Below are 57671 nucleotides of genomic sequence, written 5' to 3'. Positions count from 1 at the left end.
TGAAAAGATCTAAAGTGCCTCAATTGAATCAATTCATGATGTAAAAACATTTATTAAAGACCAGTGTTCAATAAATATTGGACCTGGTCCTTTTTATGTTTTTTGCTAACAAGTTAAGAAGGGTAAGTGATATTGGATTAAGTGGTGTAAACAAATAACCTGACATTTACAAGAATGCCTAATTATTTTATAATTATTCTTTTATTGTTTCAGCAAATGTTTTTCTACCTGGGTTAATTTTTTTGATATGAATATTGATTTTACTAATTGAATCCTCTGTTAATGGGATTTTTCCGTTCACCTCTAATTTTTTCCATATTTTCACGTTATCTCTATAGAGTACTTCTGATAAACGATATAAATCCGCGTCTAATTTCAGACCCTCTTTAAACGTTTCCCGTATTTCTTTTACCATTTCTTTTTTTATTTTTTTTCTTAATTCATCAGTCGTTACTTTTGATTTAAACCCATTGATTGTAGCGTTAATATTAATATGAAATTCGAATGAAACTTGTTGTTCATTTTTTAAGATGGGTTCCATTATTATTTTAAGCTTATCGATACTTACAGTTAAATATTCCTCTTCATTGTCTAATTTAATGGTAAGTTCTCCTCGTTTTGTCTCATCATGAGTCCACTGAAATCCTCTTGCTGAAACGTCTTCTATGCTTCCCTTAAAGCCATCTTTTGAAAGTATAGCAATACCTGAAAAGAATGTATTTTCTGTGGCTTCTTCTGTTGTTGACCAATCTTTTTTTATTGTTACATAAGGGAGATTAATCTCATGGCTTGGTTCATTTAATCCAATTACGATGTCTCTCAGGTCTCTCGGCAATATAAATGTTTCATTTCTAGTTGGATTTATAGGATTACTTAATTTTGATACAGCATGCGAACCTTCTAATAGCGGCGTTGTAAGCAATATTTCATTCAAAGGCTCTTTTGTACAATAGACCCAAATTTGATACCGTGTATCTCTATAACGAATAAATGTATCAATCGCTGGAATACTACGTTCATCCTCTAAAGCACTCTCAGAGAAGACCATATATCTCATATGTCCCCAAAAAATCTTTTGGTCACTTGAATTATATAATTTGTATATTGCCTCATCTACGGTTCTTCCTTTTGCATAACCTATCTCTGCTGCTACAATCTTAGGATTTGGCTGTTCTGATTTTGCTACATCATCAAAATTAATAAATTGTACATACACTTCATACAAATTATCCTTAAAATCAACACCGATTGCATTAATATAATACATCCTTTGAGGTTCATTGACATCCCAGCAACCTGATAACAAGAATGTATTAACTATGATTAAGAAAAGGATTAAAGGATGCTTAGTCATATGTATCCTCCCAATAGTATGTGTCAATCTGATCAGGGTTCATTACTATGAACATAGTGGACGGTTTTCAATGGAGCTAATCATCGTTCATAGTAATGTAACCTAATATCGTTTAGTATTGGCTTATTAATAGTAAGATAAACAAAAAAATTCACTTCTAATTCTAGAGGTGACTTCACTCTCAGAGAAGGCTATTTTGTGGGAGGAAGGGATTAACATAAAATCCCTATTAAGTATTTAAGAGTGATGGAATAAACGGTTTGTACATTACGATTCAGCAAAGACTAAGTAAATATGAATAGTTTTATATAAGAGAGAGATTTTTTTACTATTACTTACTGCTTGAAATCTAAAATTCATAGATACTAAAGCTAAAAATCCCCTAAAAAATGCTGAGATTTTTTTCGATGTTTGAATATTTATCTTCAGAAAATGTACTAGTTCGATAGACGGTTAAACCTAACAAGATGTGACCTTTTGTATTAACAGAGGGTGTTTTTTTAGTAAAATAGTGGGATAAATGTATAAATTTGAAAATAGTAATAGAACTTCCTTCATTATCTATGTATATTTATGTAGAAGGGGGACTAAACAATGAAGAAAATACTTATATTACCACTAACATTGTTATTAAGTATTTTACTAGTAGCATGTAGCCAAGATAAAGAAAGTGAAAGTGGTAAGAAAAGCGATAATGCTGATAAAGCAGCAGAAGAAACTAAAGATGAATCGGTTAAAGTCGATAAAGGGCTTTTAAATGTGGAAATTACAATTCCAGCTTCCTTATTTGAAGGACAAGATATCGATTCTGCTATTAATGAAGTAAAAAAAGAAGGTGTTAAGGAAGTCATTAAAAATGATGACGGTTCTGTAACGTATAAAATGTCTAAATCCGTTCATAAAGAAATGATGAAAGAGATGGAAAAAAGTATTTTAGATACGATAGAAGAAATTAAAACTAGCAAAGATTTTGCTTCCATCAAGGATGTCACATATAATAAATCCTTTACTGAGTTTACGATAACTGTAAATAAAGAACAGTTTGAAAATGGTTTTGATGCTATGGCATCAATGGGACTTGCATTAAAAGGCATGTATTATCAACTTTTTAGTGGTATCGATTCTGAGAAATTTAAGGTTACAGTCATTTTTAAAGATGATTCAAATGGAGAAGTAATAAATACAATTGTTTATCCAGATGATCTAAATGAGGATAGTTAATTTAAATAGTTAATTTAAAAAGCACTCTAACAGGTGCTTTTTCTGCTGCAAATGTAGGGATAATGATTAACTAGATAGTCAATTAATAGATACTATAACAACTACATTTTTTAGGGGGGATTTAATGCAATTTGCGAATCAGGAATATCAATTGCAAGACAGTTATTTCGTTGTTATTGATGCACCAATTATTTATTTTACTATCGGTTTTTTCCTATTTATCACAATTGTTTTGTTTATTTTTTTGAATAAAAAAAGGAAGAAAAAAATTCATTGAACTTATTGTGCGCCAATTATCACTGGTAGTCCATCCAATAATTATAATCATTAAGTTCAAATGAGCAATCCGCCTCTATCAACATAGGCTTCATAGACAGACTACATATTAGAACTTAAGTGAAATTAAAAGGAGATTTCCATATGGCAATATTAAAAGATTACTCTAGTGACCCTAATTGTGAAGTTGAAATTAATTTCAACTTAGTGAATGATTCGAGTGTGAGATTCTATATTTATTTCAGAGGAGGTCGAGATTTTCCCAGGGTACATAAGGAATTTGCTTGCTTAAAGGAAGATTTCTTTAAGTTATTAGTTGATCTAAAACATCTTGATAGTATTCATTTGAGTATTTTAGAGCCTAAAGATCCAGGATTGAGTATTTATCATATTCCTCATTACAGAAAATATTATTATCCTCAATATGGTTTTCTTCAAATTCCTGAACATGAAAGAACTGAATCGGAGACTCGATATAAATTAATTTTTGTATTAGATGCAAATGAGAAGAATCATTTTGGGCCTAGAGAATGTGGTCCCGCGTTTTGTATAATTGTGAAAATGGAGCAGATAATTGAATTTGTAGATAAATTAAAATTGGAAGTAATCTGTTTTAATAAAATAACTAGATAAACCCACATCATTAAACTATAGGTGAGGAATATCCTTTGAATCCTAAAATAAAGCATACATTTTCGTTTCCAAAAAAAGAATGGGATTTTTAATTTACCAACTCTATTTGCCACTGAAAATCAAACAGATATGAAGTTAAGTGATGTCAAAATTGATACTTTCAAAGAAAAAGATAATCATTTCGAAATCGAATATACATTGTTTGTGACAATTGGCGGTTATAATGTTGAAAAAACAGGTGAAATGACTATTTTTAATGAAGAAGATAACAAGTTCATTATTATTTATGATTGGGAAAATTCTGTTACGATAGATAATAAAAAACTCAAGTAAGCAAATGGGGCACGAGGAAGAAGTAAAAAAGGTACCAGGCACTTATCAAAGTACCTGGTTTTTATAACTATGAACTAGATTTCAAATTAATTATTCTAATTCACATTCGTATTGTTTGATTAGTTCCTGTAACTTATTTTTTATCTGTTCACGTACTATCTGAGGATGTTTTACATTGGCCTCCATGCCTAAGCCCAAGAAAAAATGTACCAACCATGGTGTAAATGAAGAGTTCATTTTTGTACAAATCGTACCATATCCATCATCATGTATCTCCATCCACTGGGATAACCATACTTCTGATTGACACCGTCTTACTCCTTCTGGTGTTAAATCTACCTCAAGGTCTAACATATTATCCTCATTTGCTGGCATAATCCATGCCTTTATGTGTTCATTCTTCATATTCAATTTTAAACTTTGGTCTGCAACTAGGGAAAAATCCTTTACTCTATCTACACGAAATACTCGATAATCCTCTGCTAAGAAACAATAGGCCTGACAGTACCATAACCCATTCATCGTATAAATTCCAATAGGTTGAATGCTTCTAGTTTTACTAGTAGCTGCTTCATATATGATTGTGACGACACGCTGTTCGAGTGCAGCTTCAAGTAGTTCTTTTAAGAATGGCACTTCTAACCCATGTGGAGGCACCCAAAATATAAGCCGTTGCTGCATACTTTCAATCTTTTGCTTTAGCTCACTTGATAAATAATGGAAAAATTTATCTAAGGCCGTATTCACTTCGTTTTTGAAGGGGAGAGCTTTGTAATTATGTAACGATTGGCAAGCAAAAAACAAAGCGATTGCCTCGTGTTCGGTAAAGCTGATTGGTGGTAGCACTTTCTCACGTAAAACACGATAACCTCCGCTAGGTCCAGCTTCAGAGTAAAGCGGCACTCCTAGTTCACTCAATTCCATTAAATCACGAATCATCGTTCGGCGTGAAACACCGCATTCATCTGCCATCTCCTGAATAGTAAACTTCTTACGCTCATTGACCTTCATCATAAGCTGAATAAGTCTTTGCGCTTTGTGCATAAAAAAGTCCTCCTCTATCAAAAAACTATTTAATAGTGCCAATAATTGTCACTATTATCCCTTATATTAAAACTCGAAGTCAATGTTTATAAAGCTTTGAAATCTAGACAGGAAGACATTGACTTCACGATTAATAGGCTGATAGGAGACAAAAAATGGAACTAGAATACCAAAACTATGTAATGGAAGTTGTTTTATTTGAGCTAAAGGAGGGAATCGACAAGCATCGTTTTTGTCAAGCAGCAGCCGCACTAACCGATTTACTAAAAGATGAAATATCAGGATTTGAAGGGCGTACGTTACTACATACATTCGATGAAAGTCAATGGACGGACATTATATATTGGTACGATAAGGATAGTGCATTGGGCGCCATGGAGAAACTCAAATCTAAATCAGAGTTTCAAATTTTTGTAACCATGATTGATTCAAGAGCGATTACACAAAGATATCTGATTCCGACTAATCTGAACTTGTGATAGCTATAGGAAAAGCAGATGATGCCATAATCAGATTGAAATGATAACTAAAAGGGAGACGGGACATGGCTGACACATTTGAGGGGAAATATACAACTAATTTCTTTTATCAATTTACAACCATTTTAAAAATGGAATACCCTGCTTTTGAATCTAATAAGTTTATGAATTTAATCTATGATGACCATTGGGAAGAGGAAAAATTCAAACAGCGTATTAGACATATCAGTAATGCTTTACGTATGACTTTGCCAATGTCCTATCGTGATGCATTATCAATTTTGATAGAAATTGCGCCAAAATGCAAAGGGGTGGAATTCTTATTTTTTCCTGACTTTGTGGAAGTAAATGGACTAGATGATTGGAATGATTCCATGACCGCATTGGAGGTATTTACTCAATTCTCCAGTTCAGAGTTTGCCGTTCGAGCCTTCATATTAAAAGATTATCAAAGGATGATGGATCAAATGTTGAAGTGGACGAATCATTCCAATTATCATATCAGACGGTTAGCTAGCGAGGGGTGTCGACCTAGGTTGCCTTGGGCATCTACTTTGGAAACGTTCAAATTGAATCCTTCACCAATCTTACCAATATTGTACCAGCTCAAGCAGGATTCATCTGTTTATGTACAAAAAAGTGTAGCTAATAATCTGAATGATATTTCCAAAGATCATCCAGAACTAGTGAAAAATCTCGCACGTGAATGGCATGGAAAGAATTCAATCACTGATTGGATTCTTAAACATGGATGTCGTGGTTTACTGCGGAAAGGAGATTCTGAGGTACTTTTCTTATTCGGTTTTGAAATCTCACCAGATGTATTTGTTAATGATTTATTGCTAGAAATGGATAATTTGGCGATTGAGCAGACTCTTAATTTTTCATTTTCAGTTCAGACAAATGCCTCTGCGCTCCAAAAGCTGCGAATCGAATATGCAATTGATTTTGTCAAAGCGAATGGATCAACTTCTCGAAAACTGTTCAAGGTTACAGAACGCATCTTTGAAAAAGAAAGTCGTCTATATAAACGGAGTCATTCGTTTAGAGATTTAACAATTCGTAAGCATTATCCAGGTAAACATAAGCTAGCAGTAATTATAAATGGGCAAGAGCTATCAGCAGCAGAATTTTATATCACCAATAAAAGTAAGAAGTATACAGAAAATAATATATTTGGAGGTACAATAGATGAATAATGTAACAGTAATTGGCTTGGGATCAATGGGAGCAACATTAGCACGGATCCTGCGTAAAAAGGGCTATCAAGTAACAATATGGAATCGTTCAATAGCAAAAGCAGAACCTTTAATAAAAGATGGAGCTATCCTTGCTGCTAGTGTAGCTGCTGCTATAAGTGCAAGTGAGGTGTCAATTATCTGTGTGTCAGATTATAATGCTTCATTTACTATTTTGGATACAAAAGAAGTCAAACAAGCTCTCTCAGGCCGTGTACTTATCCAATTGAGTACAGGTAGTCCCCAGCAAGCTCGTGACAATGAATCATGGGCACAAGAGTATAATGTGGAATATCTTGATGGAGCAATAGCGGCTTCACCACTCCAAATGGGTAATTCAGAGGCTACAATTTTCACATCAGGTTCCTTAAAAGCCTATCAACAGAGTGAGCATATTTTAAAATGTTTAGCTGGAAATGTACCTTATCTTGGAGAGCAAGTTAGTGCTGCATCTTCTACAGATTTAGCCTTTCTTTCATATCTGTTTGGTTCCTATTTAGGTTTTTTCCACGCAGCGTGTATCCTTGAATCAGATGGACTACGTATAGATGATTTCGGTTCTATGATTGCCCATGTTTCACCAGTGATTGGTGAGGTTATTAAGTTTGAAAGTGAAGTAATTCAAACAGAAACCTACGATAACCCACAGAGTTCTATAAATATGTGTATGACGACAGTTGATCTTTTTATGGAACAAGCACAAGACGCAAAAATAAACAATGAATTTCCGATGTTTGCCCAAGGTCTTTTCAAGAGAGCTTTGGATGCGGGCTATGGAAATGAAGAGCTCGGTGCTTTGATAAAAGTATTGAGATAGAGTAGATGGGCAAAAAGTGTGATGATTTTTATGAATTCATAGCCTAAAATATGTGAAGACCACTTCAGAAGTGGTCTTACATACAAGGTCACTCTCTGTATGGGAAATGTGAGGGGACACATCCATCCAGACAAGAATTTACATGGTCTTGGTAATGTGTTTTTACACATAATATTTAAATGATGTGAGGTGCTATAATGAAGAAAATAATCCTGATAGCACTAGCGGTAATCCATGTTTGTTTATCGCTAACAATTTATATTATCGGAAATAAATATGAATTTACTGTAAAATATACAAACACTTGGTTAGCTAATTTATTCGTTAGTCTATTACTTCTAGTAACCTTTATATTTAACAAGGAAAATGTTATTAAAAAAATATCAAATCCATTATTAACAATTTATCCTATAGGGTTAGCTTTGATAAGCTTTATTATTTTTTATAATCTCCCTAATTACACTTATTTAGAAGCTAAAGACATAGTAATTAGGGAGACATCCGAAGAAATTGATATTTCTAAAGAAGATGATATAAAGGGGCAATTAGGAATGTATTATATATACACAAAAGATAATGTATATATATTCAACTCTGAAGATGGCAAATATTCTAAGAGAAAAAATCTTAATGAATGAACAAATTGATTTAATATTAAGAAAGGGATTGCTGTTAGATGAAGTTACGGCAATTAAGCTTATCTGGTTTGGAGAAATATAAGTTGCAAACTTAGTAGTTGTCAAGTAGGTCGTGTTACAGTATAGACTAGGAAATTTTCGTAAAATTTGATTTTCTAGGCTAGAAATGGTAAAGTAAAAACAACTTTAGGTAAAGGAGGAGAATTCTAATGAAAAAAAGATCAATTCGTTTTTTAAGTATGGGTATAGGGTTCTCCACTGCTGTTTTTTTCTAAAATGCATATTCAAGGGAGAAGTCTGCAGTTTTTTAGAAAAATAGTAACCTAAAGGAGATTATATCAATGAAATCAAAATTAGTTCGAAAAAATCCAATACAGGTGCCAAACCCTGTTGGAAAATATAGTCATGTAACAATCATTCCAAAAGATGCAACAATGTATGCATTTTCTGGACAAATTGGTGTAGGACACGATGATCAATTGCCGAAAACTATACGTGAGCAAATTACAAATACTCTAAAAAATATTGAAATTATTTTAGCGTCGGAGGAAATGGATGCCACACATGTTGTGAAGGCTAACATTTGGGCGACAGAGGCAATAGATTGGGATTATTTCGATTATATATGGGATACAATGTTTGGTGACTCTTATCCCTCAATGACCATTGCCTACGTGTCAGAACTAGGTTTACCAGATATTAAAATAGAAATTGATATATGGGCTGCAAAATAAAGTGAAAAATCCATAATATCCTTCAAAAAGATTATAAAAAGTTTTATCTTAAATAACAATGTCACTCATTTAAAAAAATGTAGAGAACCCCAAAAGTTAGACTTTAACCAGAATGAATTTCTTTCATTCTGGTTTTCTTTTAGGCTGCCAAACTTTCGCGATAGGTGACTGGACTACATTCAAGTTTACTCTTTATTCACTTGTCATTGTAGTAGTCCATAATTCCTTTATACCACCTTTATATTTTTACTTTCACAAGTGCAATCCAATCATTAAACTCTTTTTTCTAATAATACTTCTTGAAAATCACTAACAACGGTTCGGGAATTGAGCTTCATATGCAACTCAATGGTCTTCAAGTAAAGCCCCCGATGGTCTGATAAAGAAGATATAAGAATTAAATTTGTACTTCACACATTAAAGCATGTGTATTTCCTTCAGTATTTTTAAAGAAAGTCATCCACGTTTCTGTATCTCCCATTTTCGCATCAACATGTCCCCCTTTTCAAGCAATTCTTCAAAGGTATTATTTATATCTTCAACCTAGAAATAGATAACAGAACTTTAATTTGCAAATTCATCTTTTTCAGGAAGTGAAAGAAGAAGTCGTTGCCCATTACATTCAAAAAATGCCATACTTTCTGTACTAAAAAGAAGAGGTAACCCTAATATTTCTTTATAAAATTCAATTTCATTTTCTATATTTTTTATTGACACTCCGATTTATCCAATTTTTTGAATCATTAGTTTCCATTATATTTCCTCCATTCATTTCATCTTACTTTTGAACACCCGATTTGGAAGCCTAATAGAAAGAGTCACTTTCCATTTATTCTATTTAATCTGAACATTCTCTTTCTTATTCAACTAACCTGCAAAGTTTGTATTATAGGATCAGCCAGATATTTCTGGTTAATCATTTTTTGTTACAATGGTAGTAGGTATGCAGTTAAGCAATAGTAAATATAGCCCTGTAGTAAATGTAGAATTAGTATTCAAGCCTTAAGATAAAAGAGCATTTAGACAAATTGCGAAACAGATTGTAACAAAGGTGGAGCGTGATATGATATGGCTGGAACCAAGATTATTCTGCAAAGTACAATACCTCGAAAAACTCATTCGGGAATGTTACGAATTGTATCGTTTAAAGGATTTAATTTTAATAAAGTTCATGAGGAGATTATTTTGTGAGGTTACGTACAAATTTATATAGAAGAAATAATCATTTCTCTTTTATTGAAAGCGATTTCTTTGTTTCCGGCACCTGCCCAATGTCTATTAATTTAAATTTTTTTGTACCCCAGTGTACCCCAATTAAGCGAGGGACAACGGGTAAAACGGGAACCGATAATTTTTACCATTTTGAATTTTAATTAAAATTTTAAATTTTTGTAAATTTATATTTTTCTCCCTTCCAATATTCCCAGAGCAAAAACCCCACCAAATCAACACTTTTACGCTATAATGTAGGACGAGGTGAAGAAAATGTTTGTAAGTGAGAAACAAATTGAAATCCGCTATGCTGAGACAGATCAAATGGGCGTGGTGTATCATGCGAACTATATTATTTGGATGGAAATTGGACGTACCCAGCTTGTAAGTGATGCTGGCTTTGAGTATGCAGCACTAGAAAAGGATGGGTATGTGTCTCCTGTCATGGATTTATCCATTTCTTATAAGGCTGCGATGCATTATGGTCAAGTAGCTACTGTGCGAACATGGGTTGAAAAGCATGATCGTCTGCGTACGACATATGGCTATGAAATTTTACATGAAGACGGCACGATAGCAGCGACAGCACAGTCTGTACATATACTTGCATATAAAGATACATTGCGTCCCGTGTCTTTAAGTAAAATTGATCCAGCGTGGGATGCGAAATATAAAGAAATCGCGCGTGAGGGGAAATAGGAGAACGAGATATGGAAATTTTACTTGTTTTAGGAGCCATTTTGGCTGGATTTGGTGTTGTCCTTGGTGCCTTTGGAGCACACGCTCTAAAGGATAAGTTTTCGTCTCCATACTATGCGGCAATTTGGGAAACTGCTGTGCAATATCATATGTATCACTCATTAGGTATATTGGGTCTTGGTATTTTATCGAGTGATGCTCTTTTAGGTGCTTCTAGTATGCTTTCTTGGGCAGGCTACTTAATGTTCGCTGGTATTGTGTTTTTCTCAGGCAGTTTATATGTATTAGCTGTAACAGGTGTTAAAAAGCTTGGTGCAATTACACCAATTGGTGGACTGCTATTTATCGTTGCTTGGATTCTTGTAGCTATCGCTGCGCTTTCATAATTAATAACGAGGTTACGCTAAATGATTATCATTGGGTAACCTCGTTTTGTTTTTGCATGAAGTTTTAAAAATATGAAACAATTTGTTGATTCTTGCGTACAACATAGTGATTAGATTATTTTTAATGATAAAATAAGCTTAAATATAGATGTTGAAGGTGGGAATTTTTATGGGATTGTTAAAAGCTGGAGTTGGTGCATTAGTAGGCGTTCTGGAAGATCAATGGCGTGAGTACTTTTACTGTGATTCTCTTTCATCAGATGTACTGGTTGAAAAGGGTGTAAAGCGTACCTCCAAACGTGGATCTAATAAGGGCAATGACAATATCATTAGCAATGGTTCTATTATTGCCATTAATGAAGGACAATGTATGATGATCGTTGAACAAGGGAAAGTTGTAGAGTTTTCTGCAGAGTCTGGTGAGTATGTGTATGATACATCAACTGAACCATCCATTATGTACGGCAGTGATTTATCTCAAGGCATTATGGAAACCTTTAAGCAGATCGGCAAGAGATTTACATTTGGTGGTGAACCTGCAAAGGATCAACGTGTGTACTACTTTAATAAAAAGGAAATCGTAGGTAATAAATACGGGACACCTGCACCGATTCCATTTCGTGTAATTGATCGTAATATCGGCTTGGATATTGATATTGCCATTCGTTGTCATGGTGAATATTCTTATAAAATTGTCGATCCATTACTGTTCTATACAAATGTTTGTGGTAACGTTGAACGTGAATACACAAGAGATGCCATTGATAGTCAACTAAAAACGGAGCTAATGACTGCCTTACAACCTGCTTTTGCACATATTTCTGCAAGTGGAGTACGCTATAGTGAAATTCCTGCTCATACGGTAGTACTAGCAGATGCACTTAATAAAGTATTATCAGAAAAGTGGCTTGCAACTCGTGGATTAGCTGTTGTTTCATTTGGTATTAGCTCTTTAAAAGCATCTGAGGAAGATGAAGCGATGATTAAGCAATTGCAACGAAATGCAGTGATGCGTGATCCAGGTATGGCTGCGGCACATTTAACGGGTGCTCAGGCGGAAGCCATGATTGCAGCTGCTAATAATGAGGGTGGCGCAATGTCCGGCTTTATGGGTATGAATATGGCAGCCCAAGCTGGTGGGGTTAACGCTGGTCAGCTTTATCAAATGAATGAGCAAAATAAGCAAGCTCAAATTGCACAAGCTGCTACACAAGGCCAAGCGGGGGTATGGACATGTGCATGTGGTCATGAGAATACTGGGAAGTTTTGTTCGAATTGTGGGGAAGCAAAGCCGCAAGAACAGGGTTGGACATGTGCTTGTGGAACTGTCAACAAAGGCAAATTCTGTAGTGAGTGTGGGGCCAAAAAACCTTCAGGTGCTTTACAATATACTTGTGATAAATGTGGCTGGGAGCCGGAGAATCCTGCAAATCCCCCAAAATTCTGTCCTGAGTGTGGAGATGCTTTTGATGAAAATGACATTAAGTAAGGGGATGACTAGTGATGTCAACACAAGAAGCTGAAAATGCTAAACAAGTAAAGCTTGATTTCGACGCTGAGTGTCCATCATGTAGTGCCTCTATTGAATTTAATCCAGCAAGTGGAAAACTATCATGTCCTTATTGTGGTTATGAGTCTGAAATTGCATCTCCAGAAAAAGAAGAAGAAAAAGTTGCTCAGGAAATGGACTTTGCAATGGCTGAAGAACGTGGGAATTTTAACTGGGGTGTTGAGAAAAAAACAGTTATTTGTGAGGCTTGCGCAGCGGAAACGATTTATGATGCACTACAGGTAGCTGATCGTTGTCCTTATTGTGGCTCTAATCAGGTAATGGAGGCAAGTGCAAATAATACATTGGCACCAAATGGAGTATGTGCTTTTGAAATTACTGATAAGCAAGCTGGTGAGAACTTTCAAAGATGGATTAAGGGAAGATGGTTTACGCCAAGAGCGGCAAAGCTAAGTGCAAAACCTGACTCCTTTAAAGGTGTATATTTACCTTATTGGACTTTTGATTCGAAAACAAGCTCAAGCTATTCTGCAAGCTATGGTAAACATCGTACAGTTACTGATAAAGATGGGAAAACTCAAACTGTAACAGACTGGTATTCAACGAGCGGCTTTTATCAGGAATTTATCGATGATCATTTAGTCAGTGCAACAACTCGATATGATCGCAATATGATGCGGAAAATAGAACCCTTCAATTTACTTAATAATAAAGCTTATAAACCAGAATATGTAGCTGGCTTTCTATCAGAACGATACAGTATTGGTTTGCAGGATGGGTGGGGCCAAGCGAAGAAGGAAATTCACGATCATTTACATGCGCAAATCACTTCTAAAATTCGTTGGGAGAAAAATGCAGACGTTGTATCCAGCTTACGTTTTTCTACCACACATGATGATATTACATATAAATATCTAATGTTGCCGATTTGGCTGTCCTCATTCCGTTACAAAGAGAAAATATACCGTTTTATGGTGAACGGACAAACGGGTCAAGTAGGTGGAGATGCTCCGATATCTCCGCTTCGTGTCACAATTGCTGTCATTCTCTCATTGATTACAATCGCTATTATTTGGTATTTCTTTATGGCAGAATAGTTATAAGCAGTATTCCTGTAGGGTTTAAAACCATGCATAGGAATACTGCTTTTTAATTGGAAATAGTTAGAGAAAGGACATACTTTAGAACCAAGTTGTCATAAAATCGTCCAAAATAATGGGTGAACGAATGAATAATGGAAAGGAAATAGGTGAAATATCTCTAGTTATCACGACTTTCTCCTTGATCTACAGCATAAGTTATAGTAATAAAGTGAAATCAATCAGAGAAGAATTGCCTCATTATTATTGTAGAAATTTCTGTAAAGTTTTCATGTGATAAATGTATTTTGTCAAAAGGTGTTTTTTAGTGTCAGTGTGTTTGGAGTAGTTGTTCGGTAATATAAAAGCGATTTCAATGGCTTATTTTGAACAATTTTTGTCAAGTGAAGTTGCGAATTTACTTTAAACAAATTATGATACAGTCAGAGAGCTTTTTCATGTAATAAGCTGTGAATGTAATGCTATTCTTGAATAACTGTTAGAAGGTTATTCATGTATGGAGGTTTCGACAATGGATGCAATTGAAGTGTTAACAAATTTAGATCAAATACATGGGTATTTTCAACCGATATTTAGCGCAGATGCGCATACGGTGATTGCCTACGAAATTTCCGGACAGTTACAAATTGAGGGTCAACAAATTAATCTAAAGGATTTTGTGAATAATGAAGATATTCCAGAAGAGTATCGCATTGACATGGAACATAAAATTTTACATGCTGCTTTAGTTAAAATAGACGAAATCGCACCAGAACTTGATATTTATATACCAAGTAATCCCAATGTTTTAATGCAAGATTTTGGAGAGAGTCATTTTAATATTATTCAGCAATATATTAGAGAAGAAGATTTCCATCGAATTGTACTGGTTGTTTCGGAGCATCGTTTTTTAGGAGATATTCATAAATTACACCATGCATTGCGCTACTTTACAACATATGGTGTGAAAATCGCTGTTCAGGAAGTCGGTGCGGAGAGTCACCTAGAGCATATTGCTTTGTTATCCCCTCAAATTCTGAAGGTAAACACACGAGATTTAAATTATGATTCTTGGTCTGCCCAATCTGATATGATTTCAGCAATAGGAGGGCTAGCCTATAAAATAGGAGCAAACCTCTTATTTGAAGGAATTGAAACTGTCTATCAGTTACAATTTGCCTGGAAAAATGGGGGGCGGTACTATCAAGGGCCTTACTTAGCAAACCCTGCAATGACATTTGTTGAGAAGGATATATTAAAGGAGCGCTTCAAGGAGGAATGTCAGCAATTTATTACCTCTGAGAAGAAAATGCTAGAGACACAATATTTCGAGTTGAAAAAACTAAGAGAAGAGTTAGAAGCGATTATCAATCGAGTAAAACCTTCAAGTGACAACATCTCCCATTTAGAGCATTTAGCACAGCTGTTGGATCATTATTCATTCCGACTATATATTTGTAATGAGGATGGCTTCCAACTATCGCCAAACGTCATGTGTATTGATGGGAAGTGGGAATTACAGCCAAGAGCAATCAATAAAAACTGGAGCTGGCGTCCTTATTTCCTACAAACTATTATCAAGATGCGCAATGATCAAAGTGGAGAAATATCTGAGCTATATCGGGATATTGAAACGGGAGAAATTACCAGAACATTTTCAATCGCCATTAATGAGCATGAGTACTTGTTTGTCGATCTTTCTTATGATTATCTTTATGAACATAGTATTTTCAGATAAGTCTAAAATGCTTATATAGCAAGGGTTGGGGTATAATCAATGATTGTACTCCAACCTTAAGGATGCTCACAATTGTATGGTGGAATAAATCGCTGTGAAACGTTTTAATTTATGTTTCCATTTTAAAGCAATGAAAATAATTACTACTGATAGGTTTCAAACTAGCAGTAATAAATACATAAGCATCCTTTTTAATTTAGGGTTGTGCATTTATTAAATTTTCTAACACCATGTTTTAAAGTTTTTAAATCTCTAATAATTCCTCCCTCATAAAACTATAAGTGATTATTTAAAATATTCTGGTTTTGCAACTTTAAATGAAGCTACTTCGCCACAGTTTTTACAAAAAGTCATAATAAGGGGTGACCCTACTGCAATTATTGAACCTATTGGTCTTATATTACCTTGACTAGTAGTACCGCCAACTTGCCCAGTTGTAAAGGAATCACTACCGCAAGCCTTACAAACTAATTTTTCGTTTTCCATGATTTCACCTCGTTATGTAATATATTTAAATTGTATCAAAAAAGCCGCAGCGTCGTCACACGGTACAGCTAAGAATTGATTGTCACCATTCTATTGGCTAGTGAAGCTAACTGTAGACGAGCTTTATCTCTTGCATGGTAAGGCTTTTTATTATGCTTTGAAAATTATCAAACTGGCTATTAAATAAAAAGTATCGTATCTATTTTACGGCTAGTAGATATCTCGAGCTATTGAGAGAGTTGTCATACATGTACTATCAGTTGGGCGGAGTTTAGTGTGGTTTTAAGAGCGTAATCTGTAGAATATGATTCCAATTTGTAGCCTCTCGCATTATTATTAAGTACAGAGAGATATTGTTATCCTCGCCAGAATGATAGTAAAGTATAGCGGAGGGTTCAAATGACACCAGAGCAAATTGTTAAGAAATTTTTTGAAGAAGTACGTTCAGGGAAAAATCCAGATCACGCAATTGAATTGATGGCAGACCAAGTGTTGGCACACCAAGTTATTTCTGAAGAGGAATTAACGGTTATAAGAACGCCGAAAGATTATGCTGACCATGTAAAAGAAATGGTAGAAGCATATGGCGATTTTTCATTAGAAATCCAAGAGTTCTTGATACAAGGTAATAAAGTTTATGTACGCTGGAAACAAGTTGGTACGCATGTTGGAGAAGTTGATGGATATCAGCCGACAGGTCTTCTAGTTATTGGAAAAGCAAGCGCAGTATATAGAGTTGAAGATGAAAAAATAGCAGAATATTGGATACAAATTGATCGTGCTGGTATGGAAAACCAACTAAACCGTAATAAAAGTAATTAACATCCTTCGGGGTGTTTTTCTTTTGCTCTGAAAAGTGCGTGATGAGCAGAAAATAAGGTTTTATTGGAGTAAATCCAGAAATAACCGCTCCGTGCTGGTAGTACAAATGTTAAAAACTTTAATAAAATACGAGATTATTATGAACATAGTGCTTTTAGATAGCTTCTTAAATGCTTAAAAATCGCCTTTTAACAAAATCAAAAAATCCAAAACCTTGATCTAACAGCGTTTTGGATTTTTTGATTTGATTCATTGGATGAAAAATTACTATTCTGACATCCCATTGTTGTTAGCAGTACAAAAATATAAAATATCACTTCTATAATGAAGTATATTTTTGAGAAATGATAGATGGTGCTGGAAAACTTATCTTAGGACATTCAAGAACACCAGCTACACTTACCACAAATGTGTATGTTTGTTTATCTGTATCATACTCAATCGTGTGCACTTTATTGACTGTATGTCCTAAACTATTAGGTTGTGTTGAATCAATGAATTGATAATTAAGAATTTCAGAAACTAACTGTTGACTTTGTTTGTTAAACTCTTCTTGCTTTAAAGAATAAGGAAGAAAATCTGCTAAACCATAAATTAATTCGGATGATCTTGGAGTTGTAAGTACTTCTTTAAATGTTGGCATAAACATAAAAAAATTTTCGGAGTTATTCTTCTTATTGACGATGTCAATAGTATAGTCAGCTTTGAATAGTTGTGCAGATAAACCATCAGCTAAAGTTTCAGAAATTTTATCTGGATTTTCCCATTTCATCTGTAGTTCACCTCCTTTTTTTATAGCAATATTATACAGTAAATAAAAGGAATTATTTTAGTAAATTTCGATGATGTTGAAGATAGGGTTGACATGGGTAAAAAAAGTGATGAAAATTTTAATTAGTCGGGGTTCCTTTATCTTTTCAGTCACTTTCATCTTGATGTACCTGTATAAGTAGGTATCAATTACACCTCAGTAATTGCGTCCGAATTTTTTCGAGCTAGCTCAAAAAGCTTCACTTCAAAATCTAATGACAACCGCTGAATAGGAAAAAACGCAATAAACTTGTCCCCATAGAGGGGAAGTATTCTGTACCTGACGCTTACTTTCTGTACAAAAACATTTGTTGCTGACGCTTCGCTTTCGCACAGTAAATATTTGCTGAATCAAGATAAATTATATTTAAAGGAGAAAACTACTTGAAATTTAAAGTACTCGTAACACTAATATTTATGGCATTTTTATTAGCATTTTCATTTAAGGCTGATATTGCTATGGCTAATACCTTTAAAGAAGTGAGAACTATCAAAGGTTTAAAAACCAATGTTTATGAAAAAACTGAGGGGTCATCTAAAATATTAGATAATCCTACAGCTGGAACTTTAGTATCGTTGATAAGTAATGATTATAGTACTCCTTTTTCTCATTTAACCTTATCTGAATAGTGATATGAAAATAATAGACGGATATGTTTATTTTTTTGAACTTGACTATCCTAAGCATACGATTAAGGTAGCTAGTTCTAAAAGTGGCTTGGTTGTAAATCAAACAGTAATACAGTTGCTACTTTACAGCATAAAATGGTTGTGAAGGATTTTGGTTCTGTAGGAAATGGATGGTCATATGTACAATATGGGAATGTGATAGGTTATGCTGCAACAAACTTTAATTAGTAATTTAATACAAAATACATTTGTTCAGACTTTGTTGAGCATGATTTAGTAATATGTAAGTAGGTAACCAACCTAAAAGAGATCAGCTACTCGATATTGATGAGTACCTGGTCTTTTTTGTTTAGGGTATTTCATGTCTCTATGAAAAGGATAGACAAAAAGTCCATGTACTTAATTTTTTGTCCATGGACTTTTAATGTGTATGTTCTTTTGATAATTTATTGCATACCTTTTTTGGTAACCAGATCAAAGGCTGAAAAAAACGTATTAGCGCATCATTTTTTTAATTTGCTTTATTTCATTATTTAGTTCATCAATCTGTTTTTGTAATCTTTCAATATCGTTATTCATGTTATTACTATCGTTTAATTCCTCATCTAAAGCAAGCCCTGCAGCAATTGTTGCGATTGCGTCGCCTAAAGTTGTAATGGCACTACCAATCAAGGCAAGTTTAGTCGCTTGGTTTTCTGCTTTTGGAAGTTGATTTTTTATTGTTCATCATTTTATCCTCCATACAGAAATGGTTTTCTTTACAACTTATGCATATGCTGAATAACTTGTGCGCTGCCTTAAAATGAATAAAAAGGAGGTCACTCTTGTGAAGTGACCAAAGTAGAATATTGAGGATGAATGTACTGAGTAAAGATGAAAGTTAGTTGTGTATTATCATTATATGAGTGTGCAAAATAGTTGATTAGGTATTAGCTATTTTGTTTTAAATATCTCTAGCGCTTTTAAACATGGAAGGTACAGTCCAATATGTCCCCATTCGCCATAGCCATTCAAATGGACCAAAACGAAAGAATTTTAGCCAAAGCCTACTACATAATAATTGGATAATATAAATCCCTAGACAGATCCATAGAGATTGGATATAGCTTATATTTCTAATTAGCTGAAAAGCGTGGCCTACAAATAAAATGAGTGCTGTTTGCCCTAAATAGTTAGTAAGAGCCATTCGGCCATATTCTTTTAAAGGACCAAGTACAATTTTAAAGAAGCGAAGCTGCAGTAGAAGTATAATTAAGCCTACGTAAAATGCAGAAATAAATGGGCTAAATTGCAGTCCTATTAATGCGAACTGTTCAATATTTGTGATATGCTCTGATAATTTTTCCTCTGATAAAGTGTCGAAGCTAACAAGTGCATCTGGTACATAATACCATTGGTATAGCCATCCACCAATGCTAATGAAGAACATCATGATTGTAAAGACTATAATCTTTTTTCGCTTGACACTAATATGCTCAAAAATACGATATTGTCCAGCAGCTAATCCAAGTAAAATTAGTGGAAGAGGCATTGCGATTTTTATCCCGAAATAAGCTGTTACAGCGAGTAATAACAGGCCTATTGTGAGATTGATTTCCTTATGAGCTTTATAGAATGGTAAAGCTAATAAACCAAATATCGCGTAAACCGTTAAGGCTTCTCCAGGGTGGAAGAAAGCATGTACAAGCCCAAAAAGAAATAAAAGTATAATTCTTCTTGTAAATAATAAAAATGCCTTTTCATTTTTCGCTTGAGCTCTAGCTATAAAAATATAGAAGCCTACACCAAATAGAAATGAAAAGATAGTGAAAAATTTCCCTTCCACAAAAAGCATTAGCATATGATAATACGCAATATCTATCGACCTATTAGGTGCTTCAATCCACAGAAGCCCTGGAATATTTACTAGAATAATGCCCAATAATGCAAAGCCTCTTAAATAATCTAATGTATCAATTCGCTTGTTCAAATCAAATGGTTGCAAAATGATCTCCTCCTCTATACAAAGTATAGGGGAACCGCGTGCAATGTAGTAATGTTGAATGTTACGTGAATCTTACAAATTCGTCATCTCCAGCTTTACATTTGTGAATACATGGTTAAAATATCATTTGCTTGCTGCCGTAAGTTTTCGATTAATGCTTGCGGCTCTAAAATTTTTGCATGTACACCAAGCCGATAGAAAATGGAGCTAATAAAATGAAGCTCTCCTTTGTCGATTAGAGAATCAATATAGCCTGAGCCATCTTCTTTTATAACAACCAACTCTTCAAAGCTAGGTACACTTTTACATTGTCGGACACCTTCACTGGTTAATTGTACACGTAGCCGAATGGGGTGCTTAATCTCATAAGTGCTATTGAACCATTGCTGCAAATTTAAAAATTCCTTGTTATTGTTTTCACATTCGAAAATGGCGTGTATACGGTCTACCCGAAACAGAAGAATTTTTTCCTTTGTTAAATCAAAGGCAGGCATATACCATAGTCCATCTTGTGCATAGACACCAAGTGGATGAACATATTTTATGGTGGTGCCTGTTTTTGATGCATATTGAAACCGTAAATGCTTATTATCAATGGCTGCTACTAAAACATCTTTTAATAAAGGTGTCTCAATGGATCTTTTAGGACTCCAAAAGGCGACATAGGACTGAAGCTTATCCACCTTTTGCTGTGCATCCTTTTGCAAAGAGCTGTATAATTTGCGCGAAACGGAGTGAATCTCTGTCTCGAAGGGTAAATCTCGATAATAGTTGAAGGCTTGAAACGCAAAGAAAATAGAAACCGCTTCTTCTTCTGTAAATAAAATAGGAGGAATCAGCCTGCTCGATAGCACTGTATAGCCGCCATTTCTTCCTTGTTCCGTATAAATAGGTAAGCCCATATCACTTAAATCAAGCATATAGCGGTGAACTGTTCGAATGGAAATGTTAAATTCATCAGCAATTTCCTGTGCAGTAAAAGTCTTTTTAGCGCTGACAAACACAAGAATATCTAATAATCGTTGGGCTTTAGACATATTTTCACCTTTTTCTTTAATCATGCCAACAGTTGTCATGTTTTACGTTTAGTATAGTAATTGTTAATGATTTTAGCAAAAGAAAAAGGGAGCTGAAGATATGTCAAGAGAAATTATTTTATTTATTGGAACTAGTTTAGATGGATTTATCGCAAAAGAAAATGATGATTTAAGATGGCTAGAGGAAGCAGAAGGGGAAGGTGATAATGGTTACTCGGATATGTATCAATCTATTGATACCATTATTATGGGCAAAAGAACGTATGATTACATTGTGGAACATATGGAACCCTTTCCGTACCCTGATAAAAAATGTTATGTATTTACAACGACCGAAAATGGAGAAAATCAACATGTCGAATTTGTGAATGGCGATATTGTTGCTTTTACAAAAAAATTGAAGGAGCAAGAAGGCTCAAAAATTTGGATGGTGGGAGGAGCAGGTATACTCGATGCGTTTTTAAAGGAACAGTTCATTGATGAATTGATCATCACAATTACACCACATCTGTTAGGCTCAGGTATACCATTGTTTAAAGCACATAATCCATATCAAGAATTACAGCTTACTCACACACAGCGTTACGGTCAAATGGTGCAATTGCATTATAAGGTGAAAAAAGAGGCATGATGCCTCTTTTTTGTTATTTTATAAAGGATTGATAGATTTCTCCCATGATTCCCTTCATTTGATGTATTCCTGTATCTGTATTCGTCATAATGATTAAACCTTTTTCTAAATATGGATAGGCTACCAGCATGCATTGAAAACCAACTCCCCAGCCAAGTGAGGAGAATTCAAGCAACTCCTCCTGACCATCGAGAAATACTCCAAGGCCTGTCCATTCTACACATCCCTGTGGCTTAAACAGTTCTTTTATGTATGTAGTAGAAAATCCTATTTTGCTTTGCCCTTTTACAGCGTTTAGAACTTCCTGTAATAAAATGGCTAAATCAGAAGCGGAAGTCCATAGTCCACAAGCTGCAGGATACGGATAAATAGAATATTTCGCCGTAATAAGAGCCTCATTTTGATGACCACAAGCAAGATTGTTCATGTTCGACGAAGTTAAATTATTAGCAAATATGCTGTTTGTCATGTGCAATGGCTTAAATATAAGCTCATCCATCAGCTTATAAAATGGCTTGCCTGTTGTGTCCTCTATCAATAATTGAATGATACAAAAGCCTGCATCTGAGTAGTGAAATTCACTTTCAGGCTTAGAGGTAACCTCTATTGGCGTTGAGCAAAAAGATGTTTTTCCATTTAATAGTTCAAACATTGAAGGAATTTTCTGCGAATCTTTTACTGGCAAAAAGCTCTCCTCTGGGTCAACTATACCAGACTGATGACAAAGCAGGCTTCGTAGCGTTACTTTTTTTAGACTGGTGTATTCATTATCAGGTATTTGCCATGACGTAAGCCTGCTATTAACATCTTCATCTAAGTCCAAAACCCCTTGCTCCACCAATTTCAGCACTAATATGCTTGTGAAAAATTTACTAATAGAGCAAGCATTGAAAAGCGATTGGTCAGTAATTGGACGATTTGCTCCTGCCTCCATAAAGCCATAGTGCTTTGTCTTATTAATATGTCCATTATCAATTGTTACAAGACTTAGTCCCATAATATGGTGATTCTTCATACGCTCTTTTATATCGATCATATAATATGCTCCCAATTTTTTCTTTATTATAGCATATAGACAAACGTATGTTTCGATTACTAAAATGTGAACAAAAAATTCCTCTCGTATAACGAAAGGAACGATTTTAAATAAAATTATTAAGCATTTTTCTTTGTTCTTGTCGTACGTTTCCTCGGTGCGGGTTTCTTTGTTTTATCTAGTGAGGCCTGAAGTGCTGTCATAAGGTCTGTAACATTATCAGGCACTGGACGTTTATCGCTGGCTGAGATTGTATTCGTCGCTTTTTTCTCCTCTATTAGCTCCATTAAGGCATTTCGATAGTCATCTGTGTATTTATCAGGATTAAACTCTGTAGTTAATTGATCTACTAGCATTAGGGCCGTATCCAGCTCTTTTGGGACAACTGTTTGTTCACTAGGAATATTCGGTACATCGCTTACACTTCTGACCTCATCAGGATAATGGATAGTTTCCATTACTAAGGAATTTTGATAAACACGCACAATGGCTAACTGTTCCTTGGAGCGAATAATAATTTTGGCTACACCAATCTTGCCAGATTGCTCCAATGTTTGACGTAATAGCGCATAGGCCTTACTGCCAGTAGTATCCGGTGATAAAAAATAAGTGCGTTCAAAATAAATCGGATCAATCTCCGTTAATTTGACAAAATCAATAATTTCAACGGCCTTATCTTCGTTTTCCTTGCGTAAGTTTTCTAACTCTTCTTGATCTAATACAACAAACTTATTTTTGGCATATTCATAGGCCTTGACGATATCTTCTTCTTTTACCTCTTGATTACAGCCCTCACAAACCTTTTTATAGCTGATAGGTGTATGACATTCTTTATGAAGTTGGCGTAATTTAATATCTTTATTTTCCGTTGCAGCATGTAGTTTCACTGGTATATTGACAAGACCAAATGAAATGCTGCCTTTCCAAACTGTATGCATTTATGTCACCTCGTTTTTCTTACTATGATATATTTTCATTATTTTTATGTATCTTAAATGAAAATCAACAAAAACTGTTGAAAAAAGCAAATGAGGTGTTTGCGTTGAAACCAATGCTTTTAACAGAGGTACTTGATATACCTAAGGGAGATGATTGGCTTTATGAAATAAAATATGATGGTTTTAGATGTCTATTAGAATGGGACGAACAGCCAATGCTCATAAGCAGAAATGGCAATAGCTTAAATCATTTATTTCCCGAGATTATTGCTTTTTGTCAGCACATTTCAGACCAAGTGAAGCCTTATTTGCCATTACTATTTGATGGGGAGCTAGTTTATTTAATCAATAATTATAACAGTGAATTTTCGATTGTCCAAAAAAGAGGGAGGATGCAAAACACAGAGGTAATTTCTGAACATGCTAACTCGTTTTCTGTTCATTTTATTGTGTTTGATTTACTTACCTATCAAGGCGAGTCACTAACAAATCGCTATTTAAAAACACGAAAACAACAGCTTACTAAACTTTTTACGACTTTAGAGCTTCCCTTAGTAATTAACTATGAAGATCAGCATCGATTACAATTAATCGCTAGTACTGAGCAATGCAAGGCTCTTTGGCATGCCATAAAAGTGAACAATGGTGAGGGCATGGTCGCTAAGAAAAAATCGAGTAAATGGTTGGAGGATACACGTTCTTCACATTGGCTAAAAATCAAAAATTGGCATTTTGTGACCGTTATCGTTACACATTATAATCATGGCAATGGTTATTTTCATGGGTCAGTGTATCTACAGCAACAATTAGTAGAGGTTGTCACCTTTAGACATGGCATGATGGAGGATGAACATAAGACCCTCGTTGCTTTTTTTCAAGCAAATGGTCAACGAAATAATGACATATGGCAGTTAGAGCCTTCTATTTGTGTTGATATCGCTTGTATTGATTTTGATGGAACTAAGCTACGAGAACCAAGATTCTCTAAATTTCGCTTAGAGCTTGCACCAGAGGATTGTCAGTGGCAGCAAATGCTTCGACAGTTGTTTCCAATACCAGAGACAGTAAGTATTACGCATCCAGATAAGCCTGTATGGCCAGCGATTGGGGTTAACAAGGATAATTATTTGTACTATTTACAATTGATTTCACCACATATTTTACCTTTTCTGCTGAATCGCCCGCTAACATTAATTCGTTTTCCACATGGGGTTCCTGGTGACAGTTTCTATCAGAAGAGTAGTCCTGAGAAAATACCTGAATTTGTGTCAACAGAGTGGATGGATGAAATTAATTATCTAGTATGTAATAATCTAGAAACTTTATTATGGCTCGGCAATCAACTTGCGTTAGAATTACACATTCCATTTCAAACAATGCAGACAATACATCCGACTGAGATTGTCTTTGATTTAGATCCTCCTTCAGTGGAGTATTTTTCATTGGCCATTAAGGGAGCACTTGATTTAAAGGAAATCATTGACTATTTTAAGCTACAATCTTTTATTAAAACATCAGGAGGTAAGGGCTTACAGCTTTATATTCCATTACCTGAAAACGTATTTTCCTATGATGAAGTGAGAATATTTACTGAATTTGTCTGTAAGTTTCTATGTGAGCAAAAACCGGATTTATATACGATAGAGCGATTAAAGAAAAATAGACATCAAAAATTGTATTTAGATTATATACAGCATGCGGAAGGGAAGACGATTATCGCTCCCTATTCCACACGTGGGAATGAACGGGGGCTAGTAGCAACACCATTATATTGGGAAGAAGTTCAGCCACAGCTAACACCAGATCTCTTTACAATTCCTGCTGTGTTGGAGCGTATGAAAAAAGTAGAGAACCCTTTTAAGCATTTTCGTCAGATAGGGGAGAATCAGGATTTTCAATCAGTTTTAGATTATTTAAAAAATTTATACTGAAAAGTTAAAGCATCGGTGAGAGATCCGATGCTTTAGCCATATTAGGACTGTTGTGCTTTTACTTTTTCTAGGTAATCCAGAATACCCATTGAGGAAACAATTGTATCAAACGGAATTGTTTCGTAGACTGGATGACTTGCTGGTATGCCGTTTTCCTGTAAATAGCTAAATAAAAGCTCTTTTAAACGTGCATCTAAATAATGGACTTGTTCTTGGAAAATACTTGATATCTCACTTGCCTTTTTCCCCTCAGCTAAAAAGAGCGGTGTCCAGTAGCGTACTTGACGATAGGCTTCCTTTGGATTTTTATATGCACCATAGTGTCCGAAATATAATTCACTGGCATTCAGACTTTCATATAGCTGGATGGACTGCTCCATTGTCTCAGGGTTGTACTGATTAGGAGAGGTTGATGGGATAATTAAATCAATCGCTTCACCATTCATTTCAGGATAACGGACTCCAGTTGTGTCGCCTACAAATAGACCGTTTGTTGCGGAATAAAGCATGGAAACATGATGTTTTGCATGACCCTCTGTATGAAAGAAAGTTAGCTTGTGCTGTCCCAATGCTAATTCCTGTTCATGTCCAATTTCTACTATTCGCTTGGCATCGATTGGGACAATTGGGTCGAAAAGACGCTCAAATTCCTCCCCATAGACACTCTTTGCACTTGCAATTAGCCGACTAGGATCAACCATATGTGATACACCTCGAGGATGCACTACGAATGTGGCATTTGGACAGCTTTGTAAAAATAACCCTGCTCCGCCAGCATGATCTAAATGGATATGTGTGACGATTACATAGTCGATATCCTCTAATGCTATATTTAATTTATCTAACCCGTCTAATATATATGGTACAGACGGGCTGGCAGATGTTTCAATTAGTGCAATTTTTTCATCAATCAATAAATAAGAGCTTGTACGCTGTTCACGATTTAAATCATGTGTATCAATACAAAAAAAATTTGGTGCTATCTGTTGGACTCTAGACAATCTAATTTCTCCCTTCGGATTCGGAATTGTGCAAAATATTCTCTTATAGGAATTTTTTAGCTACAAAAAGAAGTAGTTATACTATATAATAATAGAAAACTAAACTGAATGTCCATTCATTTTTAGGGGGATTAATTAATGGAGAGAAGGATTCGCTATGATACACGAAAGGTTCATCGAGTTAATTTAGCTATTATTTCAATTTTAGCTATTCTAATTTGTGGACCTATGATTTTTTCAAAGGGTATTATGTTCTTATTTATTGGACTTACTGTTATTGCGTTAGCAGTAGGTAATTATTTTTTACCTATTAAAACGTATGTTAAAGGCTTTATTTTTGGCATGATTCCATCAAGTGTAGTTTTCACTTTATTTTTAATCGATAGCTTTTCATTAAATAAACATTATATTTTACTCTGTACGGTAGCCATCATTGCTCTATATTTTAAAAAAGAATTAATTGTATTCTTTGGCGTACTAACAAATATCAGTTTTGTCATCCTGTATATTGCCAATTCTAAATCATTACTAGGACCCTTTGATGATATCATTGTTTTTATTACGTTAATAGCCATTATGAATGGGGTTATCATTGCCTTTTTCTTAATTGCCAAATGGGGCAATGAATTGATTGAACATTCGGCAATTCAGCAAAATGAAGTAAAGGCATCCTTAGAGCAGCTACAAAAAACATTTCAGGAGATTGAAAACAGTAGTCAAGCATTGGATAAGCATGTTACACAATTCCAACATACCATGCAGCGAATATCAACTTCGAGTAAGCAGATACTTTTAGCTACCGAGGATATTTCTGCAAGCATTCAGCAAGAATCCTCTAGCCTACAAATGATTCATGGAACGATGAAAGAATCTGTCCATTTTGTCAACGAAACATTCTCTATTTCTAAAGAAACCGTCTCTAAATCTACAGATCTTCAAGAGGAGGTTTTAGCAGGATGGGAGAAAATGCAAGATGCAATGGCACAAATGGAGGTCATGAGTCATGCCATCGGTTCTACTGCTGAAACTGTCAATGAGTTACAGCTAAGTCTGCAAACCGTAGACAGCTTGTTACAGGGAATTCAGCATATTGCAGAACAAACAAATCTTTTGGCACTCAATGCAGCAATTGAAGCGGCAAGAGCAGGAGAGCATGGTAAAGGCTTCGCTATCGTTGCAGATGAAGTACGGAAATTAGCAGAAGAAAGTGCAGCCATAACAGTAAGCATTACGAATGTGACAAAAACATTGTTTGCAAAATCTACAGAAGCATATCAACGCTCAGATGCTGGAGAAAAGGCGTTGCAACATGGAGAGATGCTGTTACAGGATGTCAGCAAATTCTTGAATGTTTTAAAAGATTCATTTGCGATTACCAACACAGATTTAACTAGAGGGATGAATGAATTGAGCAGCGCCATTTCCCAGTTTGATAAAATACAGTCTCAAATAGAAAAACTGAATGAAATGACTGAGCAAAACGCCAATTCTACTGGTGAAATTCTACATTTCGTAGAGGATGAAAACAAAATGCTAGAAATGATGACGAACACTACAAATCATATTCAGGCATTGAGTAATACATTAAAGTTACTCGTTACAAACAAGGAACAAAGATATTCATAGAGAGAAAATAAACACAGGGGATAAAGATATTTTTCCCCCTGTGTTTTTTTGATTTGGATATAGAAAAGAAGGATTTTTATTTCTAGTGGAATATTCATTTTGGCAATCACTTGAATTAAAGAAAGAAGATTGAGCAACAATTAAAACGAAGTAACTGAAGTCTCCTATTGTCATATTAGAATTTTAACAAGTTTGTAATTCAAGTGTCCCTATTTGTTTAATAATCTGTGAATAAGCCAATCCTGAAAGTAAAAGGAGTGGTTTGTCTGGAAAACAGATTTATTATAGGTGTTGTAAATGGCTGTGTTTTAAGTGCAATTTTGTGGGTTTCTATTTTTGGGTGGATTCGAATAATTAAATATTTATTTTAGAGATAGACGTAAAATGCCAGATTTACGTACATATTTTAATGATAATCATAAAAAATTAAGGTGTGTTCTTTCTACATTGAATACGCAAAGAGGTAGGGCGTATCGTAAATAGTATAAATTACATTTTTTGGGAAAATCGAAATTTGTTCAGATTTTGTATAGAGCCATATGGTAATCTATTCATGTCGAGGGATGCGAAAGCAAACTAACACGCACAAAAAGACCAGGCTCTCAATTTTAGTAGAGCCTGGTCTTTCCAATATTTAAATTTTTTAAAGAGACTCAAATCAATTGGAAAGCGATTGGATGGGATTAGTATGAAAGCAGGAAATAGACATAATCGTCTATTTCCTGCTTCATTACTTTTAATTTAGCTTTATGTTTAGCTTTTGGAATCGAGTAAAACTGCTCGTATCGACACATTCTACATGAACAGTGAATTTTACCTTTGCTTAATTTGCCGCGTACTGGCATGTAATTACTCTCTAGTAAAAATACATTTTTTAAAATGGTCCATTTTTTTCGAATTATTCGCTCTCTCTGGTGGCGAATATAGGCTTTTGATCGATTTTTCATAAACTATCAGCTCCCTTGAGAAACCCAAGCTTGCAGGGAGAGTCAAGGGATGTCCGCATTCCCTACAAGCTTGGTATTGAGCTGATAGAATGAATTAATTGACGCATATCATCATTCCTTTTATAAAATTATAACATCAGTCACCTACATTGTTTTATGCAAGAATAGTGAATTTAAACGAGGATGGTTTATAATCAATGTGTTATGAAGAAAAATAGTACATGCACTAGAATCTACGAATTATGACCACGTTCTAATCTTTTCATTTCTTCTGCTATTGCGCATGCGTTCGAATCATTTTCCTCATATAGTTGATGGATAATATTTGAATAATCTTCTTTATTTCGATTCTGGCTTAATTTATATGCAGCTTGTATGTCTTGTACTTTAATCTTTACGCCTACAATTCCTTTAAGTTCTTGTTCTAATAATTGAGGAGAAAGTGTTTCCCACAATACAGGATGCTCACGATGTTTTTCATATTTCTCAAGTAAATTTGATAAATCTTTTTCGAGCTCTTTGCCTTCAAAGGTTTCAGCTTTTCCATATACATGTACTGATTGGTAGTTCCATGTTGGGACATTCTCTTGTTCATACCAGGAAGAAGAGATATAGGCATGAGGCCCTTGGAACATAACTAGTACCTCATCTGTCTCTTGAAAAGTTCTCCATTGAGGATTTCCATAAGCTAAATGACCTGTGAGGTAATAATCATCTCCTTGTTTGCTGAGAAGCAATGGTAAATGAGTAGCAATGGGTCTACCTTTTTTTATTGAAACTATTGTGGCAAAAGCATTTAAACGAATAAATTTTTTAATTTCCTCTACATCAGTTACTTTGTAATATTTAGGAATAAACATAGAAATCGCCCTCTCTCTAATTTCTAGTGAAATGCCTTAAAACACTTTACTTTTTACATCTCACAATATAGATTTAATTATAATCATTAGCTGGCACCTATCAAAGTGCCAATAATGTTATTTTTTAAGGAGCCAATTAAATGATTGAAATTACGCCAATTTTACATAAAGATGGTCCACTTTATCTTCAGCTATACAATTTTATAAAAAATGAAATTCAAGTAGGGAATATTCGTGCAAATAGTAAATTGCCATCTCAAAGAAGTTTAGCTAAACATCTAAATATAAGTCGAAATACTGTTGACACTGCCTATCAGCAACTGATCGCAGAGGGCTATGTTATTAGTAAAGAAAGAGATGGCATATATGTAGTGGAATTAGAAAAGGAGTTCTTTTTAAAGAACAATCAGATAGACAATGACATTTTGATAGCTAACTCTAATCAAGAGTCGGAAGATGCAATAGTGAAGTATGATTTTAATTACGGTGATATTAATTTAAAGGATTTTCCCTATAAATTATGGCGTAAATTAAGCTTACAAAGTTTAAATGAAGAACAGGGATATTTATATTTATATGGAGATCCTCAAGGTGAGGTGGATTTAAGAAATTCAATCTCTCTATATCTTTATCAAGCTAGGGGTGTAAAATGTTCCCCTGAGCAAATTATTGTGGGAGCTGGAGTACAATATCTCACGGGACTCTTAATAAATTTGATTGGAAGAGATGTTGTCTATGGCATGGAAGACCCTGGATATTATCGAGTTCGGTATTTATTTGATGATAGTGGTATAAAGGTTCAGCCAATTCTTCTTGATGATAGTGGCATTAACGTGCAGCATCTTAGAAAAAATAAAGTAAAGGTTGTCTATGTAACACCCTCTCATCAATTTCCAACAGGGATTGTTATGCCTATTGCTAGAAGATTGGAATTATTAGAATGGGCCAGAGAGGAGACAGCTTATATAATTGAGGACGATTATGACGGCGAGTTTAGATATAGTGGAAAGCCTATACCTGCTCTTCATGGATTAGATAGCTATGAAAATGTAGTGTACATGGGTACATTTTCGAAATCATTAATTCCTTCTATTAAATTAAGCTATATGGTTTTACCAATGGAGTTAATCAATCTTTATAAAAAGAATAATTTCTATGTTCAAACTGTGTCAAGGCTCCATCAGCATACTTTAAGATTATTTATGGAAAGTGGCCATTGGGAAAGACATCTAAATAAATCAAGAAATATTTACAAGGGAAGACATCTTGCCTTATTAAATGCAATTCATCAAGTGATGAACAATGATGTCAACGTATACGGTTCTGGCTCTGGTTTACATATCCTTCTTGAACCGAATAATCATATGTCAGAAAAACAGCTTATTCAAAAGGCTCGAGAGCAAGGTATCATTATCTATCCTACTTCGGTTTTTTATGCAAATCCTCAAAAAAATCATCAGTCAGCTAAAGTATTACTTGGTTTTGCAAATTTAGATGAAGCTTCTATCTATAAAGGAATTGAGCTTTTAAATAAAGCGTGGTTTGAATAGTGGTTGGTTGTATGTTTTTGGAGCTGTAGCGAACAGCTCCTCTTACTGAATTCAAAATTCTAAACGCATGGTATGGTTCATATCTTTAAAACTATGTTATTCATATAAAGAAATAGCACCCGTATTTTCAGCTAATACGCTGAGCTCCAAGTAATCCAAATTGCGATCTTGAGCCCAATTTTTCGCTTCTAATAGCAAAGATGAACCAATTCCTTGATTTTGGTATGATTTTCCGACAATAATATCAGTAATAAAGGCATATTTATGTTGAACTAGACATGAATATGAGGGGGTTATTGTTTCTTGAACAAGCAGAAAGCCAGCTACATGCTTATTTACTATGAGAATATCTGATTCTTTTTCATTAATTGTATTTCTAATAAACTCGACATCTTGTTTTGTAGGCTTCAAATAGTTAGGTTGCAGGATGGACATTTCTAAAAATAGTTTTTGGTATAAAATTTCAATTTGTTGAATTTCATCCAGTGTTGCTATCTTTATCTTCATACTTATACCTCCATTGAATTTTTGATACTAACGTCAAGTAATATTTTACATTATTGATTGATATATAGATGTAAAATTTCAATAGGAAAAGCAATAACATATTACAACTACTTTAGTAATCTTTAATATATAAATTTTTAGCAACTTCTATGAATGTGAATACAAGTTGATTCTATAAGAATATATTTAGACTATTTTTTTACTTAAAATCCAATATTATATGTTAGACTAATACGAAAACAAAGGGGATACATATGATTAAATATCCATTTTTAGAAAAGGAAATAACAATTGGTGTTACTGCACCTTCATCTGGAGTACCCACTGAACTGCATGAATTATTGAAAACAGCATGCAATCGTTTAAAGAGGAAAGGTTATACTGTCATTTGTGGCGATACTGCTTGGACTCAAGAAAAGGCAAAATCTGCACCTGCATCTAAGCGTGCTGAAGAGCTTAATAAAATGATGAAAAACGATGATATTCATATAATTATTCCACCTTGGGGAGGGGAGCTGCTGATTGAAACTCTTGAATTTATTGACTTTGAAAATATTCAAACGAAATGGATTTTAGGTTACTCAGATATTAGTCTTTTATTGTTGGCGATCACATTAAAAACAGGTATTGCTACTGCACATGGAACAAACTTTATAGATTTAAGAGGAGAGTATTCTGATAATACCACAGCAATGTGGGAGTCAGTTCTATCACTAAAAAAAGGGGAATCGATACTACAGCTTTCGTCGGAGCAATATCAAAAGGAATGGCAGTTTGATAAACCTACCCCATATGTTTTTAATTTCACAGAAAAAACTGAATGGAAATCAATTACAAATAATCTTGTTAAAATACAGGGGCGTTTACTTGGTGGATGTATTGATACTATTAGACATTTAATTGGGACAAGATTTGGTGAGGTTCAAAACTTTAAAGAAATTTATATTAAAGATGAACCTATTTTATGGTATCTAGAAAATTGTGATTTATCAACGACCGATTTACGAAGATCTCTTGTACAAATGAAATTAGCTGGGTGGTTTACAAATTGTTCAGGTATTATGTTTGGTAGAAGCCTAGCTAATTCCGCAGTAGGAAATTATACAGTTGAAGATGTTTATAAGGAGCTTGCTATGGAGCTTCAGGTACCTATAATTTATGATATTGACTGTGGACATGTCCCACCACAAATAACATTTATAAACGGAGCATATGCAGAAGTGGAAATGCACAGTGGGAAAGGGAGAATTTTGCAATATTTTATATAATATAAAATTATAAGGGCTTTATAAATTTTGATATGAAGCGATTTCAGAGCAGCGACAAGGAAAAGATTGAGGTAATTCTAATCCACTGAATCAATTCACAGAACGAAACCAGGTCGCTGAAAAGCTGCATATATAGAACTTTCTTAAAATAAAATAAGAACATTAATTCTTATGAAGTGAGTAACATGTGCAAAAAATGGAACTATTAAAATATCAGATGTGAGGGTACACAAAGCAGTAAAACAAAAATGAATAGTTTGGTAATAAATAATAACATTTAAAGTAAAAATAGTTTGATATTAAAAGAGGAAGATTTGAATAGTATGTTAAAACATAACATCTTAGAGGGGAATTTTAAAATAGCAAATGATATTTCAAAAAAAATGAGTTTAAATGACTTGGAAAATGAATTATTGGAGATTGCTTTTGAGACAGATAACATATCAATATATTTTTTCATATTAGATTTGTTAAATGAAGATGCTAATGCAGAATTACACGAAATGGCTTCAACAATATTAAGTACAGCATACTCTCATGTTGTAGGTTCCTACAATTTAGCTCTCAATCATATGAGAAAGGCAATGTATTTAGATCCTCATGATATAACTTATAAAGAGGGTATGTTATTTTTTTATAATATACCAGAACAGTTAATTACAAAGGCTCAAGCTATTGAATTAGCTAAAGAAATAATTAAAATAAATCCTGAAAATGAAAGAGCTAAAGAAATTTTACAATAAATCTTTTACATCTATTTGTCTACAACTACTGAATAGTCACCCAAAAAAGCATCCGCTCCAATTGAGTCGATGCTTTTTTGGGTGACTATTCTTCTTTTTTTCTAATCTGATTATGTCTGAAATTTTAACAACTGAGTCTTACACGCTTTTAAAGTATCTAGGAACGGAAAACTATATTGCACAGGCGGTTAAAGAAGGCATTATTCAGGTATCGCATTTAAAGGATTTACAGAATGTTACGACCACTGATTGTTAAATTGGATTGTATACTATGATTCAGCAGAGACGTGGTAAATAATACGAATCCCAGGCACTCATTAAAAGGAGAGTACCTGGGATTTTACGCAAGAAAAAATTAAATGCGTCACACGGAGGATAGTGACCTCTTAATAAGTTTTAAGAGGTTTAATGAAAAAATATCATTCTTATCTCTTAACTCAAAAATCTCATTTTTAAAATCAGAAAAAACTAGTATACACGTCCATACATAGATTTAATTGCTACATATTCTAGCAATATAGAGAGCGCTCTCTAATACTAAAAAAATGAAAAGAGGGAATTTTTTGAGTGATCAATTAGAAAATCAAATACTACCTTGTCCGGTAACATCAACTGAACAAATACCATTAAATAATGAGGCTACTCCATTAGTCGCTACACCGCTTACAGCTCCAACAATTAAAATTCCGGTTGTACTTGCAGAACCAACACTTCAAATTGTTGTGGAGTCGGATATTACGCTTAGTCCTGCAGCAACTGAAATCAAAAGAGTGAAAAAAAATGTATTCCTAAATCAAGTGAAATTGGTACCAGTTAGCTTTGCACGTATTGCTGGCACTGACTTTTTTAGAGTAACAAGAGCTAAATTATTTGTAGCAGGACATATTCGCAAAAATATCGAATATGCTTCAGCAGCATGTAGTGGGGAACTTCGAGATAGAATTGCCGATGTTGCGTTTTCCGGTTTTACAGATCTTATTTTCCCACAAACAGCTGGAGGCCCTACTCCAATCTTAGGCATTTCCGAGTTTGCTGAAGCGAACTTCCTGAATGAAGCTACGCAAATGGACGCTCGATTAGATAAGGCTTTCTTCCAAAATCTCGTTAAATACAATGAACAACCATTTGGCGAATTAGTAGCAGCGAACTTCTTTGAGCTTGATTTTTCACCAATTATGGCATCACCTGAAGGTACGTTCAGCACATTACGTGAAAAAATTGTACTAGATTTGACTGTAAAAGTACTGCAAGTTCAACAAGTCCGCCTTGGCGCTGGTAGTAGTGTAATAACTCCTGTTCTTTTCGGACTTACGCCTCCTACTAGTCCTTAATAGTCTTTAGTTTTTAGAGAAACAGAACAAATAAAAAGGCAGTTCACTGAAAAAAATGTAATGGAAATAACAACACTGGAATATTTAATGGGCACTGATAAAAATCTAATATTTAATTTGGCAGTTGAAAGTTTGGTTGATATCTGAATTTCAACTGCCTCTTTGTTTTAACAGCAAAAATCTTTTAGAAAACAGCCTAATTTTAATAATATTAGATTGAATGTCGATAAGCTATAAGGTGTATCAGTAATAATATACTTGTCAATTAAATTTTCTTTTATAAAAGCATCAAGTATGCGCATGGTGGTTCTTATTAGGTAAGCATTAATAATAGCAGAGGACTGGATTTTATTGAATGAAGGGTACAGGATAGTTCAATAAAGAAATTATAAATATTTGAAAAATGAATGAACAATATATGTTAATATAGTTATTTGTTACATAAAAATGGATTGAATATACGAGGTGGATATTTATGCATGAATTCTATTTGATAAAAAAGACCGAAACACAAGATGACGATTTTTTTGATAATTTTTATAGCAAAAGAGACAATCACAAGGATATAATTATTGAGTACATTACAATAGAAATCAAAGTATTTGATTATATTTTTGATTCACTTACATGGATTCCATGTATGAACCCCGCTTTGCCAGGAAACCCTAAGCAAGTTGGGATTAATCATATTGGGATAACATTATTTAATGAGCATTCGGCTTCCTCCCTTATTTCTATTTTTACTGCTTGGAGAGATTTATTTAAGAATGGTCCAAGTGTAATCAAAAGACTTATTTATTTCCATGATTACTCCGATGAGGATTTATTGACTTTTGATCGAGATGACACTATAGAAAATTTTGAAAAATTCATTGATATATCTAAACAATTGTCTGATGGCAAACACTACATATATCATTGCGGTATATGATAATCAAAAAGCAACTCAAGTGTGTTAGTGATCTTCTTTTTGTATTGATTTTTAGTTTGAAATAGTATAAGATTTACAAAATTCTATATAGAAAGCTATGAAAAGAAGAGTAAACATCCGTACTATCTACAGAGACCTCTGGCAGCTGAAAAAGAGGGATAGGGAATGTGTTGAAACAAGGCTTGGAGCTGTGCATTGGATTTGTTTGTTGGAACTATGATGATGCAACGTATTCTCACGTTAACGAGATAGAGTATCGCAGGTGATTTATTCACAAAGCCGTACTCGATAAGGTTTCTGCAGCAATGTAGAAATAAACTGGGGTGGCACCGCGATATGACTCGCCCCCAAGATAAATATCTTGGGGGTGAGTTTTTTTATTTTGTTTTACCAAAAAATAAAATGGGAGTGGTGATTATGTCCAGATGGAAATATCCTTTAATGCTATTAGGGGGAATAGGGATTTCAAATGTGGGTGCATGGGTTTACTTAATTGCACTAAATTTAATTATATTGAATGAAACAGGTTCTCCACTTGCAATTGCTTTATTATATATACTAGGTCCAATTGCAACTGTATGTTCGAATGCTTGGGCAGGTAGTTTGATTGATCGGGTAAATACACGGCAACTTATGATGGGATTAGACATTTTCCGAGCAATATGTATTGCGTTAATTCCATTTTTACCTTCACTTATTTATGTTTATGTACTAGCTTTTATCATTAATATGGGAAGTGCTATTTTTCAGCCTACGTCTATGGTTTATATGACTAAACTAATACATGAAAAAAATCGGCAACGCTTTAATGCACTACGTAGTTTTATCAACTCATGTGGTTCACTAATAGGCCCTACCATTGCTGGGATATTATTTTGGATGGGTACTCCTTATACCGCCATCCATGTGAATGCGGTGGCTTTATTTTTTTCGGCACTTATTATAATGATGCTACCTAATGTTGATTCAAGACTCAAAGAGACAGAGGGGCAAAGATTTACATGGAATTTGATAAAAAATGATTTTCGGATTGTTTTTAATTTTAGTAAGGGCGATACCTATGTCACAAAGATATATTTATTATTTAGTGGTACTACTATATTCATGACTGCAATAGATTCTCTCGAGGCAGCATTTGCTAAAGGAGTACTGTCAATATCAGACACCAATTATGGGTTTTTATTAAGTGTCTTTGGAGCTGGTATAATAATAGGATCAATTATTAATTCGGTATTTTCAAAACAACTTGCCGTTAATCTTTTAATAGGTGTTGGTACCATTTTTACCTCAACAGGATATTTAGTACTTTATAGTTCGAGTGGCTTTTTTAGTGCAATGCCTGGTGTATTTTTAATAGGATTTGCTGTAACATTTGCAAATACAGGGTATTTGACTTTCTACCAAAATCATGTTCCTGTGAGGATGATGGGAAGATTCGGAAGCATCTTTAGTGTCATTGAAGCAGGTTTCATTGTTGCTTTAACGGTTTTAATAGGTTTAGCCGCTGAATTAATTTCGATCCGTCCAGTAGGATTAATAGGTTCATTTACCTTCTTCTTATTAGGGTTATTGGCATTGAAAGCTGTGTCAGGTGCAAAACGTCAGGAATATTTTAAAAAAGGTGCTTCTTCTTTAAACAGTTAATTATAAAAAGGCTTGAATCACACTTTACTATGTTATGTATTTTATTGTGAGTGGAGTTTTCTGTCAGTTTAGAAAAGGGCAGAAGTGTTGAATTAAGGTATTAAGAAACTTATTAAAATCGCATAAAGGGGTTAAATAAATGAAATACATTGAATCAGAAAAGATCACTAAAGAAGAAAAAGAACATATTTTTCAAGAGTTATTAAAATACAATCTTGATAACATTGAAGAAAAGGTAGTAAAAGATATTGGTCTTTTTGTAGAAGATGAAGAAGGAAATAGAGTAGCAGGGTTGATTGGTGGTACACATGGAAATTGGTTAGAAGTAGAGTATTTATGGGTAAGTGAAAATCTACGTGGACAGCATATTGGTACGGAATTGATGCGTAAAGTTGAGAAGATTGCTATTAATAGAGGATGCAAATATGCCTTCCTAAATACTTTTAGTTTTCAAGCACCTGATTTTTACGTTAAGTTAGGCTATAAAGAAGAATTTGTACTCAATAATTATCCGCTAACGGGTAAGCGATACTATTACACAAAAAAACTTTAAGATTCAATTGTTAAACATAAACTCAAATATCGCTTTTTCCAGGGGAGTATGGCATGCCACTCTTAAATGTTCAATTTCTCTTTCGGTTAAAAACTTAGAAATTCGTTTCCTGACTTTTGGTTATTTTATTTTAGCTACTGGATCGGGATTGGAATCTGATTGCTTTGAAACTTTGTTCTTTAAGTATTTATATATAATAAAAGGGGAAAATACCTACAAAATTCACATTAGAGGTGGCGATAATTTTTGAGAAAGTTAGTCATGCTAGTCATGGTGATTTTTGGATTATTTTTCCCGATGCAATTGCTATTAGTAAAGGCGAGTATTCAACCAAAATTAGAAAAAGAGGATGTTTCATTTATTCAAGTAAACCGTTTAAATGGGGAAACTCGTTTGTTTAAGGAAAATGATGGATATGAGGAAGTGATTATCGGTAAGGTTGTAAACTGGATAAACACATCAAGTCCTTCCGAAGGAGCAATTGAGTTAGAGTTAAATAAAACTTCCATTGTCTCGATAATGAAAATAAAAATGAAAAACGGAGACGTTGCAGTTATTGAACCAGCTTATAATTGTGTATCCAAAAATCAAGTAAAAACATGCACGATTGCAGATGGTGAGGTTATATATACAAGTAATAATAAAAAGGTTCGATTGAAATCAGTAGAACTTTATGATTGGCTCTTAGTTGGCTGGAAATACGAAAGTGTTGGGGCACCAAAAGATGAGTTGCTTGAAGAAACTTTATATACCAGATATTTTTCCTATCTTGATGAAACTTACTCAGATTTTATCATGTGTCCAAAAATAGATAAAGCTGAAAGAATAAATGGCGATACAAGGAGACATATTGTTCATGCAAGTGCGTTAAATTATAGTGCACATCATGGTGACGCTCCCTTTAATAGAATCCATATCATGTTGACTGATACTCCAGAAAATGGTGTTAAAATAAATAAAGTTACAATACAAAAGGGTATTTCTGAAAAAGAAAGCGCTATACAATGTAGGCGAGAGAGCTAAAGGATTTTGTTAAACTTATGGGGGCTTTAGTCGAGAAAGAGCCTTACCTGCCAACTAAATTGTAGTAAGGCTGTTTATATTTTTTATAACAAAATCAAACAACATAATTATCGCATTACACATACTACTTCAAACACCTATTATTGGCAAGTGTGTAATAATTCATCTTGTGGGAAAGTAATATAATCTCTTTCCATACGGTACTTGTAGTAAATTAATTATTTATGCTAAGATGACGGGACAAGGAGGGATAGATATGTTTCGATCAATTGCACCCCCAAAAATGTCTGCACAGTAGAATCTACTGTTTAGGCAATACAATAAATACTTGCTAATTCTCCATAGATTCTACTGTATATGTAAAGACTATATACATGTAGAAAGTAGGAAATAGTAGTGAGAGAAAAAATATCTTTTATTTTATCGATGATTATTTTTGGTGCTGTAGGTGTTTTTGCAAAATATATTCAGCTTCCTTCAAGTGAAATTGCTTTATGGATGAGTCTGATTGGCTCTAGTTTTTTACTATTGATTTTCTTATATAAGAAAGGTAAATTTACGAGAAAAACTATTTGTCAAAATAAATGGCCTTTATTGCTATCAAGTATAGCATTATGTGGTAATTGGATTTTTCTTTTCCAAGCATATAAAGAGACGACAATCGCAAATGCAGCATTGAGCTACTATTTTGCGCCAGTTTTAGTTATTTTTCTATCCCCATTTATTTTAAAAGAAAGATTATCATTTAGAAAAATAATTTACGTTTGTTTAGCACTTGTTGGTCTGTTTTTTATTGTACAAAACCAATCAGCTAGTGATGGAGATAATGATATCGGTATCTTTTATGGACTGATTGCAGCTTGTTTTTATGCACTCCTCACATTTACAAATAAATATATTTATGGAATAAAAGAACCTGATAATACAATCATTCAACTTACTTTAACAGCGTTATTACTTGTACCTTATGTTTATGGAACTAACGGTTTTAAGGTTCAGCAAATTGATATGACTTCACTTCTTTTACTCATAATATTGGGTATTCTTCATGCAGGGGTTGGATTTTATCTTTTCTTTTTAGGAATGAGTAAATTAAAAGGGCAAAGTATCGCTATCCTTAGTTATATTGATCCACTTGCATCTCTGGTCATTTCAACTATGGTTATTGGTGAAAAAATGACGATTTTACAAATTATTGGTGCTATTCTCTTGCTCGGTTCAACCTTTATGAGTGAAATGCACAAAACTAGTAACGTCTCAATTAAATAAAACACAGGAGCTTCCTAAACAATATTTGGCTTGTGGGAAGCTCCTTTATTTATCTTCATTCAGCAAATGTTTTATGTATCGAAAGCATAGCGGCAGCGGTAGACACAGAAGATTCTCACCTCTACAGGTGGTGAGATGGAAAGCGGTTTGGGTTCCTTTTCAGTGGGGGTCCAAACACTTACTGAAATAGAGGAACTCCGCCACGTCCTGTAGCAATTTATCGGTGCGAAGGCGAAGCGACAGGGACAAATGTTTTCTGTAGCGAAAGCAAAGCGGCAGCTACAATTACGCCAAGGCGAAATTGATTTAAACTCAGACATGCTTTGTATAACAAAAAAGTTATTTACTGAATGTTTGGTTTGAGGAGGAGGAAGAATGCTCTTGAGATAAAGTGGGATACATTCTGAGGTAGATAATATATCTCACCCCTTTTCAAATTAGAGGGAGAAAAAGATAATGATAAGTACCAAGATGCATAAACTTGAACGAGTCACAAGAGCTAGCAGCAAATATCGACAGCATAATTTTTAGGATACAAAGTCGGACTAAGTACGATTAATCCTCTATATGTAATACAACGGATGTCGCTACTACTTTAACAAATCAATTAATTAAGGATTAGGAGGAAAAAAGGCTAAATTGCTTCAAGAAATTTAGCTGAACATTATGAGGATTGATTGCTGATTATACAGATAGCGTTCCATCTAAAGCTCTTAAAATACTACGTTTTTAATAATAAAGCTTGCTCTTTCTTCAACGCTCAGTTTGGGTACTTCAAGAAGTTCATATCCAAGATACCTATAGGTTTCAAACATGATTTTATAAGTTGCTATAGCTTCTTCAAAATCTTGTTTTCTTTCAGAATCATTTTTGTAAATTTCTTTCCAAGGGGGTAAAATAAACACTTTCTTGTTATACACGTACCTTCTAGTCGCTGATTCAAGTTTCTTCGAAATGGGAATATTGATTAAGCGAGTGTAGGCAAGAGTATCTGGAATGCCTCTATCAAAAAATATAGGTTGTTTTTGTGGGTTCGTCATTGCTGAAATAAAGCTTTCTATTGACTTGTCTAACATTAAATCACAATATTTTTTTACATTTTTCCAAGGTAGTGCATCACCTTCAGAAGAGACTTGTGTTCGAATGATTTCTCTTGCCACTTCAGGAATGTAATTATAGTTATTTTTAAAAATTTCATCTAACAAAGTTGTTTTACCAGAACCGGGACCTCCGGTAATAATGATAAAATCCCTTCTAAATATATTATTATCAATCATTTTTTGATTATTCTCCTTGGTATTTTTACTTTAACTTAATTGTAATGTGAAGTTCTTAATTGTCGAGTATATTTAAAAAAAGAACCCATTATAGTCAACCTCAAATAATCGGATTTATGTTCAATTTACATTCACTTAAATGGGGTTTGCTCTTAAATTTTCTTATACATTTGTATGACCCTTTACGACGTAGTTCCGCAATGATTATATGTTTTGTTTTATGTAAACGGTGAGAGACAGTTTTATTTAGTTCTTTATGTACGAATAAAATACGTATATGGAACCTTTTGAATATAGCTGAGTGATTGGATAATTCATCATGCTCATTTAATTATTCATTTGTAAATAATTGTATTACACTTTAGGTATATAGTAAAATAGGAACGACGTTTCTGAAATAAGAGGTTTCGAATGTGAATCTAAGTGGGTTTACTCAAATAATTTCATCCCCCTAATTGTCCAAAACATCAATTACAGTCTATATTTTAAACTCAGAAATTCCAATAAAAATTTATTATTTCATATTTGAATTTTAAAATATGGATTTCAAAAACTTTAAAAGTATTATAGATTGAAATATCCAGTTATATCTTTGAAAAGGAGAAAAATGATTGAGTCCAAAAAACCAAGATAGAAAACAGATGCAAAAAAAGATTCAAGTTTTATATAGAAAAATAAAAATGCAGCAGAAAGAAGATGAAGATGCCAACAAAATTACAAAAGTCATTATAAATATTTGCGTTGTAGTAGCTATTTTAGTGCTGATCTTATACTACTTCTAAATTTTTATAGGAAAATTTTACAGTTTATTTCGATATTAACTCAGCATGACTTAAGTGAAATCAAAGAAGAGATTAATTATTTTAGATAATAAAAACGCCTCATTTGTTTTAAATCGTAAAATGCCATTAGATAACCATTGCTTTTAGTGTTAAATTTGTCAGATAAAATTCAGCAAGATTATTATCTCCATCTACATAACTTTTAATATTTCTGTATTCTATCTCAGCAACTCCAGCACCTGTAATAATTTGTTGAGATCCTACACTCTGGGATGTGTATGTATATGTATCATCTATCTCAATTGATAAAACACTGGACCATGATTAGTTTGATCTACTACTACTTTGAAATCTCCACCGTCCGAATGCCAAATGCTTGATTGAGAAAAAACAGTTCGTATCCAAGAAGGTCCCAAACCCCATTACCTGCTAATAAAGAAATAACTGGATTTAAACTTAATGCATTTAATTAAAGAATAACTATTAGTGCCGATTTTTCTAATAATTTAACGATTAGTATGGAGATATTATCAAAAGTGAGCAGTGCCAATATTGGTATTTATTCGCTTTTATATTCTTAAAATCATTTTTTGCTTCTTAGGCATCCATGTTATTAAAGTAACATTCTGCAGATTAATGATAAGAAATTAAAGCAAGTGATAATTAGGCCGTATTATTTTATAAGGTCTTTTGCTATGCAGGACTTTGTTAGTGTGACTTTATATTGCCATATTTACTATATTTTAAGAGGATAGTTTTGTAGTAATATGATGTTATAAAGTTGTAGGAGGTATAACATGCCTGATTTTTTGCTTGTGCTTTTTTTATTTAATCTATCTTTATTTCTTTTGCATGAAATGGATGCCATAAGGCGGTCGGAGTGGCGATTATTTATTGTGCTTAAAGATATGGAGGATTCTAAAGCATATAAGATTTTCACTTTTCTTCACCTTTTTCTATATGTAATCATCCTATCTTTACTTTTCAGCGAATATCAGATAATTGTATTTTGGTTCCTAGATTTATTCTTTATCATTCATGCTATCTTACATTTATTTTTCGAAAAGCACCCTCGAAATGAATTTAAAAATACATTTTCTAGAGCCATAATTTATCCAATGGGGATTCTTGCAGTTGTACATGCCTTGTTTTTAATTAACAGTTAATATTATTTTTAAAATCACATCAAATTTGATGTGGTTTTTTAGTTTAATTTAATAACATGTAAATTTAGTCGTTTAATTGATAAGTAGAAGGAACGGTGGGGATAAATTTTGCACAGTCATTTAGCGCTGGAATAAATGCCTTTTATTATTTTTTAGCACTACACTATTACTTATACAATGAAGTAGAAAAATGATGGTCATCAAAGATCAAAAGGAAACAAAAAGTTATCTAGTTTCCTTTTGATAGATATTTTAAGCAAAGCAAGCAAGAGTAGTTTTATCACTATTAGGTGTACTAATACCAAGTAGCCAATCATCGAACAACGCTTAGCTAAAACAATATCAGAATATCTACTCCATAATTCTTTTGTAAATCTAATGTGGGTTTCGTTTAGTGTAAAATCAACCTGTCTCACGGTATTTTTACCATCACTATAAAGCATTGTAATTGAACTTGAATAAATGCAAAATTCAATTTCTTCATCATTGCATACTATGACATTTTGAGCAAATATATTTTCTGTATTGGCTCTATTTGATCTTGAAGAGGCAGCTTCTGCTAAAGCTTGTAAACTAGCTTTAATTTTCTCTTTATCTTTTTCTGTGATCCCATCATATAAATTACTAATTTCATCAATAGCTGTCTTCCAGTTAGAAGTTCTTTTCGTGTATTTTTTTCATAGTTGCTTTTTAAGTGCATTAAAGGATTTTGCAGCACCTTCGTAATATATTGGTTGTATGCAGCAACTCTTGCTTTTTTAGTTTCATTATTTTCTTGGTCAGTGGGCAAAGCGGGATTGTAATTGGAAACTATTCTTGCGATATCAAGTATAGTTGTTAATCCAACAATTGGACTTATTTGGGCAGATTTTTTGACCTCATTACTAAAACGGACATATGTTTGTAATGCATTTTTTACATTATTATTGGCATCAATAGCTTCATTTTGTTTGTTACCAATAATTAAACCTCACTTATAGTGTCTTAGACAGGTGTTGTATCTTGTAGAGATGTAGTAAGGTCGAAAGTAAGTGGTGTTTGAATATTTTGATGAAGTGAAACATCATTTACTGTTAGCCAGCTTTCCATCTGTAAATCTTGATTTGACATAATATAAACCTCCTGAAAATAAGTGTTTTTGGAATTAACTTTATAAATTCCGCAATTGGTAATATAAACTATTAAGGATAAAATTAGGTTAAAAATATAAAAAATATTAATTTGTTACAGTTAGGTGTTAACCAACCTATAAAAATGGAGTGTGATGGAACAACCGCTCTATTTTATGTTAGTTTTATAATGAGGAGGTACAATGAACTTAACAGAGTTTGAAGTCTTTTAACTAATTAGACTTCAATTACCAGTAAACCTAAGGAGTTCTATCTAGAGTTGCAAAAACTAGAAAGAGATTTGAAAGTTGATTTAGATGAAATTGTTAAAGATGATGAATCAATGTACCTTATGCTACGGATTCAAAATGAAATGAATGAATTAAAGTGTTTATCAGAACGCGGAAAGAAACTACTAAAAATATCGTGGAAAGAAATTTCCTCAACTTCGTCACTTTACATAATTAGAACTATAGAACAAAAATAAAAGTGTTATCACATACTTGAGCAATCAAACTGGTTCATGTCCTTTATACTAAGGTTGAGAATTTTGAACAAGTGCGGGAATTGTCAAAGCATCTGAAAAGGAGGTAGTATATGCATTTTATTGTGATAGATTTGGAAGCAACAGTAAAAAGAAATAGAGATGAACCTGTTTATCTAACTGAAATAGGTGCTATTAAAATTAATTCATCTGGTAATTTAGTTAGTAAATTTCACTCTTACATAAAACCTACGAATAAACGCTATATCAAAGATGTGAAAATAGATAACAAAGTCACAACAAGAAAAGCAGATTTGAAGAATGCACAAGAAGTTAAAATTGTTATGGGTAAATTTCAAAAATGGATATCTAGGGGAGACTATGTATTGGTGTTCTGGTCATATTCCGACTTGTATTTAATAATGAATCAATTTTTAAATAGACGATTCGATTTGTCTTGGTTAAAAAATTATTGTGATTTACAAGAAAATTTCACTGCATTTATTAATGAAAGAAATCCAATATCTTTAAAGAGAGCTATAGATTATGTTGATTTAGGTTTTGTTGGTGAACAACATAATGCTCTGAATGATGCTTATAATACTGCTAGGATCTTAAACTATTTATTCGACAAGTCTGCGCATATTAAATTTGATCAAAATCCTTTTGATAAGTTGATTTGTCATCTATATAAAATATGCAAAAAGTGCAATGAAACTAAATATTACCTAAAATTTTCTAAAAAAAATAATAATCAATATAAAAACATCTGCCTAGACTGTGCAAGTGAAAAAAATAAATTGAAGAAAGAGAGAAGAGCTTTAAGAAGGATAGAGAGTGTTAATCTTTCTGAATAGCAGTTCAATAAATTGGATTAAACGAAAAAAATTTGGTAGGGATATACCTTCCAAACATCTAGTTCTTTAACAACAATGGTGAAAGGACTATTAAGAGAATAACTATCCATATGCTAAACAAGTTCATTCCAAGAAATGATGCGTGAAATAAAGTTTGGAGACATTATCTGACCAACTTTCTTTCAAATTCTAATATAATATTGGTGATTTTAGGTAATAGAAAGCGTAGCGTCGTCAAACGCTACAGTTTCAGCACGAAATTATTTCAACTTTTGTGGTCTTGTAGCCTTAATTGAAGCTACTTCACCACAATTTTGACACACTGTATTAATAAGTGGAGATTCTGAAGAGAAAATATTGTTCACTGGTCTTAAGGCAGCATAGCCATCAAGTTTACCTTCGCTGATTGAATTAGGTTATAACTTACGTTACTGATTTCGAACAAAGAGAAGGGAATCTTGCATTTAGTATCATAAGTCCATATTAAACAATCTGAGGATCAGAACTATTAATAGGGTCACTCAGTCGAAAGTGACCCTGTAAAGGAGAGCTCTTTTATAACTTAGTCTGCTTCTATTCGGATAGCTTGAATATCTTGACAGTCCACGATAATAGTTGAACCAGGTTCTGTCGTTGGATCATTAAAGAATGCACAACAATCTTTCGGGTCAAAGGTAATAAAAACAACATCTTCTATAACCTGACCTCCAAGTAAGAAGAGATCAACTTCAGTCTGAGTTTGTAAACGTCTTAATTGATTACAAACACAACCTTTACAGCCATGGCCAGATTGTTTTCCATGTTTACCACAGGAATCAGAACCAGTTCTAATATTTATAATATCCCCCATTATCAATACCTCCAATTCTAATTTATTAAGGTAACAATAATACTTTATTAATTTATGATTAGACAAAGAAATTTGATTGGTAATTTGTCTATTAAGTAATGATTTAGGTTACAAAAAAAGAAAATGGTTAATAGACCATTTTAAGATTTTATTAATGTACATCAGAAAGATATTGTTCAGAAAGGAGAGGTGGAGAATTGAAACTCACATTTTCAGTTGGCATGTATAAATAGTTGCGAAATGGCAATTAGATCGACTTTAATTTATTTCTATTAGTGTAATTTAGATCGAGTATATCAGGGAATGATCCCTATATAATTTTAATAGGTATTGGAAAATCTGATAGCTATCAAAAATGGAATGATAAATATGTTATTTCCAACTCATCAGTACCTAATCTAGTTGGGGAAGTATACAATGCTATTTATGTTACAGATTCATCGGGAACTTATGCAACATATGGAAGGGGAGAATGGTCGGATTTATATTGGGATTTTTGCAATGTTATCTTGTATGATAATACGATGAAGCAACAATATCCTTTTAACCAAACATACGTGAGTCGCAATGCAGCACATGAAATTGGACATTCTGTGAAATTGGATCATGAATCGGCTTCAGGTGATACCTCAGTAATGAGAAGAGGTTGGTACGCAATCCCTGGTGGTAGTGGAAACATAACAATTACATCATTTGATAAGAATAATGCATATAACAAATGGAAAAATTACTAAGTTAAGGTATACCATGAAAAATAAGAAACTATTTTTTTTACCAGTAGTAGTTACTTTTATTGGATTAATAATATTTACTACTAATCTACCAACGCACTCCGAGGAAGGTAAAATAGATAAACTTCCAAATGAAGAAAAAATAAATGAGATTCCAATTGTTAGTTCAAACGGAAACTATATAAGTTTCGAAAATCTTGATACATTAGAGCAAAATTCAGAACTTATCATTATTGCACAAGCAACTAAAAACTTTGAAGATCGTGAACATATTAATAAGTTTCACGAAACTCCTGAAGATGAGTATCAACCTAAATTTTTGATTGAAGGTATTACAAAAACTGAAGTAAATATTAAAGAGATTTTAAAACAGCCCGAAGATGAGCAGTATAATGAAGGTGAAATTATAAGTGTGATTGAACCTATCTCTATTTTTGAAGATGTGGATAAAGTAAAGAAGATAAAGACGGTTAGTAATTATGAAGCAATAGGAACTGATGATTATATACTATTCTTAAAAAAGAATTCATATGGTGAATATGGTGTAATCAATATGAATAATGGTCGTTTCAATTTAAGTAATAATAATGAAGTTAACACAATAAAGACTCTAACAGCAAGCGAAGAAAGAGAACTAAATGAAGATGCATTACAACATCAACAAATTAAAGAAACTATTTTTAAAAAATACGATGCAGAAATAAAAGAGATTCAGAATCAATAATGTATTTACAAGGGCAGTAATTTTTTCACCAGCAACTTAGAAAAAAATTAAGGTAAAAAGGAAAGCCGAAGCACGTATGTGTAAATCGGCTTTTTCTGTGCCGTTTTATATTTTTTGAAGAAATGGACTATTTGCTAGGTTATAGTATATAAAAGAATAGAAAAAGTGACTTGTTAGAAATCTCTTGGAAAATACATTTGTAAATATAATTCAGGAGAGGATGAACATGATTGACTATTAACGATTTTGATTTATATGAAGAGTATAAATTAACAATCAAAGACGGTGAAAGTCTCAAGTTCAGAAATGTTGAGGAAGATTTAACATTCTAATGAACAATATGAGCAAATTGTGCAGCTTAAAATGCAAAAAACAACCGTCATTTTAAACGGTTGTAAAGAGTTACTATTTACTTGCTTACTTTAATAATAGTACCTTGATTGATTTTTAATAAGTCTTGAACATTTATTTTAACTAAAGAGTTTTCGGAACCACCACCAGTATATACGTACTCCATATTTGTCACTTTTGGATCAACTAAAAAATTTGCTTGAAAACCAAAAGAAGGAACTCCACCTGGTGGGAAACCTGTACGTTCAATAATTTCAATTCCATTAGCAAGTCTAGGCTTTTCTATATTTAATGATTTTGCAACACGAGTTGTACTAGCTCTATTGTTTCCTTTTACAATAGCCACTATTAATTCATTATTTGAGTCAATCATGCAAATATTTTTTACAAAATCGTCTTCAGCGCCATTAACTGCTTCAGCGGCCTCTTTTACGGAGTGGCAAGATTGATTAAATACGAAGTGTTCGGCTTTTACATTATTAGAGCTTAAAAATTCCTTTACTTTATTTTCATGCGAATTCATAAAGGTCGCCTCCTAATATTTTTATTTATGTAAATATTAGCACAATAAAGTAAATCTTAAAAACACTACTGAACAATATGAGGAATTTGACTAGTTACAATCGAAAGAAATTGCGAAACAAAGGGAGTCAAAAACGAACACCATTAGATGTTCGTTAAAGAGTTATTATTTTTCAGTTGCTGTATTCCCCATTGCAATAGAAATTCTATTCCAACTGTTGATCTGATTGATGATTAGAACAAGGTCAACATACTGTTTCTCGTCATAGTATTCACGAACACGCTTATATAGGTCATCTGTAACTTTTTTAGTAGGAATTAAAGTCATACGTTCAGATAATTCTAGAGCAACTTTCTCTTCAGGTGTATAAAAAGTACATTCATTCCAAGCATTTAAACAATAAATACGCTGTTCGGCTTCACCCATCTTACGAGCATCGGATGTATGCAAGTCTAAGCAGAACGCGCATCCATTAATTTGGGAGACTCTTATTTTGATAAGCTCCCGAGTTACTCGATTAATTGTAGACTTCTTTGTGTAGTTTTCCATATCCATCATAATTTTCATACCATCAGGTGCAACATCATAGTAGGCAACTCTTTGGCTCATAAGGCAAGACTCCTTTTTTGTTTAAGATAAGTTTATTATAACTACACACGAACGTTTGTACTAGTTTTTAGCTTTGTGATATTCGGTTTAAATAGAAATTTATATAAATTTTATTCAATATTTATATTAAAGGTTATGGAATAAAAAAAACCGACCAAATAGTCGGTAATATTACTTTATCAATATTGGTTAATAAAGAATAAAAACCAAACTGCGTGATTCTGTTCATCTGAAGCATTTGAACTAAATTGATTACTAATATAAGGAATATTATATTCTCTAGCAACACGATGATAAAATTCAACAGCTTCTTGTTCATCTTTAAATGCAGTTAGGATACCACTCTTAAAATTCTGTGGTAATGTTTCGTTTATTTGTGGAGATGGTTGTTGACCAGTAAGGTAAGTAAAGGTATAAACAAAACCTTGGTAATGTCTCATTTCATCTTTTTGTATTTCTAGTATACGATTTTTAACTTTTTCATTTGGAGCAAGTCGTGCCAAATGTTCATAAAATCGAATAGCATTATATTCTCCGTTAATGGCTTTATTAAGGTCGAGAATTAATCTATTGTTTGAAGTTGATTGTACAGTGTATTGCAAAGGTTTACCCTCCTTTTTGTTGATGTTTTAATGTCACTTTATAAGGTAGTTAGAAGGAAGTTCTAGTTAATGTATCGATTTTTTTACTTGCTTTAATTCATTTATTAAATAATCTATTTGCTTTTGAAGATCCTCTACTTCCTTAGATTGGTCACTATTTTGGACTTGAGGATTTTGGTTACTTGATTTTTCTAATGCATTTAATGCTAAACCTGCTGCAACAGCAGATAGGCCGTCGCCCAATGTTGCGATCGAAGCACCAATATATGCAAGTCTTGCTATCTGAATTTCTGTTGTTTCCAAAGGTTGTTGTGGATTTTTTTTAGTCATTCAAATCAATATCTCCTTTACTTTCATAGTGATGAATTACCTCAAACATATTCTATGTATTGCAGTATAGAAAGGTGACGACATAAATTTACTGTAGGGTTTTACTGAATAACATAAGGCTCCAATCAGAAAGAAATCGGAAGGGGAATTGATAAAATACGAAAAGAGGCTGGGACAAAAAGAAAAAATGTTAGACCAAGATATAATTGGTCTAACATTTTTTTGATTTAGGAAGGCGTATTTAACTACTTAAGTGAAAAAGCTAATATCCATTTTTATTGTTTTTCAATATAATCGAGTTATGTCCCAGCCTCTTCCGTGATTTTAACAGTGAAAATCTGTTTATAAAATTAAAGAATCGGTGTTAATTCTGAGTTCACAAATCGTTGGGCATCGATGATTACACCTGAAGCTGTTCGCCCGTAAACGCTGTATAATCCGCCTGTTTGATTAGGAACAATTTCAACTTCATACTGAGCTGCACTTACACTTGGAGTTACAAAAGTAGAAGCATTGGCATTAGCGGCAAAAGGGGTTGTTGATAATAATTGTCTTGTGCCGTTAAGTCTGAAAACCCTTACTACTCCTGTTAGTAAACCTCCAGTGAGATTGAGAACTTTGATACGAACGCTAGAGGCATTAGCTGGTAGATTTCCTGTATTTTCAATTGGACCAGTAGTTAATGGCATGTAATTTTCACCTCCTCCAAACTAAAGATATTAATCTGCAGATTATATTTTTATAATATTCATTACTTTTCTACATTCACTAGTCTTATTAATCAAGTTTCTTTAAAAATAAAAGCGCAGTGTGAATTGTTTAGTAGAAAATGAATTAAAAGTGAATCTATAAACAAAGGCGAATCCATATACCAAGACATAATACCGTAGTAGTAACACCTAATATTGTGAGAGCTTTATATAATAACCGAACAATATGAGTATCGTGTCAAAAAGAAACTATTAAAGGGTCACCAAGCTAGGGCAACCCTTAAATCGGTATTGTTAATATCCAGTAATGAATGTACCGCCAACAATAATTAATAGAATAAAAAGAACGACAATTAGAACGAATGTTGAACCATTACCGCCGTTGGAGTTGCCGCAGTAGTATCCCATAAAAAACACCTCCTTTTTACTATATATTATGTTGGTTGTATAGAAAGAGTAGGGTTGTTAAACCATTCAGCTATAGGCTATTTTTGTGAGATAAGACCATAGAGAAAGGGCCACTTGGGATGGAGTGACCCTTATAAGAAAGGAAAGGATGTGTAAGGCTATATTAGCTTTACCTTACTATTAATATGATGTGATTGCTATGTTTGTATAGTGAATTGCCTGTGAAATAGATTTTAAAAATAAAAATGCTGTAGTTTCGTCGAATATTACACTAATGAATAATTTGAGGAAAGAGGCTAATAAAGGAAGGGTCACTTGTCCGGAAGTGACCCTAAGCACCAAAATAGAAGAAAGACTAGAAAGCTTCATACTATTAAAACGTATGATTGATAATTAAAAATTAAGTTTGTGTAACTAATTCTACGGCTTCCACTACTAATGGAGTTCCTGCTGAGATTGTACCAGTAACACCGTTAAATGTTAATTCTGTTGCAGAAATTGTGTATGAATCACCTTCTTGTAATACGCCATTAATATAGAAATTATAGTAGCCATTAGCTACTACAGGGAAAGCTGTAGCGGCAGTTCCACTATCGTCTAGAAAAGCAGTTGCAGCAATAGTAATACCGTCTGTGACAGCTAAGTTTGCTGCTAAAACATTAAAGAATCTAGTCGAAGTGCCTGTAACATTTACATGAATATTGATAATTGAAAGTGCCATTTTTTTCACCCCCTTTCAAGGGATAAAGGAATTTTATATTACATTTGTTGGAAACCCAATGATTCTATAATTATTGGAGTTCCAGCAAAAATAGTTGCATTAAATGGGTTGAGGGTTAATGAATCTGGAGTGACCATATATGCGCCTCCTTCTTGCATTACAGCATTAATGTAAAGATTGACGTAGCCGTTAGGATTAAAAAGCGTAAATTCGGTTACTGGATCGCCGTTATCATCTGTAAATATATTAGCTGGAAGGGTTGCACCATTTGTTAGATCAATATCTTCTGTAACAATATAGAAATATCTATTTATCGTTGGAATAATAGTTCCTACAGGGATAACCACTGGAGGAGGTTGAATAAAACCTATGTCAACAGCTTTTATACGGGGCCAAAGAGCTCGATTATTTTCACAACAAGTGTCACAAATCAATTTTTGTGGGTCCATTTTTTGTCACCTCCATTCCGTAATATGTTAGTAACCCCGCAAGTTATAGGCGTTTGTTACTTATTAATTGTGAAAACTGTTCATTCACTAATATTCTATGAATTAATGTTGGAAGGTGATTGGTAATATGTCTATTAAAGAGAAATAAATAATATTTTTAAGGAAAGCTGTGAAAATAGAGTCTTGAAGAAGTATATCGGAGATAGTACTGAACAATATGAAAGAAACTATAAAAGGGTCACTGTGGCTTCATCAGCGACCCTTAAAAATGGAGGTATAAAGTAAATGGGTTAGCTTTATACACTTCTATTTTATGATGTGATATGTATTTTTGTATGGATGTTTGTCGGTGAAGAAGAAAGAACTTGTTAAACAATCTGATACTGCACAATATGAACAAATTGAACCTATGTATAATATTTTCCTAATTTAACCTGGGAATTTGTAATTACAGTCGGAAATAAATTTAATTTCAGGGATAAAGAAATATTAAATAGTATTAGGAATACAGGAGGAATCAAAATGTCAATAGAAAGAAAAGTGTCACTAGGGGTTGTTGGAGTGGATTCAGGTCAACTATTGGTTATTGACCCATGTTACATAAATAGCGAATGGAAAAAAGAAGGTAGTCCTATAGCTATCGAATTTTGGGGAAAAGATCAGGATGAATTGTCTCTAATTTTAATTAATCAAAATTATAAAGTGAATGATGAGGACACGTATAATTTAATTGAATGTAATGAAGACAATGCAAAAGAAATTCTTACAAATATTCAAAAAATCATTAAAGATAATGACCTCTTTGTTAGAACTTTAATCAAAACAGATAATAGTTATGATACTGTATGCAAAATTACTGCCAATAGTGATAAACAAGGTGGTCCATTATATTACAACAAAGGTCAGGAAGGACTAGGTGTAGCATTTCGTTCAGGTTTTGGTGATGGTATATATGAAGTTTTTGCTACTATCAAAGACTGTGGTTCATGGGGTGAAAGAGTCTCTAAGGTTGAAATAGTGCTAATTGAAGATGATGAACTAGATGATTGAATGATTGAAGATAGATTTATTACGGGACAGTTTTAAGTAAAGATTTATTTGAACCAAACACTCTTAATGTTACATCATAGTAGCCTTCTGAGCATTACTATTAATTTTTTCGATGAAATTAAAGAAAAGAAGCTACCTGGTGCAAAAGCATTGATGAATGGAGATAGAGAAATTTAGATTCTTCATAGTCTGCTTAATGATAATTGTAAAGAACAAATGGTAAAGTAAGTGGAAATATCTAGTAGTATGATATATAAATCAAGATATAATTTTTGAATTACTGATGAAGTGGCTGAGAGGTTGCTTCTTTTTTTTTGCCGTTTAAAGATTATTCATGTGGGTATGTGTAAAACATGTTTGACATACGATTAGTGTTTTGGGTATTATTAAGGTGTAAAAGATATTTTACACCTTAAAATATGAAGGTGGTTGTTGAATGAAAAATAATATAAAGGAACTTAGAGAACAATGTAATATTTCTCAAGGGAAATTAGCACAACTTTGCGATGTAACTAGACAAACAATTAATGCGATAGAGAATAACAAATATGACCCAAGTTTGAAGTTAGCTTTTGATATCGCAAGAGTATTAGGAGTAACGATGGAAGAATTATTTATACCATGTGAGGATGGGGAGAAAAGAAATGGATAAATCCAAAAAAATAGTGGGTATAATTGTTTTTGTAGTATTTTGTACATTCGTAAGCTACACCTTATACAAATGGGTACGTTTTGGTACTATTGACGGGGGTTCTATAGTTTTTAGTTTTATTGCATTATCGTATCTTTTAAATTGGCTTAATTGGGGTGACCATAATGGCGCTAAAGACAAAGACGAATTAGAAAGGCATATTGAAACTCAAAGTGCAAAGATTGGCTATTATGTTTTAATGATAATGGCATGTCTAATTTTATTTATTTCAGAGGGTGTATCTAATTTAAATGATATGAGGAATTATCCTTTACTTTTAGTTGTTGGTCTTACTTTTGTGACTTCACCAATAATAGAATTTGTTTATTCAAGAAAGTTTAAATAAAAATTGAGTTAATTGATTAGTAGCTACATAATTAGCAGGGCCCAGATACTCAATTGATTTTGAGCCTGGGCTTTTATTATCTTTTGGAACATAAGCTTCCGTATATTTTACTTCCTAGCTTGGATTAAAGTGAACCAATTATTTCCATTAAGTTTACCAGAAACTCTGTATATTGGCTGGTAGAAACCTTTTGTGTCGTACATATACGAAAGCTCAATTAATTCAATATTAAGTTGATCGTCCTTTTTTATAATAAGTTCTTCTTCCTTTACCAGCGCATTATATTTTATTTGGGGAAATTCTCCATTCTTAATTCGTTCATATACCTCTGCAGGAGACAATATGTTTACTTCTCGTATAAATTGATTTTTTTTAAGACTGTAGGTTAACGAATAAAGACTGCCATCTGACTTAAGACCAAGACCTATATCTCCACTCAAATAATCTCTGTTTAAATCAGTACTATCTGGAAGGTTCCATTCAAATTTTCCATCCTCCAATACAGTAAATGTAGCACCCGGAGGTATTATGGAAAGGTCGTCCATAAGTGCCTTCGCCTTTCCAAGCATTGGTTCTTGTTCAGTAAATGAAGTTTGCTCTGGCGTATAATTGTTCTCTGTTAACGACCATTGTCCTTCTGAACTTATAAACAATGTATATTGAAACCCACCTTTGTCTTTCACTAAAATCTCACGATCGTCCTTAAAATCTTGTGTATTCACCACTGATAAACCTAATTTTTGTTGTAACAGATCTTCCACGTCATCATTTTCAATAATTTTCTTATATACTGAAGCAATAGTTGGCGCTGAGCTTAATTCCAATGAAGTTGATACATGCACATCTGACATTTTCGATTTTGTATAGGCGTTTATTGCTAGATGACCAAACTCCTGTTGGGTATAGACAATATTCATACCAATAAAAATCAAGCCCATTAATAGGGGGATGGCAAGGTTTCCAATTAGACTTTTCATTTTTACTTTTTGGTGCTGAGCAATAGAAGCAGCTAATCTGTATAGTTGGTAGCCAATAATACCACCAAGTGTGTTGTTTATTAAATCATCAAGCTCAAAAATGCCTGCTCCTGAAAGGGTCTGATACGTTTCAATAGACGCTGTAGCACCTACAACTACAAAAAGAAGCCACTTAAATTCTTTAAATTTAGCGATAAGTAAAGGTAATAAAACTCCTAGTGGTACAAACATTACAATATTAAATAGACAATTTTGGAGATCACGTAAAGAGTATTTTTTCCAAGCATCCATATAACCACTGAATGGTTGAAGGTTCATCTGCAGGTAATGGGAAGTACCACGACCAAGAATCGTTAGCTCCAATACAAAAACAATATATCCGATGAAGACTGTGCCAAGAATAAGCCTCTTTAAAGGAATCTGTTTTTTGTGATCTGATTGTCGTTTTCGATAAAAATAATAATAAAGTGCGATTAGTAAGAACCCTATGCCAATAATAATGATTACTGGTAACATTAAATAACGAATATTGCTAAAAATCTCCGTAATACCCAAGGTGAGATGCTCCTTTTTTCTGTTGATGATTTTCATACGCTCCATGTCAATACTCAGTAATGTCATCCTGCATCATTGTAAATGGAAATTATTAATAATTAGAAAGGATATTTATGAAGATTTTCTTAAGGATTTTTTATAAAACAGTAATATTTTTTTGTGGATGTTGGTGAAAGTGGAAAAGAAGCTGGCTGAGATTTAGGACATGTTAGGCTGATAGATAGTGGTATGCTAGGCCAGCGTTATTAAAAATAATGGAATCTCCAATACAAAGTGCTTATATAAAATATTTATCCTGATAATATGTAAAAAGGGATTTTTAAGAAGTTTTTGAGTGAATATGAAAAGAGGCTGGGACAAAACCCTTCTCTAAACTAAAAAGCCGGTGAAATTTTACGATCAGTAAAATTTCACCGGCTT

Annotated in this window: 62 protein-coding genes, 1 pseudogene and 1 other annotated feature; of the genes and pseudogenes, 36 read left to right on the top strand and 27 right to left on the bottom strand. The window is 33.4% G+C overall.

Annotated features, from left to right (window positions below; all coding sequences use genetic code 11):
- Positions 1-193: 193 nt before the first annotated feature.
- Entirely contained in the window at positions 194-1354 is a 1161-nt protein-coding gene (locus AC1RNS_RS19155) for a Ger(x)C family spore germination protein (protein WP_492994976.1), read from the bottom strand.
- Positions 1355-1948: 594 nt separating this feature from the next.
- Here AC1RNS_RS19155 and AC1RNS_RS19150 point away from each other — a divergent pair.
- The 4 genes from AC1RNS_RS19150 to AC1RNS_RS19135 all read left to right on the top strand — a co-directional run bounded on the left by AC1RNS_RS19150 (position 1949) and on the right by AC1RNS_RS19135 (position 3817).
- The gene (locus AC1RNS_RS19150; protein WP_492994975.1) at positions 1949-2575 is read left to right on the top strand and encodes a hypothetical protein; all 627 of its coding nucleotides are present in this window, start codon (positions 1949-1951) and stop codon (positions 2573-2575) included.
- 124 nt (positions 2576-2699) lie between these two features.
- The gene (locus tag AC1RNS_RS19145) at positions 2700-2852 is read left to right on the top strand and encodes a hypothetical protein (RefSeq protein WP_492994973.1); all 153 of its coding nucleotides are present in this window, start codon (positions 2700-2702) and stop codon (positions 2850-2852) included.
- Between the two features lie 143 nt (positions 2853-2995).
- Positions 2996-3484: a hypothetical protein gene (locus AC1RNS_RS19140; protein WP_492994971.1), complete on the top strand. Its 489-nt coding sequence runs from the start codon at positions 2996-2998 to the stop codon at positions 3482-3484.
- A gap of 129 nt (positions 3485-3613) precedes the next feature.
- Complete coding sequence (locus tag AC1RNS_RS19135; protein WP_492994970.1) at positions 3614-3817, top strand: hypothetical protein; 204 nt, start codon at positions 3614-3616, stop codon at positions 3815-3817.
- Positions 3818-3907: 90 nt separating this feature from the next.
- Here the strand turns inward: AC1RNS_RS19135 and AC1RNS_RS19130 are convergent, their stop codons facing one another.
- Positions 3908-4861 carry a helix-turn-helix transcriptional regulator gene (locus AC1RNS_RS19130; RefSeq protein ID WP_492994969.1) on the bottom strand — a complete coding sequence of 318 codons (954 nt, stop codon included), beginning with the start codon at positions 4859-4861 and terminating at the stop codon, positions 3908-3910.
- Between the two features lie 155 nt (positions 4862-5016).
- Here AC1RNS_RS19130 and AC1RNS_RS19125 point away from each other — a divergent pair, with 155 nt between their 5' ends.
- The 5 genes from AC1RNS_RS19125 (at position 5017) to AC1RNS_RS19105 (ending at position 8767) form a co-directional block, all read left to right on the top strand.
- Positions 5017-5340 carry a hypothetical protein gene (locus AC1RNS_RS19125; RefSeq protein WP_492994968.1) on the top strand — a complete coding sequence of 108 codons (324 nt, stop codon included), beginning with the start codon at positions 5017-5019 and terminating at the stop codon, positions 5338-5340.
- Positions 5341-5405: 65 nt separating this feature from the next.
- Entirely contained in the window at positions 5406-6539 is a 1134-nt protein-coding gene (locus AC1RNS_RS19120) for a DNA alkylation repair protein (RefSeq protein ID WP_492994966.1), read from the top strand.
- Positions 6532-7395 carry an NAD(P)-dependent oxidoreductase gene (locus AC1RNS_RS19115; RefSeq protein WP_492994965.1) on the top strand — a complete coding sequence of 288 codons (864 nt, stop codon included), beginning with the start codon at positions 6532-6534 and terminating at the stop codon, positions 7393-7395. The genes AC1RNS_RS19120 and AC1RNS_RS19115 overlap by 8 nt, the downstream gene beginning before the upstream one ends.
- Before the next feature lie 197 nt (positions 7396-7592).
- Positions 7593-8033 carry a hypothetical protein gene (locus AC1RNS_RS19110; protein WP_492994964.1) on the top strand — a complete coding sequence of 147 codons (441 nt, stop codon included), beginning with the start codon at positions 7593-7595 and terminating at the stop codon, positions 8031-8033.
- A 341-nt stretch (positions 8034-8374) separates the two neighbouring features.
- Positions 8375-8767, top strand: coding sequence for a RidA family protein (locus AC1RNS_RS19105; protein WP_492994963.1), 393 nt, complete (start codon positions 8375-8377; stop codon positions 8765-8767).
- 397 nt (positions 8768-9164) lie between these two features.
- Here AC1RNS_RS19105 and AC1RNS_RS19100 read toward each other — a convergent pair.
- A pseudogene (locus tag AC1RNS_RS19100) lies at positions 9165-9521 on the bottom strand (VOC family protein).
- Between the two features lie 731 nt (positions 9522-10252).
- Between AC1RNS_RS19100 and AC1RNS_RS19095 the strand changes: the two are divergent.
- The 5 genes from AC1RNS_RS19095 to AC1RNS_RS19075 all read left to right on the top strand — a co-directional run bounded on the left by AC1RNS_RS19095 (position 10253) and on the right by AC1RNS_RS19075 (position 15391).
- The gene (locus AC1RNS_RS19095) at positions 10253-10678 is read left to right on the top strand and encodes an acyl-CoA thioesterase (RefSeq protein WP_492994961.1); all 426 of its coding nucleotides are present in this window, start codon (positions 10253-10255) and stop codon (positions 10676-10678) included.
- A gap of 11 nt (positions 10679-10689) precedes the next feature.
- Positions 10690-11064: a DUF423 domain-containing protein gene (locus AC1RNS_RS19090; protein ID WP_492994960.1), complete on the top strand. Its 375-nt coding sequence runs from the start codon at positions 10690-10692 to the stop codon at positions 11062-11064.
- 169 nt (positions 11065-11233) lie between these two features.
- Positions 11234-12553: an SPFH domain-containing protein gene (locus AC1RNS_RS19085; RefSeq protein ID WP_492994959.1), complete on the top strand. Its 1320-nt coding sequence runs from the start codon at positions 11234-11236 to the stop codon at positions 12551-12553.
- 14 nt (positions 12554-12567) lie between these two features.
- A complete protein-coding gene (locus AC1RNS_RS19080; protein WP_492994958.1) occupies positions 12568-13671 on the top strand; it encodes a TFIIB-type zinc ribbon-containing protein in 1104 nt (367 codons plus the stop codon).
- 514 nt (positions 13672-14185) lie between these two features.
- Positions 14186-15391, top strand: coding sequence for an EAL-associated domain-containing protein (locus AC1RNS_RS19075; RefSeq protein ID WP_492994957.1), 1206 nt, complete (start codon positions 14186-14188; stop codon positions 15389-15391).
- A gap of 285 nt (positions 15392-15676) precedes the next feature.
- Here the strand turns inward: AC1RNS_RS19075 and AC1RNS_RS19070 are convergent, their stop codons facing one another.
- Positions 15677-15877, bottom strand: a complete 201-nt coding sequence (locus AC1RNS_RS19070; protein ID WP_492994955.1) for a hypothetical protein — start codon at positions 15875-15877, stop codon at positions 15677-15679.
- A gap of 399 nt (positions 15878-16276) precedes the next feature.
- Here AC1RNS_RS19070 and AC1RNS_RS19065 point away from each other — a divergent pair, with 399 nt between their 5' ends.
- Entirely contained in the window at positions 16277-16699 is a 423-nt protein-coding gene (locus AC1RNS_RS19065) for an ester cyclase (protein WP_492994954.1), read from the top strand.
- 319 nt (positions 16700-17018) lie between these two features.
- Here the strand turns inward: AC1RNS_RS19065 and AC1RNS_RS19060 are convergent, their stop codons facing one another.
- Positions 17019-17471 (bottom strand): hypothetical protein, encoded by a 453-nt coding sequence (locus AC1RNS_RS19060; RefSeq protein ID WP_492994953.1) that lies wholly within the window; start codon positions 17469-17471, stop codon positions 17019-17021.
- Between the two features lie 422 nt (positions 17472-17893).
- Here AC1RNS_RS19060 and AC1RNS_RS19055 point away from each other — a divergent pair, with 422 nt between their 5' ends.
- Positions 17894-18139 (top strand): hypothetical protein, encoded by a 246-nt coding sequence (locus AC1RNS_RS19055; protein WP_492994952.1) that lies wholly within the window; start codon positions 17894-17896, stop codon positions 18137-18139.
- Positions 18140-18634: 495 nt separating this feature from the next.
- Here AC1RNS_RS19055 and AC1RNS_RS19050 read toward each other — a convergent pair whose 3' ends face one another.
- From AC1RNS_RS19050 to AC1RNS_RS19040, 3 genes are all read right to left on the bottom strand, one after another.
- Positions 18635-18811, bottom strand: coding sequence for a hypothetical protein (locus AC1RNS_RS19050; RefSeq protein ID WP_492994950.1), 177 nt, complete (start codon positions 18809-18811; stop codon positions 18635-18637).
- Positions 18812-19082: 271 nt separating this feature from the next.
- Positions 19083-20123 (bottom strand): DUF418 domain-containing protein, encoded by a 1041-nt coding sequence (locus AC1RNS_RS19045; protein WP_492994949.1) that lies wholly within the window; start codon positions 20121-20123, stop codon positions 19083-19085.
- 95 nt (positions 20124-20218) lie between these two features.
- On the bottom strand, positions 20219-21199 hold the full coding sequence (locus tag AC1RNS_RS19040) for a helix-turn-helix transcriptional regulator (protein WP_492994948.1): 981 nt from the start codon (positions 21197-21199) through the stop codon (positions 20219-20221).
- A 61-nt stretch (positions 21200-21260) separates the two neighbouring features.
- Here AC1RNS_RS19040 and AC1RNS_RS19035 point away from each other — a divergent pair, with 61 nt between their 5' ends.
- On the top strand, positions 21261-21791 hold the full coding sequence (locus AC1RNS_RS19035; protein ID WP_492994947.1) for a dihydrofolate reductase family protein: 531 nt from the start codon (positions 21261-21263) through the stop codon (positions 21789-21791).
- 13 nt (positions 21792-21804) lie between these two features.
- Here the strand turns inward: AC1RNS_RS19035 and AC1RNS_RS19030 are convergent, their stop codons facing one another.
- Complete coding sequence (locus tag AC1RNS_RS19030; RefSeq protein ID WP_492994945.1) at positions 21805-22827, bottom strand: serine hydrolase domain-containing protein; 1023 nt, start codon at positions 22825-22827, stop codon at positions 21805-21807.
- A gap of 119 nt (positions 22828-22946) precedes the next feature.
- Entirely contained in the window at positions 22947-23765 is an 819-nt protein-coding gene (gene ku / locus AC1RNS_RS19025) for a non-homologous end joining protein Ku (protein WP_492994944.1), read from the bottom strand.
- 104 nt (positions 23766-23869) lie between these two features.
- Between ku and AC1RNS_RS19020 the strand changes: the two genes are divergently transcribed.
- Entirely contained in the window at positions 23870-25696 is a 1827-nt protein-coding gene (locus tag AC1RNS_RS19020) for a DNA ligase D (protein ID WP_492994942.1), read from the top strand.
- A gap of 41 nt (positions 25697-25737) precedes the next feature.
- Here the strand turns inward: AC1RNS_RS19020 and AC1RNS_RS19015 are convergent, their stop codons facing one another.
- Positions 25738-26697: an MBL fold metallo-hydrolase gene (locus AC1RNS_RS19015; RefSeq protein ID WP_492994941.1), complete on the bottom strand. Its 960-nt coding sequence runs from the start codon at positions 26695-26697 to the stop codon at positions 25738-25740.
- 138 nt (positions 26698-26835) lie between these two features.
- On the opposite strand from AC1RNS_RS19015, the gene AC1RNS_RS19010 reads away from it, so the two are divergent.
- Positions 26836-28323 (top strand): methyl-accepting chemotaxis protein, encoded by a 1488-nt coding sequence (locus AC1RNS_RS19010; RefSeq protein WP_492994940.1) that lies wholly within the window; start codon positions 26836-26838, stop codon positions 28321-28323.
- 683 nt (positions 28324-29006) lie between these two features.
- On the opposite strand, the gene AC1RNS_RS19005 is transcribed toward AC1RNS_RS19010, so the two are convergent.
- Complete coding sequence (locus tag AC1RNS_RS19005) at positions 29007-29270, bottom strand: hypothetical protein (RefSeq protein WP_492994939.1); 264 nt, start codon at positions 29268-29270, stop codon at positions 29007-29009.
- Between the two features lie 233 nt (positions 29271-29503).
- Entirely contained in the window at positions 29504-30130 is a 627-nt protein-coding gene (locus AC1RNS_RS19000) for an FMN-binding negative transcriptional regulator (RefSeq protein WP_492994938.1), read from the bottom strand.
- Between the two features lie 140 nt (positions 30131-30270).
- Between AC1RNS_RS19000 and pdxR the strand changes: the two genes are divergently transcribed.
- Positions 30271-31680: a MocR-like pyridoxine biosynthesis transcription factor PdxR gene (pdxR, locus tag AC1RNS_RS18995; protein WP_492994937.1), complete on the top strand. Its 1410-nt coding sequence runs from the start codon at positions 30271-30273 to the stop codon at positions 31678-31680.
- A 96-nt stretch (positions 31681-31776) separates the two neighbouring features.
- Here the strand turns inward: pdxR and AC1RNS_RS18990 are convergent, their stop codons facing one another.
- Entirely contained in the window at positions 31777-32187 is a 411-nt protein-coding gene (locus tag AC1RNS_RS18990) for a GNAT family N-acetyltransferase (RefSeq protein ID WP_492994935.1), read from the bottom strand.
- Between the two features lie 254 nt (positions 32188-32441).
- Between AC1RNS_RS18990 and AC1RNS_RS18985 the strand changes: the two genes are divergently transcribed.
- The 8 genes from AC1RNS_RS18985 (at position 32442) to AC1RNS_RS18950 (ending at position 40949) form a co-directional block, all read left to right on the top strand.
- Positions 32442-33455 carry a S66 family peptidase gene (locus tag AC1RNS_RS18985; RefSeq protein ID WP_492994933.1) on the top strand — a complete coding sequence of 338 codons (1014 nt, stop codon included), beginning with the start codon at positions 32442-32444 and terminating at the stop codon, positions 33453-33455.
- Positions 33456-33778: 323 nt separating this feature from the next.
- Positions 33779-34198 carry a hypothetical protein gene (locus tag AC1RNS_RS18980; RefSeq protein WP_492994932.1) on the top strand — a complete coding sequence of 140 codons (420 nt, stop codon included), beginning with the start codon at positions 33779-33781 and terminating at the stop codon, positions 34196-34198.
- A 563-nt stretch (positions 34199-34761) separates the two neighbouring features.
- Positions 34762-35529 (top strand): CsxC family protein, encoded by a 768-nt coding sequence (locus tag AC1RNS_RS18975; protein ID WP_492994930.1) that lies wholly within the window; start codon positions 34762-34764, stop codon positions 35527-35529.
- Positions 35530-36004: 475 nt separating this feature from the next.
- On the top strand, positions 36005-36460 hold the full coding sequence (locus AC1RNS_RS18970) for a hypothetical protein (RefSeq protein WP_492994929.1): 456 nt from the start codon (positions 36005-36007) through the stop codon (positions 36458-36460).
- 88 nt (positions 36461-36548) lie between these two features.
- Positions 36549-36812: a binding site (T-box leader), on the top strand.
- A 65-nt stretch (positions 36813-36877) separates the two neighbouring features.
- Positions 36878-38104 (top strand): MFS transporter, encoded by a 1227-nt coding sequence (locus AC1RNS_RS18965; RefSeq protein WP_492994928.1) that lies wholly within the window; start codon positions 36878-36880, stop codon positions 38102-38104.
- 139 nt (positions 38105-38243) lie between these two features.
- Positions 38244-38657, top strand: coding sequence for a GNAT family N-acetyltransferase (locus tag AC1RNS_RS18960; protein WP_492994926.1), 414 nt, complete (start codon positions 38244-38246; stop codon positions 38655-38657).
- Between the two features lie 246 nt (positions 38658-38903).
- On the top strand, positions 38904-39680 hold the full coding sequence (locus tag AC1RNS_RS18955) for a hypothetical protein (RefSeq protein ID WP_492994924.1): 777 nt from the start codon (positions 38904-38906) through the stop codon (positions 39678-39680).
- Between the two features lie 396 nt (positions 39681-40076).
- Positions 40077-40949, top strand: coding sequence for a DMT family transporter (locus tag AC1RNS_RS18950; RefSeq protein WP_492994922.1), 873 nt, complete (start codon positions 40077-40079; stop codon positions 40947-40949).
- A gap of 713 nt (positions 40950-41662) precedes the next feature.
- Here AC1RNS_RS18950 and AC1RNS_RS18945 read toward each other — a convergent pair.
- Entirely contained in the window at positions 41663-42226 is a 564-nt protein-coding gene (locus AC1RNS_RS18945) for an AAA family ATPase (RefSeq protein ID WP_492994921.1), read from the bottom strand.
- A gap of 611 nt (positions 42227-42837) precedes the next feature.
- Between AC1RNS_RS18945 and AC1RNS_RS18940 the strand changes: the two genes are divergently transcribed.
- Positions 42838-43008: a hypothetical protein gene (locus tag AC1RNS_RS18940; protein ID WP_492994919.1), complete on the top strand. Its 171-nt coding sequence runs from the start codon at positions 42838-42840 to the stop codon at positions 43006-43008.
- Between the two features lie 126 nt (positions 43009-43134).
- On the opposite strand, the gene AC1RNS_RS18935 is transcribed toward AC1RNS_RS18940, so the two are convergent.
- Positions 43135-43305, bottom strand: a complete 171-nt coding sequence (locus tag AC1RNS_RS18935; protein WP_492994990.1) for a YndA family protein — start codon at positions 43303-43305, stop codon at positions 43135-43137.
- Positions 43306-43805: 500 nt separating this feature from the next.
- Between AC1RNS_RS18935 and AC1RNS_RS18930 the strand changes: the two genes are divergently transcribed.
- Entirely contained in the window at positions 43806-44174 is a 369-nt protein-coding gene (locus tag AC1RNS_RS18930) for a DUF6713 family protein (RefSeq protein ID WP_492994918.1), read from the top strand.
- Positions 44175-45158: 984 nt separating this feature from the next.
- On the opposite strand, the gene AC1RNS_RS18925 is transcribed toward AC1RNS_RS18930, so the two are convergent.
- The gene (locus tag AC1RNS_RS18925; protein WP_492994916.1) at positions 45159-45284 is read right to left on the bottom strand and encodes a hypothetical protein; all 126 of its coding nucleotides are present in this window, start codon (positions 45282-45284) and stop codon (positions 45159-45161) included.
- 279 nt (positions 45285-45563) lie between these two features.
- Here AC1RNS_RS18925 and AC1RNS_RS18920 point away from each other — a divergent pair, with 279 nt between their 5' ends.
- Together AC1RNS_RS18920 and AC1RNS_RS18915 are read left to right on the top strand one after the other, a co-directional pair.
- Positions 45564-45770, top strand: a complete 207-nt coding sequence (locus AC1RNS_RS18920) for a hypothetical protein (RefSeq protein WP_492994915.1) — start codon at positions 45564-45566, stop codon at positions 45768-45770.
- Between the two features lie 110 nt (positions 45771-45880).
- A complete protein-coding gene (locus AC1RNS_RS18915) occupies positions 45881-46624 on the top strand; it encodes an exonuclease domain-containing protein (protein ID WP_492994914.1) in 744 nt (247 codons plus the stop codon).
- Between the two features lie 562 nt (positions 46625-47186).
- Here AC1RNS_RS18915 and AC1RNS_RS18910 read toward each other — a convergent pair.
- The gene (locus AC1RNS_RS18910) at positions 47187-47474 is read right to left on the bottom strand and encodes a hydrolase (RefSeq protein ID WP_492994913.1); all 288 of its coding nucleotides are present in this window, start codon (positions 47472-47474) and stop codon (positions 47187-47189) included.
- Between the two features lie 747 nt (positions 47475-48221).
- Between AC1RNS_RS18910 and AC1RNS_RS18905 the strand changes: the two genes are divergently transcribed.
- The gene (locus AC1RNS_RS18905; protein WP_492994911.1) at positions 48222-48929 is read left to right on the top strand and encodes a hypothetical protein; all 708 of its coding nucleotides are present in this window, start codon (positions 48222-48224) and stop codon (positions 48927-48929) included.
- Between the two features lie 409 nt (positions 48930-49338).
- On the opposite strand, the gene AC1RNS_RS18900 is transcribed toward AC1RNS_RS18905, so the two are convergent.
- From AC1RNS_RS18900 to AC1RNS_RS18865, 8 genes are all read right to left on the bottom strand, one after another.
- On the bottom strand, positions 49339-49803 hold the full coding sequence (locus AC1RNS_RS18900) for an aminoacyl-tRNA deacylase (RefSeq protein ID WP_492994909.1): 465 nt from the start codon (positions 49801-49803) through the stop codon (positions 49339-49341).
- Positions 49804-49968: 165 nt separating this feature from the next.
- Positions 49969-50412, bottom strand: coding sequence for a carboxymuconolactone decarboxylase family protein (locus tag AC1RNS_RS18895; RefSeq protein ID WP_492994907.1), 444 nt, complete (start codon positions 50410-50412; stop codon positions 49969-49971).
- A 179-nt stretch (positions 50413-50591) separates the two neighbouring features.
- On the bottom strand, positions 50592-51014 hold the full coding sequence (locus AC1RNS_RS18890) for a ferritin-like domain-containing protein (RefSeq protein WP_492994905.1): 423 nt from the start codon (positions 51012-51014) through the stop codon (positions 50592-50594).
- 66 nt (positions 51015-51080) lie between these two features.
- The gene (locus AC1RNS_RS18885) at positions 51081-51344 is read right to left on the bottom strand and encodes a translation initiation factor 2 (RefSeq protein ID WP_492994903.1); all 264 of its coding nucleotides are present in this window, start codon (positions 51342-51344) and stop codon (positions 51081-51083) included.
- Positions 51345-51694: 350 nt separating this feature from the next.
- Positions 51695-52033 carry an ATPase gene (locus AC1RNS_RS18880; RefSeq protein ID WP_492994901.1) on the bottom strand — a complete coding sequence of 113 codons (339 nt, stop codon included), beginning with the start codon at positions 52031-52033 and terminating at the stop codon, positions 51695-51697.
- A 315-nt stretch (positions 52034-52348) separates the two neighbouring features.
- Entirely contained in the window at positions 52349-52462 is a 114-nt protein-coding gene (locus AC1RNS_RS18875) for a YjcZ family sporulation protein (protein WP_492994899.1), read from the bottom strand.
- A gap of 400 nt (positions 52463-52862) precedes the next feature.
- On the bottom strand, positions 52863-53183 hold the full coding sequence (locus AC1RNS_RS18870) for a DUF4183 domain-containing protein (protein ID WP_492994898.1): 321 nt from the start codon (positions 53181-53183) through the stop codon (positions 52863-52865).
- Positions 53184-53221: 38 nt separating this feature from the next.
- Positions 53222-53632: a DUF4183 domain-containing protein gene (locus AC1RNS_RS18865; RefSeq protein ID WP_492994896.1), complete on the bottom strand. Its 411-nt coding sequence runs from the start codon at positions 53630-53632 to the stop codon at positions 53222-53224.
- 522 nt (positions 53633-54154) lie between these two features.
- Between AC1RNS_RS18865 and AC1RNS_RS18860 the strand changes: the two genes are divergently transcribed.
- From AC1RNS_RS18860 to AC1RNS_RS18850, 3 genes are all read left to right on the top strand, one after another.
- Positions 54155-54682, top strand: a complete 528-nt coding sequence (locus AC1RNS_RS18860) for a hypothetical protein (protein ID WP_492994895.1) — start codon at positions 54155-54157, stop codon at positions 54680-54682.
- Positions 54683-55118: 436 nt separating this feature from the next.
- On the top strand, positions 55119-55334 hold the full coding sequence (locus AC1RNS_RS18855) for a helix-turn-helix transcriptional regulator (RefSeq protein WP_492994894.1): 216 nt from the start codon (positions 55119-55121) through the stop codon (positions 55332-55334).
- Positions 55327-55719 (top strand): DUF2178 domain-containing protein, encoded by a 393-nt coding sequence (locus tag AC1RNS_RS18850; RefSeq protein WP_492994893.1) that lies wholly within the window; start codon positions 55327-55329, stop codon positions 55717-55719. The genes AC1RNS_RS18855 and AC1RNS_RS18850 overlap by 8 nt, the downstream gene beginning before the upstream one ends.
- A gap of 107 nt (positions 55720-55826) precedes the next feature.
- Here the strand turns inward: AC1RNS_RS18850 and AC1RNS_RS18845 are convergent, their stop codons facing one another.
- Complete coding sequence (locus tag AC1RNS_RS18845) at positions 55827-57251, bottom strand: VanZ family protein (protein WP_492994892.1); 1425 nt, start codon at positions 57249-57251, stop codon at positions 55827-55829.
- Positions 57252-57671 lie beyond the last annotated feature (420 nt).

Source organism: Lysinibacillus sp. GW821-FHT14F06 (assembly GCF_058803665.1).
This window is presented reverse-complemented; position numbering and strand designations above follow the sequence as displayed.

What these genes read in the sequence shown, in the direction of transcription:
- AC1RNS_RS19155 (WP_492994976.1), bottom strand. Translation starts at nt 1,354, where the DNA reads ATGACTAAGCATCCTTTAATCCTTTTCTTAATCATAGTTAATACATTC.
- AC1RNS_RS19150 (WP_492994975.1), top strand. Translation starts at nt 1,949, where the DNA reads ATGAAGAAAATACTTATATTACCACTAACATTGTTATTAAGTATTTTA.
- AC1RNS_RS19145 (WP_492994973.1), top strand. Translation starts at nt 2,700, where the DNA reads ATGCAATTTGCGAATCAGGAATATCAATTGCAAGACAGTTATTTCGTT.
- AC1RNS_RS19140 (WP_492994971.1), top strand. Translation starts at nt 2,996, where the DNA reads ATGGCAATATTAAAAGATTACTCTAGTGACCCTAATTGTGAAGTTGAA.
- AC1RNS_RS19135 (WP_492994970.1), top strand. Translation starts at nt 3,614, where the DNA reads ATGAAGTTAAGTGATGTCAAAATTGATACTTTCAAAGAAAAAGATAAT.
- AC1RNS_RS19130 (WP_492994969.1), bottom strand. Translation starts at nt 4,861, where the DNA reads ATGCACAAAGCGCAAAGACTTATTCAGCTTATGATGAAGGTCAATGAG.
- AC1RNS_RS19125 (WP_492994968.1), top strand. Translation starts at nt 5,017, where the DNA reads ATGGAACTAGAATACCAAAACTATGTAATGGAAGTTGTTTTATTTGAG.
- AC1RNS_RS19120 (WP_492994966.1), top strand. Translation starts at nt 5,406, where the DNA reads ATGGCTGACACATTTGAGGGGAAATATACAACTAATTTCTTTTATCAA.
- AC1RNS_RS19115 (WP_492994965.1), top strand. Translation starts at nt 6,532, where the DNA reads ATGAATAATGTAACAGTAATTGGCTTGGGATCAATGGGAGCAACATTA.
- AC1RNS_RS19110 (WP_492994964.1), top strand. Translation starts at nt 7,593, where the DNA reads ATGAAGAAAATAATCCTGATAGCACTAGCGGTAATCCATGTTTGTTTA.
- AC1RNS_RS19105 (WP_492994963.1), top strand. Translation starts at nt 8,375, where the DNA reads ATGAAATCAAAATTAGTTCGAAAAAATCCAATACAGGTGCCAAACCCT.
- AC1RNS_RS19095 (WP_492994961.1), top strand. Translation starts at nt 10,253, where the DNA reads ATGTTTGTAAGTGAGAAACAAATTGAAATCCGCTATGCTGAGACAGAT.
- AC1RNS_RS19090 (WP_492994960.1), top strand. Translation starts at nt 10,690, where the DNA reads ATGGAAATTTTACTTGTTTTAGGAGCCATTTTGGCTGGATTTGGTGTT.
- AC1RNS_RS19085 (WP_492994959.1), top strand. Translation starts at nt 11,234, where the DNA reads ATGGGATTGTTAAAAGCTGGAGTTGGTGCATTAGTAGGCGTTCTGGAA.
- AC1RNS_RS19080 (WP_492994958.1), top strand. Translation starts at nt 12,568, where the DNA reads ATGTCAACACAAGAAGCTGAAAATGCTAAACAAGTAAAGCTTGATTTC.
- AC1RNS_RS19075 (WP_492994957.1), top strand. Translation starts at nt 14,186, where the DNA reads ATGGATGCAATTGAAGTGTTAACAAATTTAGATCAAATACATGGGTAT.
- AC1RNS_RS19070 (WP_492994955.1), bottom strand. Translation starts at nt 15,877, where the DNA reads ATGGAAAACGAAAAATTAGTTTGTAAGGCTTGCGGTAGTGATTCCTTT.
- AC1RNS_RS19065 (WP_492994954.1), top strand. Translation starts at nt 16,277, where the DNA reads ATGACACCAGAGCAAATTGTTAAGAAATTTTTTGAAGAAGTACGTTCA.
- AC1RNS_RS19060 (WP_492994953.1), bottom strand. Translation starts at nt 17,471, where the DNA reads ATGAAATGGGAAAATCCAGATAAAATTTCTGAAACTTTAGCTGATGGT.
- AC1RNS_RS19040 (WP_492994948.1), bottom strand. Translation starts at nt 21,199, where the DNA reads ATGACAACTGTTGGCATGATTAAAGAAAAAGGTGAAAATATGTCTAAA.
- AC1RNS_RS19035 (WP_492994947.1), top strand. Translation starts at nt 21,261, where the DNA reads ATGTCAAGAGAAATTATTTTATTTATTGGAACTAGTTTAGATGGATTT.
- AC1RNS_RS19030 (WP_492994945.1), bottom strand. Translation starts at nt 22,827, where the DNA reads ATGATCGATATAAAAGAGCGTATGAAGAATCACCATATTATGGGACTA.
- ku (WP_492994944.1), bottom strand. Translation starts at nt 23,765, where the DNA reads ATGCATACAGTTTGGAAAGGCAGCATTTCATTTGGTCTTGTCAATATA.
- AC1RNS_RS19010 (WP_492994940.1), top strand. Translation starts at nt 26,836, where the DNA reads ATGGAGAGAAGGATTCGCTATGATACACGAAAGGTTCATCGAGTTAAT.
- AC1RNS_RS19005 (WP_492994939.1), bottom strand. Translation starts at nt 29,270, where the DNA reads ATGAAAAATCGATCAAAAGCCTATATTCGCCACCAGAGAGAGCGAATA.
- AC1RNS_RS19000 (WP_492994938.1), bottom strand. Translation starts at nt 30,130, where the DNA reads ATGTTTATTCCTAAATATTACAAAGTAACTGATGTAGAGGAAATTAAA.
- pdxR (WP_492994937.1), top strand. Translation starts at nt 30,271, where the DNA reads ATGATTGAAATTACGCCAATTTTACATAAAGATGGTCCACTTTATCTT.
- AC1RNS_RS18990 (WP_492994935.1), bottom strand. Translation starts at nt 32,187, where the DNA reads ATGAAGATAAAGATAGCAACACTGGATGAAATTCAACAAATTGAAATT.
- AC1RNS_RS18985 (WP_492994933.1), top strand. Translation starts at nt 32,442, where the DNA reads ATGATTAAATATCCATTTTTAGAAAAGGAAATAACAATTGGTGTTACT.
- AC1RNS_RS18980 (WP_492994932.1), top strand. Translation starts at nt 33,779, where the DNA reads ATGTTAAAACATAACATCTTAGAGGGGAATTTTAAAATAGCAAATGAT.
- AC1RNS_RS18970 (WP_492994929.1), top strand. Translation starts at nt 36,005, where the DNA reads ATGCATGAATTCTATTTGATAAAAAAGACCGAAACACAAGATGACGAT.
- AC1RNS_RS18965 (WP_492994928.1), top strand. Translation starts at nt 36,878, where the DNA reads ATGTCCAGATGGAAATATCCTTTAATGCTATTAGGGGGAATAGGGATT.
- AC1RNS_RS18960 (WP_492994926.1), top strand. Translation starts at nt 38,244, where the DNA reads ATGAAATACATTGAATCAGAAAAGATCACTAAAGAAGAAAAAGAACAT.
- AC1RNS_RS18945 (WP_492994921.1), bottom strand. Translation starts at nt 42,226, where the DNA reads ATGATTGATAATAATATATTTAGAAGGGATTTTATCATTATTACCGGA.
- AC1RNS_RS18930 (WP_492994918.1), top strand. Translation starts at nt 43,806, where the DNA reads ATGCCTGATTTTTTGCTTGTGCTTTTTTTATTTAATCTATCTTTATTT.
- AC1RNS_RS18925 (WP_492994916.1), bottom strand. Translation starts at nt 45,284, where the DNA reads ATGTCAAATCAAGATTTACAGATGGAAAGCTGGCTAACAGTAAATGAT.
- AC1RNS_RS18915 (WP_492994914.1), top strand. Translation starts at nt 45,881, where the DNA reads ATGCATTTTATTGTGATAGATTTGGAAGCAACAGTAAAAAGAAATAGA.
- AC1RNS_RS18910 (WP_492994913.1), bottom strand. Translation starts at nt 47,474, where the DNA reads ATGGGGGATATTATAAATATTAGAACTGGTTCTGATTCCTGTGGTAAA.
- AC1RNS_RS18905 (WP_492994911.1), top strand. Translation starts at nt 48,222, where the DNA reads ATGAAAAATAAGAAACTATTTTTTTTACCAGTAGTAGTTACTTTTATT.
- AC1RNS_RS18900 (WP_492994909.1), bottom strand. Translation starts at nt 49,803, where the DNA reads ATGAATTCGCATGAAAATAAAGTAAAGGAATTTTTAAGCTCTAATAAT.
- AC1RNS_RS18895 (WP_492994907.1), bottom strand. Translation starts at nt 50,412, where the DNA reads ATGAGCCAAAGAGTTGCCTACTATGATGTTGCACCTGATGGTATGAAA.
- AC1RNS_RS18885 (WP_492994903.1), bottom strand. Translation starts at nt 51,344, where the DNA reads ATGACTAAAAAAAATCCACAACAACCTTTGGAAACAACAGAAATTCAG.
- AC1RNS_RS18880 (WP_492994901.1), bottom strand. Translation starts at nt 52,033, where the DNA reads ATGCCATTAACTACTGGTCCAATTGAAAATACAGGAAATCTACCAGCT.
- AC1RNS_RS18875 (WP_492994899.1), bottom strand. Translation starts at nt 52,462, where the DNA reads ATGGGATACTACTGCGGCAACTCCAACGGCGGTAATGGTTCAACATTC.
- AC1RNS_RS18870 (WP_492994898.1), bottom strand. Translation starts at nt 53,183, where the DNA reads ATGGCACTTTCAATTATCAATATTCATGTAAATGTTACAGGCACTTCG.
- AC1RNS_RS18865 (WP_492994896.1), bottom strand. Translation starts at nt 53,632, where the DNA reads ATGGACCCACAAAAATTGATTTGTGACACTTGTTGTGAAAATAATCGA.
- AC1RNS_RS18860 (WP_492994895.1), top strand. Translation starts at nt 54,155, where the DNA reads ATGTCAATAGAAAGAAAAGTGTCACTAGGGGTTGTTGGAGTGGATTCA.
- AC1RNS_RS18855 (WP_492994894.1), top strand. Translation starts at nt 55,119, where the DNA reads ATGAAAAATAATATAAAGGAACTTAGAGAACAATGTAATATTTCTCAA.
- AC1RNS_RS18850 (WP_492994893.1), top strand. Translation starts at nt 55,327, where the DNA reads ATGGATAAATCCAAAAAAATAGTGGGTATAATTGTTTTTGTAGTATTT.